The organism is Dyadobacter sp. 3J3, from assembly GCF_009801115.1.
In the GTDB taxonomy this organism is placed as follows: Bacteria; Bacteroidota; Bacteroidia; order Cytophagales; family Spirosomataceae; genus Dyadobacter.
In genome coordinates this window covers 346,030-403,700 of sequence record NZ_VTOL01000003.1, presented here as the reverse complement: position 1 = coordinate 403,700, position 57,671 = coordinate 346,030, and the positions used below count along the sequence as shown (strand labels likewise).

General features: G+C 39.6%; 39 protein-coding genes (2 of these 39 only partly in view). 29 read left to right on the top strand and 10 right to left on the bottom strand.

Annotation, left to right across the window (positions count from 1 at the left end):
* The 17 genes from FZF08_RS08640 to FZF08_RS08560 all read left to right on the top strand — a co-directional run.
* Nucleotides 1-869, top strand: the 3' portion of a protein-coding gene (locus tag FZF08_RS08640) for an arylsulfatase (RefSeq protein WP_159468233.1). 712 nt of this gene lie to the left of the window's left edge; only the last 869 of its 1,581 coding nucleotides appear in the window; the start codon falls outside the window, past its left edge; its stop codon occupies nucleotides 867-869.
* Between the two features lie 85 nt (nucleotides 870-954).
* Entirely contained in the window at nucleotides 955-2,022 is a 1,068-nt protein-coding gene (locus FZF08_RS08635) for a sensor histidine kinase (RefSeq protein ID WP_229216463.1), read from the top strand.
* Nucleotides 2,019-2,744: a LytTR family DNA-binding domain-containing protein gene (locus tag FZF08_RS08630; RefSeq protein ID WP_159468232.1), complete on the top strand. Its 726-nt coding sequence runs from the start codon at nucleotides 2,019-2,021 to the stop codon at nucleotides 2,742-2,744. Before FZF08_RS08635 ends, FZF08_RS08630 begins: the two co-directional genes overlap by 4 nt.
* A gap of 351 nt (nucleotides 2,745-3,095) precedes the next feature.
* The gene (locus tag FZF08_RS08625) at nucleotides 3,096-4,445 is read left to right on the top strand and encodes a hypothetical protein (RefSeq protein WP_159468231.1); all 1,350 of its coding nucleotides are present in this window, start codon (nucleotides 3,096-3,098) and stop codon (nucleotides 4,443-4,445) included.
* Between the two features lie 645 nt (nucleotides 4,446-5,090).
* A complete protein-coding gene (locus tag FZF08_RS08620) occupies nucleotides 5,091-5,783 on the top strand; it encodes a hypothetical protein (protein ID WP_159468230.1) in 693 nt (230 codons plus the stop codon).
* Between the two features lie 63 nt (nucleotides 5,784-5,846).
* Nucleotides 5,847-6,947 carry an Ig-like domain-containing protein gene (locus tag FZF08_RS08615; RefSeq protein WP_159468229.1) on the top strand — a complete coding sequence of 367 codons (1,101 nt, stop codon included), beginning with the start codon at nucleotides 5,847-5,849 and terminating at the stop codon, nucleotides 6,945-6,947.
* Nucleotides 6,948-7,210: 263 nt separating this feature from the next.
* On the top strand, nucleotides 7,211-7,852 hold the full coding sequence (locus FZF08_RS08610; protein ID WP_159468228.1) for a hypothetical protein: 642 nt from the start codon (nucleotides 7,211-7,213) through the stop codon (nucleotides 7,850-7,852).
* Between the two features lie 79 nt (nucleotides 7,853-7,931).
* Nucleotides 7,932-8,540, top strand: coding sequence for an RNA polymerase sigma factor (locus FZF08_RS08605; RefSeq protein WP_159468227.1), 609 nt, complete (start codon nucleotides 7,932-7,934; stop codon nucleotides 8,538-8,540).
* Between the two features lie 117 nt (nucleotides 8,541-8,657).
* A complete protein-coding gene (locus tag FZF08_RS08600) occupies nucleotides 8,658-9,782 on the top strand; it encodes a FecR family protein (RefSeq protein ID WP_159468226.1) in 1,125 nt (374 codons plus the stop codon).
* Nucleotides 9,783-9,996: 214 nt separating this feature from the next.
* Complete coding sequence (locus FZF08_RS08595; RefSeq protein WP_229216462.1) at nucleotides 9,997-13,323, top strand: TonB-dependent receptor; 3,327 nt, start codon at nucleotides 9,997-9,999, stop codon at nucleotides 13,321-13,323.
* Between the two features lie 24 nt (nucleotides 13,324-13,347).
* Nucleotides 13,348-14,784, top strand: a complete 1,437-nt coding sequence (locus FZF08_RS08590) for a RagB/SusD family nutrient uptake outer membrane protein (RefSeq protein ID WP_159468225.1) — start codon at nucleotides 13,348-13,350, stop codon at nucleotides 14,782-14,784.
* Nucleotides 14,785-14,820: 36 nt separating this feature from the next.
* Nucleotides 14,821-16,830 carry an FAD-dependent oxidoreductase gene (locus FZF08_RS08585; protein WP_159468224.1) on the top strand — a complete coding sequence of 670 codons (2,010 nt, stop codon included), beginning with the start codon at nucleotides 14,821-14,823 and terminating at the stop codon, nucleotides 16,828-16,830.
* A 24-nt stretch (nucleotides 16,831-16,854) separates the two neighbouring features.
* Complete coding sequence (locus tag FZF08_RS08580; RefSeq protein WP_159468223.1) at nucleotides 16,855-18,510, top strand: FAD-dependent oxidoreductase; 1,656 nt, start codon at nucleotides 16,855-16,857, stop codon at nucleotides 18,508-18,510.
* 132 nt (nucleotides 18,511-18,642) lie between these two features.
* Nucleotides 18,643-19,884 carry an MFS transporter gene (locus tag FZF08_RS08575; protein ID WP_159468222.1) on the top strand — a complete coding sequence of 414 codons (1,242 nt, stop codon included), beginning with the start codon at nucleotides 18,643-18,645 and terminating at the stop codon, nucleotides 19,882-19,884.
* Between the two features lie 54 nt (nucleotides 19,885-19,938).
* Entirely contained in the window at nucleotides 19,939-20,460 is a 522-nt protein-coding gene (locus tag FZF08_RS08570; RefSeq protein ID WP_229216461.1) for a gluconate 2-dehydrogenase subunit 3 family protein, read from the top strand.
* Between the two features lie 65 nt (nucleotides 20,461-20,525).
* A complete protein-coding gene (locus tag FZF08_RS08565; RefSeq protein ID WP_159468221.1) occupies nucleotides 20,526-22,238 on the top strand; it encodes a GMC oxidoreductase in 1,713 nt (570 codons plus the stop codon).
* 101 nt (nucleotides 22,239-22,339) lie between these two features.
* Nucleotides 22,340-23,281 (top strand): Rpn family recombination-promoting nuclease/putative transposase, encoded by a 942-nt coding sequence (locus FZF08_RS08560; RefSeq protein WP_159468220.1) that lies wholly within the window; start codon nucleotides 22,340-22,342, stop codon nucleotides 23,279-23,281.
* Nucleotides 23,282-23,352: 71 nt separating this feature from the next.
* On the opposite strand, the gene FZF08_RS08555 is transcribed toward FZF08_RS08560, so the two are convergent.
* On the bottom strand, nucleotides 23,353-23,541 hold the full coding sequence (locus tag FZF08_RS08555; protein ID WP_159468219.1) for a hypothetical protein: 189 nt from the start codon (nucleotides 23,539-23,541) through the stop codon (nucleotides 23,353-23,355).
* Nucleotides 23,542-23,731: 190 nt separating this feature from the next.
* On the opposite strand from FZF08_RS08555, the gene FZF08_RS08550 reads away from it, so the two are divergent.
* The 4 genes from FZF08_RS08550 to FZF08_RS08535 are packed head-to-tail and all read left to right on the top strand — an operon-like array spanning nucleotide 23,732 to nucleotide 30,486.
* Nucleotides 23,732-24,412 (top strand): RNA polymerase sigma-70 factor, encoded by a 681-nt coding sequence (locus FZF08_RS08550; protein WP_159468218.1) that lies wholly within the window; start codon nucleotides 23,732-23,734, stop codon nucleotides 24,410-24,412.
* 42 nt (nucleotides 24,413-24,454) lie between these two features.
* Nucleotides 24,455-25,459 (top strand): FecR family protein, encoded by a 1,005-nt coding sequence (locus FZF08_RS08545; RefSeq protein WP_159468217.1) that lies wholly within the window; start codon nucleotides 24,455-24,457, stop codon nucleotides 25,457-25,459.
* Between the two features lie 22 nt (nucleotides 25,460-25,481).
* Nucleotides 25,482-28,955, top strand: coding sequence for a SusC/RagA family TonB-linked outer membrane protein (locus FZF08_RS08540; protein WP_159468216.1), 3,474 nt, complete (start codon nucleotides 25,482-25,484; stop codon nucleotides 28,953-28,955).
* Nucleotides 28,956-28,983: 28 nt separating this feature from the next.
* Nucleotides 28,984-30,486, top strand: a complete 1,503-nt coding sequence (locus FZF08_RS08535; protein ID WP_159468215.1) for a RagB/SusD family nutrient uptake outer membrane protein — start codon at nucleotides 28,984-28,986, stop codon at nucleotides 30,484-30,486.
* Between the two features lie 94 nt (nucleotides 30,487-30,580).
* Here FZF08_RS08535 and FZF08_RS08530 read toward each other — a convergent pair whose 3' ends face one another.
* From FZF08_RS08530 to FZF08_RS08505, 6 genes are all read right to left on the bottom strand, one after another.
* Entirely contained in the window at nucleotides 30,581-31,624 is a 1,044-nt protein-coding gene (locus tag FZF08_RS08530) for a T9SS type A sorting domain-containing protein (RefSeq protein ID WP_159468214.1), read from the bottom strand.
* Nucleotides 31,625-31,678: 54 nt separating this feature from the next.
* Nucleotides 31,679-39,532: a right-handed parallel beta-helix repeat-containing protein gene (locus FZF08_RS08525; protein WP_159468213.1), complete on the bottom strand. Its 7,854-nt coding sequence runs from the start codon at nucleotides 39,530-39,532 to the stop codon at nucleotides 31,679-31,681.
* 57 nt (nucleotides 39,533-39,589) lie between these two features.
* Nucleotides 39,590-39,802, bottom strand: a complete 213-nt coding sequence (locus tag FZF08_RS08520; protein WP_159468212.1) for a hypothetical protein — start codon at nucleotides 39,800-39,802, stop codon at nucleotides 39,590-39,592.
* A 615-nt stretch (nucleotides 39,803-40,417) separates the two neighbouring features.
* The gene (xylA, locus tag FZF08_RS08515) at nucleotides 40,418-41,746 is read right to left on the bottom strand and encodes a xylose isomerase (RefSeq protein ID WP_159468211.1); all 1,329 of its coding nucleotides are present in this window, start codon (nucleotides 41,744-41,746) and stop codon (nucleotides 40,418-40,420) included.
* A 243-nt stretch (nucleotides 41,747-41,989) separates the two neighbouring features.
* Complete coding sequence (locus FZF08_RS08510) at nucleotides 41,990-44,107, bottom strand: SurA N-terminal domain-containing protein (protein ID WP_159468210.1); 2,118 nt, start codon at nucleotides 44,105-44,107, stop codon at nucleotides 41,990-41,992.
* A gap of 122 nt (nucleotides 44,108-44,229) precedes the next feature.
* A complete protein-coding gene (locus FZF08_RS08505) occupies nucleotides 44,230-44,709 on the bottom strand; it encodes a hypothetical protein (protein WP_159468209.1) in 480 nt (159 codons plus the stop codon).
* A gap of 166 nt (nucleotides 44,710-44,875) precedes the next feature.
* Between FZF08_RS08505 and FZF08_RS08500 the strand changes: the two genes are divergently transcribed.
* Complete coding sequence (locus FZF08_RS08500; RefSeq protein ID WP_159468208.1) at nucleotides 44,876-45,178, top strand: SCP2 sterol-binding domain-containing protein; 303 nt, start codon at nucleotides 44,876-44,878, stop codon at nucleotides 45,176-45,178.
* Nucleotides 45,179-45,227: 49 nt separating this feature from the next.
* Here the strand turns inward: FZF08_RS08500 and FZF08_RS08495 are convergent, their stop codons facing one another.
* Complete coding sequence (locus FZF08_RS08495; RefSeq protein WP_159468207.1) at nucleotides 45,228-45,947, bottom strand: pyridoxine 5'-phosphate synthase; 720 nt, start codon at nucleotides 45,945-45,947, stop codon at nucleotides 45,228-45,230.
* Nucleotides 45,948-46,202: 255 nt separating this feature from the next.
* Between FZF08_RS08495 and FZF08_RS08490 the strand changes: the two genes are divergently transcribed.
* The 6 genes from FZF08_RS08490 to nadB all read left to right on the top strand — a co-directional run bounded on the left by FZF08_RS08490 (nucleotide 46,203) and on the right by nadB (nucleotide 53,222).
* Entirely contained in the window at nucleotides 46,203-46,652 is a 450-nt protein-coding gene (locus FZF08_RS08490; protein ID WP_159468206.1) for a GatB/YqeY domain-containing protein, read from the top strand.
* Entirely contained in the window at nucleotides 46,649-47,263 is a 615-nt protein-coding gene (locus FZF08_RS08485; RefSeq protein WP_159468205.1) for a CvpA family protein, read from the top strand. Before FZF08_RS08490 ends, FZF08_RS08485 begins: the two co-directional genes overlap by 4 nt.
* Nucleotides 47,264-47,406: 143 nt before the next feature.
* The gene (rlmN, locus tag FZF08_RS08480; protein WP_159468204.1) at nucleotides 47,407-48,456 is read left to right on the top strand and encodes a 23S rRNA (adenine(2503)-C(2))-methyltransferase RlmN; all 1,050 of its coding nucleotides are present in this window, start codon (nucleotides 47,407-47,409) and stop codon (nucleotides 48,454-48,456) included.
* Between the two features lie 254 nt (nucleotides 48,457-48,710).
* A complete protein-coding gene (locus FZF08_RS08475) occupies nucleotides 48,711-50,132 on the top strand; it encodes an inorganic phosphate transporter (protein ID WP_159468203.1) in 1,422 nt (473 codons plus the stop codon).
* Between the two features lie 405 nt (nucleotides 50,133-50,537).
* A complete protein-coding gene (gene nadA, locus FZF08_RS08470; RefSeq protein ID WP_159468202.1) occupies nucleotides 50,538-51,533 on the top strand; it encodes a quinolinate synthase NadA in 996 nt (331 codons plus the stop codon).
* A 108-nt stretch (nucleotides 51,534-51,641) separates the two neighbouring features.
* Nucleotides 51,642-53,222, top strand: coding sequence for an L-aspartate oxidase (nadB, locus tag FZF08_RS08465; protein WP_159468201.1), 1,581 nt, complete (start codon nucleotides 51,642-51,644; stop codon nucleotides 53,220-53,222).
* Nucleotides 53,223-53,455: 233 nt separating this feature from the next.
* Here nadB and FZF08_RS08460 read toward each other — a convergent pair whose 3' ends face one another.
* Entirely contained in the window at nucleotides 53,456-54,769 is a 1,314-nt protein-coding gene (locus FZF08_RS08460; protein ID WP_159468200.1) for an HlyD family efflux transporter periplasmic adaptor subunit, read from the bottom strand.
* A 24-nt stretch (nucleotides 54,770-54,793) separates the two neighbouring features.
* On the bottom strand, nucleotides 54,794-57,091 hold the full coding sequence (locus tag FZF08_RS08455; protein ID WP_159468199.1) for a peptidase domain-containing ABC transporter: 2,298 nt from the start codon (nucleotides 57,089-57,091) through the stop codon (nucleotides 54,794-54,796).
* Between the two features lie 152 nt (nucleotides 57,092-57,243).
* Between FZF08_RS08455 and FZF08_RS08450 the strand changes: the two genes are divergently transcribed.
* Nucleotides 57,244-57,671, top strand: the 5' portion of a protein-coding gene (locus FZF08_RS08450; protein ID WP_159468198.1) for a hypothetical protein. The gene runs 322 nt beyond the window's last position; only the first 428 of its 750 coding nucleotides appear in the window; it begins with the start codon at nucleotides 57,244-57,246; its stop codon lies off the right edge, out of view.

Genomic DNA, 57,671 nt, shown 5'->3' with positions numbered 1-57,671 from the left:
CGATCGTGAACGGTATTGGCCGGATTGGTTTTATGAGCGGCGGAAAACAGGCACGTTGGGCAGATGAAGAAATCGCTCATGTATTTTTGAGTAAGGCAGAACAGTTTATTGAGGAAAATCAGAAAAATCCGTTTTTCCTGTATTTCTCACTGAATGACATCCACGTTCCACGTATGCCGAGTACTGAATTCAAAGGGAAAAGTAAAATGGGATTGCGTGGTGATGTTATTTTACAAATGGATTGGACTGTTGGTGAAATCCTGAAAAAGCTGGAAGCACTTAATCTGGATGAAAACACACTGATTATTTTTTCAAGTGATAATGGTCCGGTTCTGGATGATGGTTATGCCGATAAAGCGGTTGAATTAGCAGTAGGCCATAAACCTGCCGGCGTTTTGCGCGGAGGGAAATATAGTGCTTTTGAAGGTGGTACCCGCGTTCCATGGCTTGCCCGTTGGCCGGAAATGATCAAACCGGGAACTGTTTCAAACGCATTAATTTGTCAGATTGATTTATTATCATCCTTCGCTCATTTCTTTCAGCAAAAGATTGAGGATAGAGATGCGACCGATAGTTTTGCTTTAATGGATGCACTGACCGGCAAAGAAAAAACTGGTCGCGAAAGTCTTGTCAATCAGGGCGGTGCACTTTCATTTACAAAAGGAAACTGGAAATATATTGAACCAAACAATGGCGAATCTTTCAACAAACTTACCGGCACAGAACTCGGAAACGATCCGAAACCGCAATTATATGATTTGAGCAAGGATATTGGAGAGAAACACAACTTGGCCGGACAATATCCTAACAAAGTAAAAATGATGGCAGATGAACTCGCAAAAATAAAAGAAGCGGGTGGGAGTAGATAATTGACTGTTTATCATGAAAAATAATCTATGTATCGGATAGACTTTGATTTGGATTCTTATCCTGTTAATGTTGTCCTTTAAATAAATGAGCATGATTACAGGAACATCCAAGAAGATAGTAACGGTTTTTGTCCATTTGCTGGCCTGGGCGTTGTTTGGCTATACTTTAATTTTTTATCATCCCTTAACATGGAATGTTAAATTACCAAATGTGTTTTGGGCAAAACAAACCGCTCAACTATGTATTTTGGTTATTCTTTTTTATGTTAATACCTTTTATTTTGTACCGGAATACTTATTGAAAAATAAGTTGCTTCCTTTTTCCATCGTGGTTGTTGTATCTGTGCTTTTAGCCTTGTATGCGATTTATAATTTTGACACATTGCTCCATGTTTCAGAGCAAATGGAAAAGGTTATGGGACGGCGAAAACCACCGGGAAGAAGAGGATTTCTGGATGGATTTTTATTGATGACAGTTCTTTTGGTTTTGGGTATTAGTACGAGTCTGGCTGTGATTCAACGCTGGCAACGCGACGCACTGTTACGTGAGGATATGGAAAAACAGCAAATTCGTTCTGAACTTTCGTTTTTGAAAGCCCAGATCAATCCACATTTTTTCTTCAATACCCTTAATAATATTTATGCGCTGTCATTTACCGATGTCACTTTATCGCGGGATGCTTTATTGAAATTGTCGCGGATGATGCGCTATTTGCTTTACGAAACGCAGAGCGACAAAGCGGTTTTAAATAATGAAATTTCCTTTTTAAAAGATTATATCGAGCTCATGAAACTGCGGCTGCATGGAAGTACAGAAGTGATTTTTCACGAGCCAAAGTTGCTTAAAGATTATATGATTGCGCCGATGATGTTGTTGCCTTTTATCGAAAATGCTTTCAAACATGGGATCAGTGCCTTTCAACAAACTTCTATTTTGATAGAAATTGAGGTTGAAAAAGATGTATTACAGCTTCGTGTCCAAAACAATGTATTTAACGAAAAAAATGCACTGGCGATGGATAGTGGTGGAATTGGGCTGAGCAATACAAAAAGAAGGCTGGACTTATTATATTCCGGAAAGCATAAGCTCACCATTGAAGATAACAAGGCCGAAAATAATTTCTATATTGAGTTGCAAATTGATATGTCATGAAAATAAATTGTATAGCCGTAGATGACGAGCCGCTGGCCCTGGGCCTGATCAGCGCATTCATAAAGCAAACAGCGTTTTTGGATTTCAAAGGGCACTTTTCAAATGCCGTTCAGGCACTCAATGCTATTCATTCTGAAGATATCCAGCTTGTATTTCTCGATATTCAAATGCCGGAATTAAATGGAATGGAGCTTGCCCGGGTTTTGAGCCATACGGTTTCTGCACCTAAGGTTATTTTTACAACAGCCTACAATCAGTTTGCCATTGAAGGATATAAAGTAGATGCGCTGGATTATTTGTTGAAGCCTTTTGGTTATGATGAATTTCTTCGGGCTGCCAACAAAGCGAAAAATCATTTCGAAGGATTAATGCAAAATCAGCCGGTTCCGGAAAGTCAGGATGAAAAATACTTATTTGTAAAGGCAGATTACAAACTGGTAAGAATTGATTTCGATAATATTTTATACATCGAATCGCTGAAAGACTATATAAAAATACATCTGATAAATTCCACTCATCCGGTTGTTTCTTTGAGCAGTTTGAAAGCCATTGAAGAAAAACTTCCGGCCTCCCGCTTTATGCGCATTCACCGGTCTTTTGTAGTAGCCATTGATAAGGTTGATTCCATTACCAAAAGCACTGTCCAGTTGGGAGCTACAAATATTTCAGTTGGAGATCAGTATAAAGATGCCTTTAAGGAACTATTATTGCGTTGGGGTTGATGATATCACTATATGAAAAGGATAAAATTTAATTACTGCATGAAGTAGTTAAATCTTATCCTTTTTGCCACTATTTAATTACCTGCTGATAAGAAGATACGCGCCGCGCTGATTAATACAATATTTTTCAAATTGTTGAAATGCATCCAGATTTACCGTTAACGAAATTATTTTTTAATTTTTTGAAGAATAATTTGGAATGTAGTAAAGATTGCATATTATTGTATCAAGCTAGAAGTAGTTCTACAAAATGGTATTTTGTACAAGCTTATGAGAAGGTTGTTATACCCACTAATTTTTATTTTTCTATGCATATTGAATTTGGTTGGTTATTGCCAGCCCAATGATGCTGTGTATGCAAATTCACAGACTAATGGTGGTACGTTTCCTGAAATTCCAATTACGCATATTCCAACTGGAAGTTTCATAATTACTAATCCGGCCAATGCTGTGGCGAGTGGCAGCACGGGCCAGACCAAGCCGGTTAATGCCGGTACTCGTTTGTCTGTAAGCAGTACTGCAGGTGTAGCCACAGCTTGGTTGCAGATGGCATTCCCAAGTGATGTAGCCGCAAATAAAACTGTATATGTCAAAGTAGGTACCGGAGCAATAGCCCTGCTGGGTGGCGGGATTTCTTTACAGGTATATGCGACGGCGACGGGAACAGGAAGCACTGTTAATTTGGAAAATTCGACGCCAGTGACTTATTACACAGCTGATGGGAATGCATACATGGCAATCAAACCAACTGGTGCTTTCCGGAGTGTAAGAATATTACTGACCTCTCCGCTAGCGCTTGGAACGAATAATCTGGATGTTTTTTATGTGTTTTATGGCCCAAATCAGTCTAACGACACAAACCCTTTTCCGTTTAACATAGCGGATTGCGGTTTGCCAAATGTAACGGCAACGGCTTTCTCAGGACTTACTTTGGGCTCTGTGACCATTGCTAATCCTGGAAATGCAATAGACACAGACGTAATTACAGGATCTGCTTACAACACAGCGGGTGTGAGCGTATCAGGGCATATCATCCAAACATTTTATTTTAACGGTAATTCAAATTCAGGCGATGCTGTCAGAGTTATCTTTTCAAAAGGATCTGCATTGGTAAACATAGATGTTGGAAAGGCTGTAAAAATTCAGGGATATAATGGCAGTAATGCTGTTGGTATATCCAGGCCACTAAGTTCATTGCTTGATGTTGATCTTTTGGGATTATTAACGTCCGGGAGTACCGCAGTAACTTCATATTTTGCTCCAAAGGATATCAGTAATTCATCAGTAGTATTTGACCGTGTTACATTGGATTTTGATCTTGGGCTTTTGGGTGTATCGCTGAATGGCAATGGCTTAAATGTATTTGATGTCAGACGTGTTCCTGATGCCCCTACGGCCTCTGATGTAATGGCTTGTACGAATGTAGGTACAATTAATCTGGCAGCAACAACAGTCCAGTCAAATATCGCTAACATAGGAGACTTTACATATACCTGGTATAACGCAGTTCGCCAGGGCACACTTTTGGGGGCATTGGTTGGGCAGATACCCTTTTTAGCAACAGATCTGACTACTGTGGCTAAAAAAGAATATTATGTGGACATTACAAAATCCGGTTGCACAGTTCCTTCCGGACGTACCAGGGTTACGGTAAATACAATTAATCCACCGATTGTGCCACCAATAGCCTTAGTGCCTTAAAATGAATATTTTGTAAAATAATATACTAAATATTTCTCACTTAAATTTTAATACAACGTTATGAAAAAAGAATTACTCTTCTACGCCAAGGCTCCCGCCTACAAGCTGGTTTTTTTATCAGGGCAAAGCTATTCTCACAATTTTCATTGATCAAATTGGATAACTATTGATTTAACAAATCAATAAAGGGGCAGATTATGTCTGGTCCGGTCCGATATTCGATTGACATAAAATTTCAAATTTTTCACACAACGAAAAATGTAAGGATCTTCTATGTCCTGATTTTAGATGCGTATATAGAATTGAGTTCAAATATTGATGGTTGAACTCAATTCTGTGCAAAAACAATTAAAATCCTATATAACACAGTTTAACCGGCATTTTTTATCAAAATATTATCTATCGAAATGAATTTGATATACTAACCATGTAATATTTCTCACGTAAATCAAGAAATCTTTATTGAAAAAACGCAGATTCCTCTATGTCAAAACTTTTAAGAAATGGTTTGACAAATCCTTTTTATTCAACAAGAAAAAGGATGCTCGTACAATTGAAAAACAGAAATGGATAGTTTCATAAAATTCATGTCCGCCAAATCAATGAAAAATTAATACGTAAATCTTCCTTAATTAAATCAATGTTATGAAAAAGATCATTATTTCTCTTTGCCTGAGCTTTATGTTCATTGTTGCAGTTTTCTCTGAATCAAAAGCGAATACTTATTATGTTTTGGATGGACAAAATTTTGAGTTATCGCCTGAGGGTGCTTCTGCTTTTTCTTCTATTCTGTGGTATGTAGATACGCAGGCTCTTACTACGCTTACGGATGGAATTGGTAAACTGACTAAGAAGTTCGATTTGGCAGTTCCGGGTGTATCCGAAGAACATAAAATTTCATTAGGTGTTATCGCTAGTTTGGGAGGCTGTCTTTCAACCGTTGTTGAACATACGATTGTAGTACTTCCTAAACTAACATTGTCTATTACCACTCCAAAAGATAACTTTTGCGTTGGTGCCTTCAGTGCGGATTTAACTGTGAATGTAAGTTTGGACGCAACAGCATTGGGTTTGTTAAAAAGCAAATATAATGTAGCGCTTGCTCCATTTGCATGGACTGGCGGGGGAACGGCAAACGGAAATATTTTGACAATTAACCAGGCTGGTAATTATTCAGTTGCTTGTGATTACCTGGTTCTTGGAGGTACTGATGTAATTTCTGGTGCTTTAATTCCAACTGCAACAAAAATCATTGGACAAGGTGCAATCACAGGTATAAGCAAAGAGATTAAAAATGACCTTGCAATTCCTGTTGTTACTAATCTTCTTTTCAACTAAGGCCAGGGATTATTTATTCCGATATGATTTGATTTTCATAAAGGACATTTCACAAAACAATTCATGAAACTCGTAACCTTTGCTACGCTGGTTCTGCTGATTTTGCCCGCTCTTGCCTTTGCGCAGAGCGGTGCAAAACCGGTTTCTATTTGTAAGGGTACAACGCTGAGGTTAAAAGCAGTATCATCCAATGCCAATAGTTATGAATGGCATAAAAACGGAGAAATTATACCTGGCCAGACGCAAAATGAACTGGTAGTTTCAGATGAAGCAAGTTACACTGTTTTTGCCCTGAATACTGAAGGTTGCAGCTCTGGTATTTCAATTGCTATTATACTTTCGTACAATGTACCTTCCGCGGTGGATGACAGAATTTCGGGTAAAAATAATGAAATCCTTAATCTAGATGTGCTGCAAAATGATCAGTCACTTTGCGCAGCTTTGGATACTACTACCATGATAATAAAAACACTGCCAGGGCATGGGCAGGTTTATAAAAGCGGGGGAAGATTTTTGTACCTGGCAAATAAGGACTATGAAGGGCTGGATACGTTTACTTATACCGTTAGCGATCGAAGTGGGCAGCCGACTAATGTAGCAACTGTAACGCTTGACATTACCACGGTTCCTTTACCCGTTACTTTAATCAGCTTTGACGCGGCAAAAGAAGGTTTAACTTCGTTGCTTACATGGGCCACTTCAACAGAACTGAACAGTGATTATTTTGAAATTGAAAGAAGTAAAGATGCAAAGAGCTGGATGAATTTGGGAATTAAGCAGGCGATGGGTAATAGCAATGCAAAAAGTAATTACAATTTTGTCGACAGTATACCCGAATCAGGATTAAATTATTACCGCTTAAAGATGATTGATATGGATGGTTCGTTTGCTTATAGTCGAATCCAATCAGTCAATTTTCCTGAATTTTCCTGGGCAAAATTATATCCCAATCCTGTAACGGATGTTCTGCAAATTGCAATCAGTAACAGGCGGGTCCGGAAAATACGCTTAATTGATTCCTACGGCAGGGTAATGTTTGATGCCCAGATTTCTTTCGCATCGATGAGAGTGGACATGAAGTCCTATGTTCCCGGAACTTACTTCATTCATCTGGAACAGGAAGATGGCATAGTCCGTGTTTTTAAAATTGTTCATCTCAATTAAAAATGCTGGGAATGGTTTGAAACCCCTTTTTTGAGCTGGTCTCAGAGAAGGAGTTTTTGTTTTGAGGCAAACCGAGTGACGGATACCCATGTTAGCGTCTAACTGTCAGCATTTTCTTTAATTATAACTTGGTGATTATGATTAATAATTACTTTACACACACTTGCTTTTTTGTGATCTTGCTCGTTTGGACAATAAGTAATTGTCGGGGCCAGACTAATTATATACAGGAAAATTTTTCGGGTCCAAGCCAGTTCAGTAACTTGATTACAACAAATCCTGTACTTTCAAAATTTGAATTTGGTGATGGCTACATGGATATGACCAGATTACAAGCTACCAATGGAGGCCTATTAAGAGCATTAAGCGCAAACTCTTTTTCACCAAATCCACAAACATTATATATCCAGATTACTTTTAGTGTGGAAGAAATCAGTGTTGCCGATGTGAATGCTTTGTATTTTTATTCGGGAGAAAATTTTTCACCGACCAATAGTACATTTCCTGCCAACAGTACTTTGTTTAGCCGTTTTTCGATTGATTTTTTGTCATCTTCATTTGTTGTGCATGATATTCAGACAAATCGGAAAAGTAGTCCGTTACCACTTAAAACACCTGTAACCGTGACCTGGCTCCTGAATAATTCCCCGGATGGGCAGATTTACCGAAAGCCTGAGACTGCTGCTAATCCTGATTTTAAAGTAATGCCCGGGAAATATGATTTATGGGTGAATGATGAATTAATCGCCGATGAGGCTAGTGCTTTTCCGGGTGCATCTGCGTACACAGCCACCAAACTTTCAAATTTTGAGATCCGTTTTTGGACCGGTGTAGGGCGGGTCCGTTTTACAAATTTGCGCATTCGGGATATTACGAATATACTTTTTTTGAATAATAAAAAATAAAGATTAGAAATAATTATATAAAATCTATTGCGATTTGTAGTCTACTTATGTTATTTTGAAGTATAATTCTAAAAAACCTATGCATTCTACTACCCATTTGAAAGAAGTTCCGGATGATAAAGTCATCTGGCAGCGATTTCTAGCCGGAGAAGTGGAAGCGTTTGATCACCTGATGACACTCCATTTTCGTACTTTATTTCATTATGGGAGCAAGTTTTCAAAAGACAAAGAATTTATAAAAGATAACATTCAGGATCTTTTTTTGGTATTATGGGAGCGCAGGCAGAATCTCAGCAGTGATATTGCAGTAAAACCTTACCTGATGGCATCCTTACGCAGACTTATGCATAGAAGTGCTATGTCCAAGCCCATATTATCTGATAATTCCATTGAAGAGATCAACGGGAGTTTTGATATTGAATTTTCGGTGGAGGAAGAATATATTGAAAATGAATCCAGCCTTGTTGTTACACAAAAATTAAAAAAACTGCTTGACGAACTTCCTTTGCGACAAAAGGAAGTAGTATATCTTAAATACTTTCAGGAAATGGACCGCAGCCAGATTTCCGAAGTAATGAATATTTCTCCGCAAACAGTCTCCAACCTTCTCCAAATCGCCATCAAACAGTTGAAAAAACACTGGAAATCAGGAATTTTGATATTGGCATTCATTCATTTTCTCATATAAACTGAGATTATAAAACTTTCTAAAAATATTTTTATCAATTTTTTTAGAAATACTTTAAAAATTAATGGTATGCCTGATATGTTTTTGTCTATCGTATGATAGATGACATTGAAGGATATGAATGATTATAAAAATTACGGAATTGAAGATCTTGTTTGGGATACATTCTTTCGCCAGTGGGTGCTTTTACCTACGCGTGAAACTGATAGTACATGGAAAGAATGGTTGTCTGAAAATCCTGAAATGTCTGAAAAAATCAATCAGGCCAGACAAATTGTTCTGTCTCTGCAAGTAAAAGAACCGGAAATTTCAAATCAGGAAATTGCTGAAATTGTAAAAGAAACAATTGCCAGAACGATACCCGTTATCAGTGACGATTCGCGCAAAACCAATCTTAAAATTATTCCGTTTTATCAACAAGTTTGGTTCAAAATTGCTGCCTCACTTACCTTAATCATACTGTTTGGCTGGCTCGCAAAATCTCGGATAAATGTTAATAACCAGCTTAGTACTGTTGAAAAAGAAATTATAACTAAAGAGAAAACCAGATTCGCGCAGAAAATTAACACAACATCGGAGCCGATATTGGTTGCGTTAAAGGACGGAAGTAAAATTACACTGGCACCTTCAAGCGCGATCCGTTATCCTGAAAATTTTGAAAACAATAAAAGGGAAGTTTTTTTAACCGGAGAAGCTTTTTTTGATATTTCAAAAGATCCTGGCCGTCCTTTTTTTGTATATGCCAATGAATTGGTAACGAAAGTTTTGGGTACTAGTTTTAGAATTAAAGCTTATAAGACATCCAGGGAAATAACGGTTGAAGTGAAAACAGGAAGAGTATCCGTTTTTGCCAAGTCGGATCCTGATATCAAAGAGAAAACCACTAATCATGAGTTGGAAGGTATTGTGTTATCTCCAAATCAAAAGATCATTTACAGCCGTGATCAGATTCGCATGGTAAAAACATTGGTTGAACGACCTGAAATCATTATCGCCAAAGCTAAAATTCCACAGTTTATTTTTGAAGATGCGCCTGTTACAGATGTTTTTGATTCAATTGCCAAAACGTATGGAATTGATATTCTCTATGACGAAGAATTACTGAAAGGATGTCCGTTAACGGCGATTCTTGATAATCAGACACTACACGAAAAGCTAACCATTATATGCAAAGCTATTGAAGCAAACTATGAAATTCTGGATGGGCAGATCGTAATTCATGGTGGAGGATGCAAGAATTGATTTTTAATGATAATGAGTTGATAATTAATATTTTACGAACATTTAACTTTATTTTATTTGAGATTATAACATCATAATTTAAAAACAAAAAGAGCCGGTAATGTTCCCGCATTACCGACTCCGGATCAATCCCCAGGTTAGCACCAGTTGACCTCCGAAAAGGAGGCGGGGATCATTTTGCCAAATTTTCAAGCTTAACAAAACAATCAAATCTATGAAAAAACCAGTACAATACCATCAGGTATTACTTTGGATTATGCGACTAACAGCTACACAATTTATCCTGGCGTTTCTATTTATCAGCTCGGGCTATGCACATGAAAGCTATGGCCAAACGCTGCTGAGCCAGAAAATTTCTATTAGTGCAAATGGGAATGAAATTAAAAAAGTTCTGCATCAAGTCGAAAAGCAAGTAGACGTCCGGTTTGTATTTAGCTCAAAGCTGATCCAATCGGGTAGGAAAGTAAATGTCACAGCACAGAATAAACCTTTGTATGAAGTGCTTGACGACATATTGACTCCGCTAGGTTTACAATACGAATTATCAGGAAAAATCATCATTTTGAAAAGAATGGATAATTTACCTGAAACACAGCCACCAGTAAAAAGTAATGCGCCAAAAAAGAATATTTCCGGAAAAGTTTTGGATGAGGCAGGTTTAGGTTTACCGGGCGTGAGTGTCGTTTTAAAAGGCACGCAGACCGGCACTACGACCGATATTGACGGAGGATTTAAACTGGAAGTTGGAGATGATATCGCCGCCAGGGCAGTGCTGGTTTTTAGTTTTGTAGGTTTCAAAACCCAGGAAATTGTATTGGGCAGCCAGTCTGCCTTGACGATCAACTTAGCTTTGGAAGATAAATCGTTACAGGAAATTGTTGTGATTGGATACGGACAGGTAAAGAAAAGTGATCTCACAGGTTCCGTTGCTTCGATCAAGTCGGGAGAAATAAATGCTTATCCGGCAACTTCGATGGTGCAATCTTTGGCGGGAAGGGCAGCTGGTGTTTACGTTTCTCAAAATACCGGTGCTCCCGGAAGTGCAATCAGTGTACGTGTACGAGGTACTAACTCTATTCAGGGAAGTAATGAACCGCTTTACGTGGTCGATGGATTTCCATATTCCGGAAATCCGACTTTGCTTAATAATGCTGATATTGAATCAATAGAAGTTTTAAAAGATGCTTCCGCCACTGCTATTTATGGTTCAAGAGGTGCAAATGGTGTTGTTTTGATCACTACAAAGAGAGGTAAAACAGGCCGTATCAATGTTGAATACGATGGCTATTACGGTGTCCAGAAAATCAGAAAAAAACTGGATTTAATGGACGCCACGCAATACGCACAGTTTTATAACGAACAAGCAGCTAATGACGGTTTAGCTCCGCATTTTACGCAGGACCAGATAGCAGGTTTTGGAAAGGGAACGGACTGGCAGGATCTTGTATTTCAATCTGCACCCATTCAAAATCAATCTATATCGGTAAATGGAGGTAGCGAAAAAACGAGATTTTCGGTTTCGGGAAGTAATTTCAACCAGGACGGCATTGTCACAGGAAGTAATTACAAGCGAAATTCGCTTCGGTTTAATATCAATTCTGATCTTGGTAAAAAGTTTAAGCTTGACGTCAATTCAGTATTAAGTCGCATTGATACGGATAGAAAAAATTCTGAAAAGGGTAACAGGGGAGGTTCGTTATTTTCTGCTATATTATCTGGCTATCCTACGGTAGAACCCTATAAAACCGACGGGACGTTGTCGAATTTAGGGGAGACATATTCCTGGGGATCCAACGCCATTATTAACCCGTTGAATTTCATAAACGAGCAGAAAAATCATATCCAGTCAAATAAAGTACTGGCAAATGCTGCCGTGACTTTTGAGCCGATTCCCGGATTAATACTAAAAACAATGGGTGGTATCGAAAGTACTGACGACAGGGAAAATGGATATACGACTAACAGGTTTGTGAATTCAAAGGGTAGCGCGCTTATCAATACAACGCGTGTCAGCAGTCTCTTGACGGAAAATACAGCAAGCTATCGTAAAGAATTCGGCAAACATAGTATTTCGGCAGTTGCAGGTTTTACTTACCAGGATTATACAACCACACAATTAAATACCTCCGGGAGCGGATTTATCAGCAACAATCAGGAAAGTTATGATATCGGTGCAGCTGCAACGCAAGGGATTCCGTTTTCAAATTATGCCAAATGGAGTTTGATGTCTTATCTGGCTAGGGCAAATTACACATTTAACAATAGGATTTTAGCCACAATAAGCTTCCGGGCTGATGGCTCTTCCCGTTACAGCGAAGGCCAGAAATGGGGCTATTTTCCATCTGCCGCATTAGCATGGAGACTTGCTGAGGAGGATTTTATTAAAAAAATTCCTTTTATATCTGATCTGAAAATACGGGCTGGCTATGGTAAGACAGGTAATACGGCAATCAATCCTTACCAGACACTTAATCAACTTGCTTCTAGTCAGGTCGTTTTTGGCGATGCGTTAACCACTGCCTATTCACCTACAAACAGGCTTGCTGGTCCTCTGAAATGGGAAACGACGGAACAAACGGATGCAGGAATTGATTTCAGTATTCTCAATAACCGGTTCAGTTTTACAGCAGATTATTATATCAAAAATACAAGCGACCTGCTGAATAATGTTCAGTTACCTTCATCTTTGGGTTACGGATATACCATTCAGAATATTGGTAAAATTCAAAACAAGGGTTTCGAATTTTCTGCAAATGCGAAGGTTTTACAAGGAGATTTTAAATGGGATCTAGGAGGTAATATTTCGTTCAACAAAAATAAGGTTGTCAAACTTTATGGCGGAAATGATATTCTGGGCGACGCGATCAATATTTCTGTTGTCAATGATAACATCAATATCCTGCGTGAAGGAGAATCTCTTGGTTCTTTTTATGGCTACGTTTCCAAAGGATATGACGAAAAGGGAATGGTTGTTTATGAGGATTTTAACAACAATGGCGTCCGTGACGCTGGTGATAAAAAGATCATAGGTAATCCAAATCCGAAATTTACGTATGGATTAAGTTCTAATATGAGCTACAAGAATTTCGATTTATCCATTTTTGTTCAAGGCAGTCAGGGAAATGATATTTTCAATCTGAGTGCGGTAAATCAGACAAATGATTACGGACAAGCTTTGAATATGCCAAAGGAAGTTTTTGAAAATCATTGGACTCCTACCAATACCAATGCGAAATATCCGGTTATAAAAACCTCTTCCCAGCCACAGGTTTCTGATCGTTTTGTTGAAAACGGATCGTTTTTAAGATTTAAGAATATCCAGCTGAGCTATAATGTGCCGGTGTCCAAACTGAACATAAAATGGATGACCCATGCCCAGATATATGTAAGTACCCAGAATCTTTTTACGATCACCAAATATTCCTGGTACGATCCTGAAATCAATTCTTACGGTAGTTCCAATTCGATTTTGCAGGGTATAGATCATTATGTTTATCCGGTTGCCAAAACAACAACCGTGGGGATCAGAGTTGGATTTTAATTTTTACAAGCAAAAAATATTGATATGAATAAGCTATTGATTTTTATATTTTCAGCACTTTTTCTGGCTTCCTGTACCGATTCCCTGATTGAAAAACCAAAGTCGCTTGAGTCAGAAAATTTTTATAACACGGCTGCGGAAGTTGAAGCGGCAGTAAATGCTATTTATGGCCCAATGCGGTCTGATAATGGTCTTTCTATAAACTATCCAGCTCAGCTTGAAGGTTTGGCAGATTATGGTAATTCCCGCGGAAGTCAGACGCCCGTAAGTTTATATCAGGGTTTGGATAATACCAACATAAATCGGGTGGGTGTAATCTGGGATAATTTTTATCAATCCATCCGTAATGCCAATCTTGTTATTTCAAATACACCAAATGGAAGCAGTATTTCCGACGCCGACAAAGTGAAATATATAGCCGAAGCCAAATATTTGCGTTCGTTGATTTATTTTGCTCTGGTGCGTAACTGGTCTGGTGTGCCCATCAGGACAGAAGCAAATATGACGGTTGCTGATTTGAAAAGATCAAGCGTTGCAGAGGTTTATGATTTGATTCTGAGTGATGCGCTGGAAGCGGAAAAAGGACTTCCTGACGTTCCGGCTGCGATTGGGAGGCCATCGAAATGGGCTGCGAAAACGTTGCTTTCTGAAATTTATATGTACAAGGAAGACTGGAAATCATCAAGTGCCAAAGCAAAGGAAGTGATTGATTCGGGTAAATTTTCGTTGGTCGCTGTAACCCAGCCAGAAGATTTTCAAAAGATTTACGGACCGGATGTAGTAAATACGCCTGAGGAAATATTTTACTTCAAATACAACCGTCAGCAGGGATTTGGTCTTGTTGCTTATGCGCACCGCAAAACCAGCGTTTATAATTACTACGGTCCGGGTGGAGTATATGCGCAGTATACAGACTCGGTTTCCAATGCTGTAATTAAAAGATGGGATATAAAAGATTTGAGAAAAGCGCACATTTTGTATAACGTGGACATAGGGTTAGGCGTAAATTCTTGTCTGTATAGAAAATTCAGAGATCCAAGCGCGACGAGTGGTGCCGCTAATGATTATCCATGGTACCGTTATGCGGATTTGCTGTTGTTTCATGCTGAAAATGATGCCCGCGCAAATGCGGGTCCAACCGCTGCCGCTTTGGAAAGTCTGAACAAAGTACATCGCCGGGCGTATGGATATCCTGCGGAAACAGTTTCTCCGGTGGATTTCAAACTGGCCGATTTTACGCTTACAACATTTATTGATAAGGTGGTTCAGGAGCGTGGTTATGAAACGATGTATGAAGGAAAACGCTGGCTGGATCTAAAACGACTTGGTATTGCAAAACAAAGAATTCTGGAAGTAAAAAATATTGTGGTGGCTGAGAAACACATGTTATGGCCAATTCCGAATTCTGAACTTTTGTATAATAAGGCACTTACAGCTGCCGACCAAAATCCGGGGTACTGATTTAGTTACTAATTTTTCTATTTTATTTTTGATAAAATGAATATAAAACTGGCACATATTGCGTGCATTGTTGCTTTTGTTTTGTCGGGGTTTCAGTCTAGGACTGAGGCCCCGGAACAAGCTGATATTTGCATTTACGGAGCAACTTCGGCGGGCATAATTGCGGCTTACACAGCAAAAAAACTTGGTAAATCGGTCATACTGATTGAGCCTGGAAGCCATTTGGGAGGAATGACCTCCGGCGGGCTCGGCTATACCGATATTGGAAATAAATATGCGATTTCAGGTTTGTCCAGAGATTTTTACCGTCGCATTGGTACGCACTACGGGAAATTTGAACAATGGATCTTTGAACCGCATGTTGCCAAAAAGTACCTACAGCAATATCTTGATGAAGCTGGAATCCAGGTAGTTTATCAGCACAGAATTACAAAGGTCAACAAATCGGGAAAAGCGATCCAATCCATAGGTTTGGAAAAAAGTGATAACCCTGATTCCAAAACCAATCAGATTATTTCTGCCAAAATGTTTATTGATTGTACCTATGAAGGTGATCTGATGGCAAAAGCAGGCGTTTCTTACAAAGTTGGCAGAGAAGCAAATGCTGATTACAAAGAGACCATTAATGGAGTTCAGTTACAGGATGGACATCAATTACCAGATGGGGTGGATCCTTACAAAATTCCGGGAAAACCTGAAAGTGGATTGTTATGGGGGATTTCATCGGACAATCTTCAACCAAATGGCAGCGGAGATAAAAAAGTCCAGGCCTATAATTACCGGATTTGTCTTTCTTCGGATCCAAAAAATAGCGTCGCCATATCTAAGCCGGAGAATTACGATCCTTCCCAGTTTGATCTTTTAGTAAGATTAATGCAGAAACAACCGCAGAAAACGAAACTCGAAGATTATTTTATCTGGAGTAAAATGCCGAATAATAAAACCGATATCAATAACAAAGGTGGTTTTTCTACCGACATGATTGGCATGGATTATGATTATCCGGATGCGGATTACAAAACCAGAAAGAAAATTATTGACCGTCACGAATCGTACACGAAAAGTCTGCTTTACTTCTTCGGACATGATGAAAGAGTAGCATCTGGAATCCGAGAGGAAATGTTAAAATGGGGATATCCCAAAGATGAATATACGGATTCGGGAAACTGGTCGCCACAGTTATATATCCGTGAAGCAAGGCGTATGATCGGGAATTATGTCATGACCCAGGCGAATTGTGAAGGAAAAGAAGTGGTAAAAGAGGGTGTAGGAATGGCCGCCTACACCATGGATTCCCACAATTGCCAACGGATTGTTGTCAACGGAATGGTGAAAAATGAAGGAAATGTGGAGCAGGGTGGTTTTGGTCCTTATCCAATTTCTTATCATTGCCTTGTTCCGAAAGAAGCGGAATGCAGTAATTTGCTGGTGCCGGTTTGCTTGTCTGCGACGCACATTGCGTATGGATCTATCCGGATGGAGCCGGTATTTATGGTACTTGCACAATCTTCCGCCGCAGCCGCCGTGATGGCGATTGATGGAAAAACGTCAGTTCAGAAAATTGATATCGTAAAATTGCAGCAGCAATTAAAAAGCAATCCGCTTGCCAACAATTCGGCTGCTGAAATATTGGTGGATAATGAAGATGCAAGCCATGTTAAAACAGAAGGCGAATGGACTGTTGAGAAAAAAGGCGGATATGGTCCATCTTTTATCAAGGCGAGTGATAATGGGAAATCATCCCGTTCGGTAACTTTTACTCCGGCCATTTCCAAAAACGGAGAATATAATATTTACGCCTATTTTCCCAAAATCCCAAAAATGGCATCAGAAATGGATCTGACAGTTTCTGATGGTAAAACAAATAAAGGAATTGTAGTCAAAGAATCTGATATCGTTGTGGAAGGTCAAACTTCCGGAGAATGGTTTCACGTGGGCAAATTCAATCTTCCAAAAGGGAACACTGCAAATGTCAAAATTGCTGCAAAAGCTGCCACAGGCACTTTGGTAGCTGATGCCGTTTTGTTTGTTCCCGATTTTCAATAATTAAATACCTAACCCAATTAACTAATGAGACAAATTTTGAGGTTGACAATACTGGCCATTATAACATTTTCTTTTACATCCTGTTCAGCAGATCAGAAAACGAAAGATTCATACGATGCGGACGTAGTCATTTACGGAGGAACTTCCGGAGCCATAACCGCCGCAGTGCAGGTGGTAAAACAAGGGAAAACTGTTATCGTAGTTTCTCCCGACAAACATTTAGGCGGGCTTTCATCTGGCGGACTTGGTTTTACGGATACCGGAAATAAATCAGTAATTGGCGGTTTGTCAAGAGAATTTTACCACCGCGTTTATATGGAATATGACAAACCGGAAGGATGGAAGTGGCAGAAAAAAGAAGAATATGGCAACAAAGGCCAGGGCACTCCTGCAATGGACGGAACCGACAGAACGATGTGGATATTTGAACCGCATGTAGCTGAAAAGGTTTTTGAAGATTTTGTAAAAGAGAACAATATCAAAATTTACAGAGACGAATGGCTGGACAGAGCGAAAGGTTTGACTAAAAAAGACGGAAAGATTATTTCGATTAAAACGCTTTCCGGGAAGACATTTACTGGCAAAATGTTCATAGACGCGACCTATGAAGGCGATCTAATGGCCGCTGCCGGGGTGAAATATCATGTTGGACGTGAGGCGAATAGTGTTTACAATGAAGAATGGGACGGAATTCAGCCTGAAGTTTTTCAACACGGTCATTATTTTCAAAAAAACATTAGTCCTTATAAAATTGAAGGAGACCCCAAAAGTGGATTGCTTCCTTATATTTCTTCTGAAAAAATCGGAGAAAAAGGTGCGGGTGATAACAAGATACAGGCATACTGTTTCCGGATGTGTTTGTCAGGAAATCCTGAAAATCGTATTCCTTTTACAAAACCGGCTGGTTATGACGCTTCTAAATATGAATTGCTTGCAAGAGTTTACAAAGCTGGGTGGACAGAAACATTTAACAAATACGATCCGATTCCAAATAAAAAAACGGATACCAATAATCATGGCCCTTTCAGCACCGACTATATTGGTATGAACTATGATTATCCGGAGGCAACTTATGAGAGAAGAAAGGAGATTATCAAAGAACACGAACTTTATCAAAAAGGCCTGATGTACTATCTTTCAAATGATGCAAAAGTTCCGGCAGATGTGCGTAAGGAAATGAATACCTGGGGTTTGCCAAAAGATGAATTTAAGGATAATGGTGGCTGGCCTCACCAAATTTATGTACGCGAAGCGCGCCGGATGATCGGGCAGGAAGTGATGACTGAAAATGAGACATTAGGCAAAAAAGCAGTTTCTGGATCTGTGGGTATGGGTTCTTATTCTTTGGATTCACATAATGCGCAACGGTATGTAAAAGCGGATGGTTTTGTGCAGAATGAGGGTGATATTGGTGTTCATCCCAAAAATCCTTACAGCATTTCCTACGCTTCCATTATTCCCAAAAAAGAAGATTGCCTGAATTTGCTGGTGCCTGTTTGTTTGTCAAGTTCGCATATTGCTTATGGTTCGATCCGAATGGAACCGGTTTTTATGATCCTCGGACAAAGCGCAGCCACTGCCGCTGTTCAGGCGATTGACAGAAATGTTTCGGTTCAGGAAGTTGACTATGCCAAACTAAAAGAGCAGCTCTTGAAAGACAAACAGCGCCTGGAATTATAAGCTTATAGTGCTTATTTATCAGAACCTGATTCTAAGTTAACTTTTGTATCAATTATAGTCTATATAGCCGGATAATAGTCCGGCTATTTTATATAATATTGCATAAAATCCTGAAAAATTTTTAATTACAGAATGAATAGTCTGGTATCACCTCGCTCAAACCTCTCACATCTTTTCAGTGCACCTGTTATCGTTGCTGCATTGGGTTACTTTGTTGATATATACGATTTATTACTTTTCGGGATCGTCCGTCTGCCAAGTCTTGCCTCTCTGGGGCTTTCCGAAGCGGAAATTTCATTGACCGGAGCCAGTATTTTAAACTGGCAAATGACGGGTTTACTCATTGGCGGAATTCTTTGGGGCGTTTTGGGAGATAAAAAAGGTAGACTTTCTGTACTTTTTGGTTCAATCATCACGTATTCCCTTGCCAATATTGCCTGCGGTTTCGTTCAGGATCCTACCACTTATAAATTACTTCGTTTTGTTGCAGGTGTAGGGCTGGCCGGTGAACTTGGTGCGGGTATTACGTTGGTTTCCGAAATTTTGCCAAAACATTTACGGGCAATTGGCACTTCGCTTGTAGCCGGAATCGGTTTGCTGGGAGCAATTGTAGGCTATTTTACGGTTGAATTTTTCGCGTGGAGAAATGCTTATTTTATTGGCGGAGGCTTAGGGATTTCTTTGCTTTTGCTTCGTATCGGTGTTTTTGAGTCTGGGATTTTTGAAGGTGTTAAAAGCCAGAAGCATATCGCAAAAGGTAACTTTTTTGCGCTGTTTACAAATAAAGACAGATTTTTTCGATATTTGAAATGTATCGGAATTGGTCTTCCAACCTGGTTCGTCATAGGTATTCTGGCCACTTTTAGTAATGAATTTGGTAAAGCACTGGGTATTACAGAACCAATAAAACCAGGATTATCCATCATGTGGTGTTATGTAGGACTTTCCGTGGGGGATTTTTTAAGTGGTTTTTTAAGCCACTGGCTGGAATCGCGGAAGAAGGCTGTATTTATTATGATGTCTTTTACGTTAATATGCAGCGGTATTTATTTGTATACCGGAATAAAAACAGCTTCGAACTTGTATACCGTTGCAGCATTACTTGGTTTCGGGATCGGATACTGGGCCATGTTTGTTACGATCGGGGCAGAGCAATTCGGTACTAATTTAAGAGCTACGGCCGCAACTACTGTGCCCAATATGGTTCGTGGAATGGTGGTAGTGATGACCACATTGTTTGCCGGATTTAAGGGCTCTTTTTCAGTAATTGATTCCGGTGCACTTGTTGGGGTAATTTGTTTTGTCCTTGGATTTTATTCCATATTGACAATTCCTGAGACGCATGGCCGGGATCTGGATTTTCTGGAAGAGTAGAAAAAGAAGTGATTTAAACTTATAGTTTTATTTAAATCGTTGAATAATAAAAAAATGGAAAGACGGGTAGCGCTTAAAGGTATGGCAGCAGCCATGGGAGCGATGGTAAGTTTACCAGTTTGGGCTTCGGGATGGAATGATTCATCACTTGGGAAAGTAAAGTTTTCTGGTGCCGGGCAGGCTGAAATTTTGAAGGGAGCTGTGGATGCAATTATTCCTGCAACCGATACGCCCGGTGCGGGTGAGCTGGGCGTTGCAACATTTGTTCGGCGTATGGTGACTGATTGTTACGATAAAAAAACACAAGATACTTTCGACAAGGGAATTGCAGGTCTGGACGCTCAAAGCAGTAAAAGTTTTGGAAAATCTTTTACAGAAGCTTCCAAGGCCCAGCAATTACAACTTTTGCAGGAAACGGAAAAAAGCAGTGATTCAGAAACAAAAAGTTTCTTTGGGTTATTGAAAAACCTGACAATTCAGGGATATATGTCCTCTGAATATGTTATGACAAATCTGACCCATTTTGAATTTATTCCTGCAAGATATCATGGTTGCGTTCCCGTTGTGAAAGGGTGATTTTATCTTGAAAAATAAGTAATAACTCAGGACTCAGATTAGAAAAAGAATCAGAAAATACGAAAATGGCGAATTTTAATATAGATAGTGAAAAGGCCCGTACTTATGACGCTATCGTCATTGGTTCAGGGATTAGTGGAGGATGGTCTGCCAAAGAACTTACCGAACGAGGATTGAAAACCTTGGTTTTGGAACGTGGCCGGGATGTAAAACATATAGTAGATTACCCGACTACAAACATGCAGCCTTGGGAATTTGAACATAGGGAGCGTTTGCCAAAAGAGGTTACGGATGCAAATCCTATCGCGAGCAGATGTTATAATTTCAAGGAATCATCCCAACACTTTTTTGCCAAGGATAACGAACATCCTTACATCCAGGAAAAACCTTTTGACTGGATCCGGGGATATCAGGTTGGTGGAAAATCATTGCTTTGGGCAAGACAAACCCAGCGTTGGAGCCAGTTTGATTTTGACGGTCCGGCCAGAGATAAATTTGCCGTAGAATGGCCGATCGGTTATAACGATATTGCTCCCTGGTATAGTCATGTGGAAAAATTCGCAGGAATTACCGGAAACAAAGATGGAATTGATACACTTCCGGATGGGGAATTTTTGAGACCGCATGATTTAAATTGTGTAGAAAAATATTTTAAAGAATCAGTTGCCAAACAGTACAAAGATCGCCACATCATCATTGGCCGTGCGGCACACATAACCGATCCGCAGCAAATTCACCTGGATCAGGGACGTGCACAATGCCAGAATCGGACGATTTGTGAGAGAGGATGTCCGTTTGGAGGATATTTCAGTAGTAACGCGTCGACAATTCCTTGGGCGATGAAAACCGGAAATATGACCCTACGCCCTCATTCTGTTGTGCATTCTGTGATTTATGATGACAAAAAACAAAAAGTAACCGGTGTCCGCGTGATTGATGCAAATACAAAAGAAATGATGGAATTTTATGCCAACATTATTTTTGTCAATGCCGCAGCACTGAACACCAACCTTATTCTGATGAATTCGATTTCGTCCCGTTTTCCAAATGGTTTGGGAAATGATAGTGGCGTACTTGGTAAATATGTTGCTTTCCATAATTATCGTGCTTCGATTTCAGGAGAGTATGAAGGATTTTTGGATTCGACAACAGATGGTCGTCGCCCTAACAGTGGTTATATTCCACGTTTCAGAAATGTTTACAAACAGGAAACAGATTTCCTGAGAGGATATGCAGCAGGCTTTGGAGCTGACAGGATGACTTATTCAGATCGAAGTGATATTGGCGAATCTTTAAAGAATAGTTTGCTGAATAAAAAATATGGTAACTGGAGTGTTGGTTCGCATATGATGGGTGAAACTATTCCAAAGGAAAGTAATTATGTCGCTTTGGATAAGACTCAAAAAGATCCTTTTGGAATGCCTATGATGAGAATTAACGTCGATTATGATGATAATGACGAGAAAATGATCAAGGATTATGTTGAACAAGTTACTGAAATGTTTACCAACGCCGGATTTAAAAATATCCGTTCACACGACGGACATAGAAATCCTGGAAATGATATTCATGAAATGGGTGGTGTGCGTATGGGAAAAGATCCAAAAACATCGATCCTGAACAAATGGAATCAAATGCACGCGGCTAAGAACGTTTTTGTGACGGACGGAGCATCTATGACTTCTACTTCAACCCAGAACCCATCTTTAACATATATGGCATTCTCAGCACGTTCTGTGGATTATGCGGTGAAGCAGATGAAAGCAAAGAATTTGTAAGAACTAATATTCGTATATTACCTGAGGGAATCAAGTCTACAAAACTTGATTCCCTTTTTTGCACTTTTGTTTTGAAATAAGACACATACACTAAATAAATAATGGATATTCTACCAACAGGGCGATTCATCGACCCTTTCACGGACTTTGGATTTAAGAGATTATTTGGATCTGAGCCCAACAAAGATTTGTTGATTGATTTTCTGAACCAGATTATGGGAGAAGAAAGGCAAATAATTGACCTGACTTACAATCAAACTGAAAATTTTGGTGACTCCGACGAAAACAGGAAAGTTATTTTTGATCTGCTTTGTACAGGTTCAAACGGAGAACAATTTATCATTGAAATGCAGCGTGTTCGCCAGGAATATTTTAAAGACCGTTCGTTGTATTATACATCATCTTTAATAACACAACAAGCGCCCAAAGGCGGACCTAAGTGGAATTACAATCTCAAACCGGTTTATCTGATTGGTATTATGGATTTCAGTTTTGATGAAACGCATGGTGATCAGTATTTGCATCGGGTACAATTAATGAAATCGGATACATTTGAAGTTTTCTACGATAAGCTGGGTTTTGTATTTATTGAGATTCCCAAATTTTTGAAAAGTGAAGAGGAACTGAGTTCAGAACTAGATAACTGGCTGTTTTTGTTGAAGAATATGAGCAGGTTAGATAAAATTCCTGTAATTTTACGTAAACCAGTTTTTAGCAAATTGTTTAACATTGCAGAAGTCAGCAATCTAACGGGAAAAGAAAAAATGGCCTACGACGAAAGTTTGAAGATTAAATGGGATAATTACAATGGTATGGATTATGCTATTAAAGAAGGAAGAGCATCGGGAATAAAAGAGGGAATAAAAGAGGGAATAAAAGAGGGAATAAAAGAAGGAATTAAAAAGGGAATTAAAGAAGGAATCAAAGAAGGAAAAGAAGAAAATCAAAAACAAATCGCCTTGGCTATGAAAAATAAAGGAATGGAAATTTCCCTGATTGGGGAATTGACGGGTTTGTCGGAAAATGAAATTGAAAAGTTATAGAGCCCTTTGGGGTTTGTAATTATATAAAAAAGCTGAGTCTCTAAAACTCAGCTTTTTTTTGATGAAAATCTTTAAAGCTCGCTTAGCCACTTTTCGTTTTTTAACATAATTACTAAAACAACAATGTTGGTCAGTATGCCTGCCAATGCCAGAATTACACCAAAATTCTTTGTTGATGCCGAATTTAAAATAAGATTTATTCCTGCTAAGGCCAACAATGTCGCCGTTATTAATACGATGATTTTATTCTTCAATTTCATATAAAAAAACTTGATAAAGATCACGTATTAGACTTTTGTAAATAAAAAAGTCACAGATCAATACTGGATTTTTCTGTATCTGAAAATTGTCATTCTATATTTAATATAAATTTTTCCAATTATTTTCTTATCAAACTAAGGGAATTTTAGTGCAAAAAAGTCTTATAATTATTACAAAAATAAAGACTCAATGCGCGATCCTTTGCTAAATGAAGAACCCAAAACAGAAAATCCATTTCTGTCACCGTCTCATGACGACAAACCTCGTTCACAGGAGATAGATTCTGCCTTATTTTTGAAAACTACTTTCGAACAAAACCCGTCGAAAGGTCTCGAACTTCTGTTCAGAAGGTTTTACAAGCCGTTATGCAGCCATGCCGTTCGTTTTGTTTATTCTAAACAAATTGCGGAAGATCTGGTAAGTGAAGTTTTTTTTCAATTTTACCGTACAAAATCGTATGAGAATATTTCCTCTTCTTATACCAGCTATCTTTTCCGGGCTGTTCGAAATGAGTGTTTTACCCATTTACGACGAGAATTTGGGAAAACAGATGTCATTGAAGTAAACACCGAAAATACGATATCCATACAGCAGCAACAGCCGGATGCCGAAATCCACTATAATCATCTTTTTCTGAAAGTAAACGAAGTGATCGGCGAACTTCCCATGCAATGCCGGAGAGTGTTTCTGATGAGCCGTTTTGAAAGTAAGAAATATCACGAAATAGCTCAGGAACTGAATATTTCTCCAAAAACAGTTGAAGTACATATCTCAAAGGCTTTAAAACATCTCCGTGTGGCCTTGAATGGTGAATGGATTTTACCTTGTCTTTTTTTACTTATCGATGCTTTTAGTATTCAGCCTGTCTGAAAATTGTAGGCCCCATCTCTTTGAAATTGAAAAATACACAACATGGAAGAATCTTTGAAATATATTCTTTTTGAGTATTTGTCCGGCAGGGCAAATCCGCTTGAAAGACAACTTGCGGAAGATTGGTTGAAAAATACTGAAAATACAGAAATGTTCCACCAATGTCTTTTGGAATTGGAAATACGTTCTCCTCAATTTACACCGGATCATGAAAACGCAATGAACCGCCTTTTCGAAAGGATAAATCAGGATAATCTGAACACAGAAAAAGAATCAAAGGAAAATACTTCGTTTGTTAAGTCTTTAAATGCAATACAAATCCGAAAGTATTGGCTGATAGCTGCCTCGGTTTTGATACTGGTTTACTGGGGCTGGTTTTCGAGTAATATGATTTTGTATAAAACATTTGAAACAGCCTACGGACAAACGACTAAAATCTATCTGGAAGACGGAAGCAGGGTAGCACTTAATGCAAATTCTCGTTTAAAAGTCCCACGATTTGGATTTTATGGCGCTGTCCGAAATGTTATTCTGGATGGCGAGGCTGAGTTTTCTGTCAGTCATACCATTGATCATAAGCGTTTCGTGGTGAAAACGTCAGATACTTTTCAGGTGGAAGTTTTAGGTACTCAATTTTCTGTATTTGCTCGTCCACGTGGCACCAAAGTGGCGCTGAGCCATGGAAAGATCAGGATTGATTATGATCGTGGAAACGAAAAAAAGCAGTTGTTAATGAAACCCGGAGATCTGGTAACGCTTGAAAAAACAGGTGAACTCAAATTGACAAACGACATAGATGCCAAAAGTTACAGTGCCTGGAAAGAACAGCGATTTATATTTAATGCTACTTCAGTCATAGAAATCAGTGCAATGATCCAAGAGAATTTTGGTAAAAAAATTATTATAGCAAACGACAAAATAGCACGGCGCACCATTACTGGAAACTTCAAAACAGAGGACGCAGACGAATTGTTAAAAACCATCTCGGAAGTGCTTGACCTTAAAATTGAAACTGCCGGTAATGCCATTGTAATAACGGATAACTAACTATTTCTAACTCCCTTTCAATATGCAATTAACACTATCAAGCAAGCACTGGGTGGGGATTGGGCTTGCTTTTGCGACGCAATTTTCGCAGACAGCCCAAAGCCAGACCATTGCATTTGCCTCCATGCCGCCACGTCAGATAATGACCGTAAGGCAGGAAATGAAATTAAAAAATGCACTTCTGGATCTTCAGAGGCATTACGGTGTCGAAATTGTTTTCGAAGATCGTTTGGTGGGGCAACTTAATATTGTCTCAGGTTTGGTGGATCTTACCAAACCACTGGAAAAAAATCTTGACCTGATCCTTTCACAGAACGGGCTGAAATACAAAAAGACGCGCAAGAATACCTATGTAATTATTGAAGGTAAAGAACCTGTAAAAACCAGTTTATTTGCACCTGGCGAAAAGAAAGAATCGGCGATGCTTTTGGAAGGAAATACGGTTAGTCTTATCAATGCGCTGAATAGTCGGCCGATGGTCACAACGGCGGTAGACAAAACGATAACCGGTAAAGTTACTGACGAAAAAAACGCTGGTTTACCAGGCGTAAGTGTCATTGTAAAAGGTACTCAGCGTGGTACTTCAACGAATGGGGAAGGAGAATTTCAACTTGATGTGCCGGATGACAATGCTGTGCTGGTTTTTAGTTTTGTAGGTTATAAATCCAAGGAACTGACCGTTGGTACGCAATCGAAAATTTCGTTGAATTTGGCTCCTGACGAAAATGCACTGGATGAGGTTGTGGTAGTCGGCTATGGTGCAGTAAAGAAATCTGATTTGACAGGTGCAGTAGGTACTGTAAAAGCAGAGGCTTTGCAGGAACGTCCGGCATCTTCTCTTAACCAGGGACTTTCCGGTCGGGTAACCGGGGTTAATGTTTCCTCAAATTCCGGGAGGCCGGGTGGTCGCGCTAATATTCGTATTCGTGGTGCAAGCTCGTTGAGTGTATCTAATAACCCATTGTATGTAATTGATGGTGTGATTCTTAACGCTGTGGATTTGCAAAATGGCAGCACGCCGATTGATTACATTAACCCGAATGATATTGCATCGATCGAAGTTTTAAAAGATGCGTCCTCCACAGCTATTTATGGAGCTCGTGGTGCTAACGGAGTTATTTTGGTTACAACAAAACGTGGTACTTCCGGAGGCGGGAAAATAACCTACGATGCCGATTTTAGTGTTGGTATTGCACCAAAAAAATTGGCAGTACTTAATTCAAAAGAATTTCTGGCAGTAGAAGATCTTGCTTATGCAAATGCCGCTAAATATGATCCGGTCGGATGGGCAACGGGGACAAAATATACAGATCCAAAAACCAAAAGAACCAACCCGAAATTGTTTGACTCCCAGGGAAATCCGCTTTATGATACGGATTGGCAAAAGGAATCATTTCAAAAAGCCTTCGCCCAAAACCATCAGCTGGGCATTACCAACGGGAATGAAAAAGGTAGTTATGGGGCCTTTCTGAACTATCGCAATCAGGATGGAATTGCGCGTGGTTCGTGGCAGAAAAGATTTTCGGGCCGTTTTGTATTTGATACACAAATAAAAAGCTGGCTGAAAGTTGGAGGTACCCTTGGCTACACTGATCAGAACGAAAAACAGGTGGACCAGCTTGATGGGGGCGGTATTACGATGATGCGTCAGGTTTTGGAAGAGTTGCCGATTATTCCGGTTAAATATGCCGACGGAACCTGGGCGAGCAACCGGGATTATCCGGGCATGGAAGGTGGTGATAATCCATTACGTGTATCGTCAGACCGGTTGTATTACTTACGGACGCAAACAATGCTTGCAAATATGTATGCAACCATCCATTTGGCACCTGGTCTTGAATTAAAGTCAACAATTGGAACGAACGTCATCAACCAAAGAAATGATTATTTTGCTGCCAAAGGAATGCAGTATATTTCTGATAATGGGGAAGCCTGGATAAGAAATAACCGGTATAATTCCTGGCAGTTTGAAAATTACCTGACTTACAATAAAGAATTTGCCAAAATTCACTCCTTTAATGCCATGGCTGGATTATCCTGGCAACATGTAGATCGTTTCGAAGATCGTGCCATTACGCAGGGGTTTAGCGATACTTACTTTCAATTTAATAATCTTGGTGGTGGATCAAGTCCTCAGGCACCACTTTCCAACGCACAGGCTTATGGATTAAATTCTTACTTCGCTCGTGTGAATTATGGTTTGTTAAATAAATATCTGTTAACGTTTACCGGTCGTTTGGATGGCTCTTCCAAATTTGGTACGGCAAATCGTTATGCATTTTTCCCATCGGCAGCTGTTGCATGGCGTGTGACAGAGGAAAATTTTATGAAGAATATTCCTTCCATTTCAAATCTGAAAATTCGTTCCAGTTTTGGTGCAACCGGGAATTCAGAAATTCCGGCTTATCGGGCACTTGCTGGTATGACCAATTATGATGTGATTTTCGACGGAACACGTAACATTGGTATCGGGATTAATCGTATGTCGAATTCAAATTTACAATGGGAAAAAACACGTCAGTTTGATGCAGGACTGGAATTGGGATTATTCTCAAACCGATTGAATTTCGAACTTGATGTGTACCACAGAAAAGTAAATGATATGTTACTGGATGCTCCATTGCCATTGAGCAGCGGTTATGCAAGCATCTTTTCTAACATTGGCAGTATGGAAAATAAAGGGATTGAATTTGCTGTAAATTCTACAATTATTAAAGTGGGTGATTTCGCATGGAATACTACTTTCAATATATCGATCAATAAAAACAAAGTTTTAGCATTGTCTGGCGGAAGCGATATTTACTCAGGTAATGGGGTGATTCGCGTTGGTGCTCCGGTTGGATCTTTTTTTGGCAGAGTAAATGAAGGAACCTGGGGAAGCAACGAAGCTGATCTGGCAAAAAAATACAATATGCTGCCGGGGGATATCAAATACAAAGATCTTAACAACGACGGCACGATTAATGACAATGACAGAACGATCATAGGAAAGGGAATTCCTGATGGGTTTGGCACATTCCTGAACACGTTTCAATACAAAGGATTTTCTTTAACCGTTGATTTACAATATATGTATGGTAATGACGTGCTGGACAGAAGTATTCACTCCGCAGAAGACAGACAAGGTATTGCCAATAGTTACAAAACGGTACTGAATGCGTGGACGGAAACGAATCAAAATACGTCTATCGCGCAAATCAGACCGATTAGCGCTTATTATACTACCAATAATGATAGTCACAAAGTAACAGATGGATCGTTTATTCGCGGACGTAATTTATTACTGGCTTACACATTCCCGTCGGCTGTTACTTCCAAATTGAAACTGGATCGTCTGAGAATTTATGGCTCTGTGCAGAACTTTTTCGTAGTCACAAAATACAAAGGTTATGATCCGGAAGTTTCTAATTCGAGTGCCCCTTTCGATCAGGGGCTGACGCTATATGATTATCCTAAACCACGGATATTTATGCTTGGCCTTAACATTGGATTATAGTTTAATGTAGACTTTTAAAGAAAAGATAATGAAGATAGTATCAAAATATAGATTGCTGGCATTGATAGCCGGCACGTTATCGCTGGCAGGTTGTTCCGGTTTTTTGGATGAATCCGATCCCAGCAATTTTACGGTAGAAAATTATTTTACCAAGCCAGAACATGCAAGAAGTTCTGTCAATGCCATTTATCTCTCCATGCGCGATCCTATTATGAACAGCGGTTTCGGTGGAGCGGATTGGACTATGACTGAATTTGCGACCGGATTGGCTTCTACGGATTTGGGCCAGGCTGTAAACAGTTATTTTGTTAAAGATCTGAGAAATACGTCAGACAACGGTTACGGGAGAGATTATTGGGCAGCCTACTACAAAGGTATTGCAAATGCCAACCTCTCGATCAATAAAATACCTACGATTTCAATGGATGAGACCGAGGCTAAAAAACTATTGGGAGAAGCGCATTTTCTCAGGGCATGGTACTATTTCAACCTCGTACAAATCTTTGGAAATATTCCGCTGATCACAGAGCCTGTTTCACTTGAATCAACACAGTTGAGACCAACGCAAGCAAGCCCGGAAGATATTTATAAACTTATTGTAGAAGATCTGACCACGGCTGAGGCAGCCGGATTATCATGGACAGATGCATCGGGCAAGGTAAGTTTGGGAGCCGTAAAATCGCTGATGGCAAAAGTTTATCTGACAATGGCCGGTTATCCTTTGCAAAAAGGCAGCGCATATTATGCTTTGGCTGCGAAAAAAGCGGAGGAAGTTATTGACTCACAAAAATTTAAATTGTTCACAACGTATGATGATCTTCACAACCCGACGAAGAAAAATGTGGATGAGAATATTTTTATGATCCAGTTCCGGACACAAATTCTTCCGGGGACATGGCAAGGCTATATCATTCCTTACAACAAGAATATCTCGGCTTATTCAGATGAAACAGGAGGGATTTATGCCAATGTGGATTTCATAAAATCTTACGATCCGGCTGATTTGCGTATCAAGGAAAAACAGTTCTTTTTTACAAAATTTACCAATCAATCGGATAGGAATCTGGAGGTGAATCTGGGTGGTTATTTTATTTACAAACATTTTGATGTAGCGGCACAAACTACTACCGCGAATAGCGATTTGAACTGGCCTGTTATCCGTTATGCCGATGTTTTGTTAATGTATGCCGAAGCTTCAAACGAAGCAGGGACACCAACGACCAAAGCTTATGATGCGCTTAACGCAACAAGATTAAGAGCGCAATTACCAGCACTTTCCGGGCTTTCAAAAGACCAGTTCAGAACCGAGGTTTTGAAAGAGCGCTGGTATGAATTGTGTTACGAAAATGTCACCTGGTTTGATATGGTTCGTCTGCGTAAAGGATTTAATACTGCTACCAAACAATTTGATGAATACGTAGGTTATAAATTTTCTTACGGACCTGTGGTTACTGCAAGAGAGCTTTTATTCCCGATCCCAACGGTTGAGATCAGAAATAATACAAATCTTAAACAGAATACGGGGTATTAAGTCTTTACTATTTAAATTTAATTGAATATCTGAACAATATAAAAACAAGAAAGGCGGCCACATCAGCCGCCTTTCTTGTTTTTAATCAGGGTTTTTATTTGAAGATTGAGATTTTGGATGTGTTGATTTCACCGTTCAAACTAACAACTTCAACCACATACAATCCTGTACTTACTTTTTTGATATCAATTGTTTTGGTTAGTCCATTGCCAGCGGCGGTGTAAACTGCTCTTCCATTCAGATCATAAATCTTTATACTTTTGATTTTCCTTAAATCTGAAACATTTAGTTTCAGATAATCCGAAGCAGGATTGGGGTAAATCATAGACTTGTCAAGCGTGCCGTCAAAGGTTATACTTTGTATTCTGCTGTATGCAAAAGTACCGTCTCTATCGATCATTTTTAACCGGTAAAAATTTTCTCCTTTGGAAGGATCAGTATCGACATAAGAATATTTTTCCAAAATAGAACTTTCACCTTTTGAATTTACAGAAGAAAGCAGATTCCAGTTTTTTGCATTCAAACTGTGTTCTATATCAAAGCGGTCGCTATTTGCCTCGGATGTTGTGGACCAGGATAAGAGCGAGGTTTGATCTTCTCTTGATACAGAAAATGCATTCAAAGTAACGGGTAAAGCAGCGCTAACGTTCAAAGGCGACCCGGTGGAATTTCCTGATGAATTTTCAGGTGTAAAAGGATCCAGCCATTGTAAAGTAGTTCCGGTTGGCTGATCAATTGAAGAGCCAACTATTTTGATAGGCAGCACAAGAGTTCGTATAGCAGTTGGCCCTGTTCCTGACCAGTCACTTGTAATTGAAATTACTACAAACGAAGCATTAGTCGCTCCCGTTGTTACTGTGAATTCGGCAGGCAGACTAGCGCCGCCAGCATACACGGCACCTGGTGGAAAAGCCACATTAATTGTGAATTGTCCATTTGTGAATGTGTGAGTGGATTTTGCAACCTTAATGCTATAAGTTCCAGTCACACTTCCAGTAGGACTATACGAAGGATACGGGTCAAGATTGTAATTCCCTGATTGGAGAACTATATTAACGTCTTGCGCCATAATTATACTACTACTCAGCATAATGCCGATTATTGCGATAAGAGGTAATGTGAATAATTTAATTTTCATTGTCTTTTTATTTAGATGTTTGAGAACTAACCTCGATTATAATCGGTGTAATTACTACAAGCCGGATACTGTAACTTCAACAGCTGTTGTATTATTCAGACCGTTATTTTCACTTCCTGAATTTTCACCAAGTTCAAACTGAAAAGCATATTTGCCTTTTGAAACCGAACTTATCGCAGTAATTACCAGATTAACTGATTTGAAATTGGAGGCTCCATACGCAATTGTTGTGTTTGTAGAACTTACCGTATAAAAATTTCCGCCGGCATCGTAAACAATATTCCAGTCTGGACTTGACTGTAATGCCAGATTAAAATTATTGTTCGGAGGATAAATGTAAACTGTTATCAATCCTGATGCAGAAGTACTTGCACCGCCGACATTATATAATCTCAATGTAGCATTTTTTGTTAAAGCCGAAGGTTTGATAAAACCAATGTCGGACATAACAATCAAAGGAGTCAAGTCAGGTCCTGGTTCAACTGAACTTAAAGTCCAGGAAGAAAACTGGGCGACGCCAAATGTTTCAGTCGTGTAAATGTCAGCAACGGCAGTTGACGACCGTAAAGCAGATTTTTTCTCCCATTGTGAAATTCCAATATTATATCGGTAAGCGTAAATGCCCGTAGGAACTTGTGCATTCAGGTTTGCAGGATTATTCAAGTACCTGAACTGAACGTCGCCGCGGCTTGCAGATGTGTTGGATGGGGTTATCTCCCAAACTGTTCTGATGGAAGCGTTTCCGGGGAATGCCGGTGTTATTGCACCCGAAGCTGTTGTAGTTCTGACAATTATCAAAGTTCCCAAATCAGGACCAGATGCCATTTTTACACCAAGCATATCAATGGCGCCGCCGCCAATACTTCTGCTGGCCATCAGGGCTTTTCCTAAAATGTAGCTTGCTGCTTTTTCAGGATGATCTCCGGTCATGATATCCGAAGCAGTATTTCCAAATTCGATACTGCCATCACCTGAGTTAAGAATTCCACTGCTAAACCAAATACCACCATTGACAAGAACCGGGTTTTTAACAACCTTGTTTGGAGCTGTAAAGTCAGCGGCAATTTCCATTATTGCACCTTGCGGAACATTAACTACACGCAAGTCATGACCGGCTAAATTGACAATCAATCCTGAGGTAATTATAAGGTTTGGTGTAGTTGCGGTACCGGTATTGCTGAATGTTACAGCGTCCTGCGTAGACAAGGTTACCTGCGTTCCACCTGCTTTAATTCTCGCTTTCGATCCATCTTTCAGATAAAAAGGATATTGCAAAGTATTACCGGCTGTAATTGTGTTGTTACTAACCATATTGATAGAACTCAAAGCATGTGAACCGGAAGTGTAATCTTCCGCCACAAAAGCTTTTTGAGCGTTTCCATCACTCAGCGTAACGTTTTTAACATCAATCTCTGAATCAATGGCGTCATTATAACGGGAATTATTTGATTGAAGAACGGCTGTAACGTTGTTGTCAAAAGAAACTCCATCGATGGTAACGTGATTGCTCGAACTGTTATTCCATGAAGAAATACCGGTCACCGCATTTTTAATTGTACCGCCTTTTACCAATACTTTCACAGCGTTGCCAATAGAAAATACTTCCATACCGGTAAAATCCTCATCCGGAAGTGCATCGCCGGTACTGATCGTTCTGGTTGTCTGATCTTTTTCAATATTATTATTTTCAAACAAAAGATCAGAAGTATTTTGGTAGTGCAGGTTCAGGAATGAGCCAATGTTGTAGGCTTTTATCGTATTGCCTTTAATTTCCCAGGTACCCGTTTGTATGGCATTTGAGAAGTTATTGGTCTGAATTCCCCGCTCTACTCTGCTGAAAGTATTGTCGATTACCGAGGCATAAAAGTTATTTGCAAGTAAAATCCCCCGTCCGTAAAAACCGTCTGCATGATATCTTGGAATATTATCGAACCAGTTGTTGTTGATTAAGTTACCTTTTGTAGAACCACTTTCTGTACTAAGGTCAATACCATGCTGGCTCAGGTTTTTGATAATATTGTTCCTGATGGTAAGTCCTGTGAAATTACCGGAAGCTAATACTCCGAAAGCTGCATTCGTTTGCGATCCGTTAATTACAACAACAGAAGGGAAAGCCGTATTGGAACCATCGATCGAAAGCCCTTCCAATGTCACGTCATTTGCTGTAACTTTAACAAGAGCACCATCTGTTACATTATCTATTCCAGGAACAATTGCGGTTTCAGTGACGCGTGAACCGTTGCCAGCCGTAGTATAATTGGGTCCTCTTAACGTAATTGATTTGCTAACAACCACATTTTCAGGAAACGAACCAGCGTCGGGAACGATGACATGCGTATTGACCGTAGCCATAAAGTCGATTGCCTGTTGAATTGTGCAGAATCTGGTTGTCAGATTTGTGTTGGTAACTCGTACAACCGGCAACGTGAATGTTGAAACAGTTCCTGATGTGACCAGTCTTGGTGCTCCGGAAGAGGTTATTGTATTTGTGCCAAATTCAACGCAGACATCAGCAGAGTTGTCTCTTTCAAAATAGAAATCAGAACTGTTTGGTGCGCTGTTGTTAGTAGCAAAATCCGTATTTCCTTTCTGAACCTGAATTGAATATTTGGTATTTGTGATCGTATTACCACTTACCAAATGCCCCGTTCCTCCCAAAACAATACCGAAAGCATCTCCGCTTGCATTTTGAAAATCTGTAATTGTATTTGTTAAAACCTGAACTCCCTGGGGCTGGTCATTGATAACGGCATGTCCGTCTTTTCTTCTCATAACTGCTATTGCAGCCAGATCTCTTGCAGAGCCGAGGTGGGAAGCCAGCGAAATGTTATTACCGGAAACTTTAATGCTGCCATTACCGGAAGCAGAACCTGTTCCAATAGGATTTTTTATTTCAATACCAAACCGAGCCGTTTTTGATACGACAACGGTATTGCCAGTTATAATAACCGGCGGACTGCTTAGCGAATTGTTACCCAGCGAAACACCGATTTGAGAATCGAAATTATTTCTGGCGCTGTTATTATTGATCGTTATTCCGTTGATAGGTATCAGGCCGGAAATATCAATTCCTACAAGTCCATTATTATCGGCATTGTTGTTTTCAATAATTAAATTATTGATTGATCCTCCCTGAGATTCAAACATAATACCGCGTTTGTACCCCGAGGCGGACTGAACTCCAAGTTTATAGCCGTTAGCATTAAGGTTACTATTTTTGATCGTTAAATCTGTTACAGTGCGTTTGCCAAAGAATCCATTTGAAAAGTTTTCATTCAGATTCATCGCATCTATGGTCACGTTGGTGATATCAGTACCTGTTTCAATACCATTGTCAAAGTTTTTTACCGTCATCAGATTAAGAATGATTCCGTCTGCCTGAAGTGAAAAACCAACACCGCCGGTTGAAGCATAATTGGCTGTGCCCTTGTCGACAATTACGTTGGTACTGTCTACACCATAAATTTTTACAGATTTATTAACAATCACATTTTCAGGGTAAATTCCAGTTCCTACCCGGATGATGTCAGATGTATTTGCTGCATTTACCGCCTCCTGAATTGTTAAATAATCATGTGCCTGCGTTTCGTTATAAACTGGCAGTACACAATTATTGGATCCGTCAAGCTGAAAACCTGCTGAACCACTTGCATCATTACCATTGGCTAATTTTGGCAAATAGGTTACACTGCCGCCATTGGTCGCACTGATCACGTTGACAGTTAACGGATTGTCATACCAGTTACAAGTTGCAAGTGTAGCCCCTGTACCTGTGTTACCTATTGCAAACCCGGCATTCGGAATATTTGTAAAACTGTTATTTATAATTTCAGCAGGTGAACCACTGTTTGGACTCGCCGGATCTTTTCTTACCGTTACTCCAAATTTTACCCTGTCTATTTTGTTATTTTTTATAATGACAGGAAAGGCCGTGCTCGCATATAAATTGGCGTTATACTGAGAAAAAGGATCGCCGATCCATTCGATTCCACGGTTGAAACCTGATATCTCATTGTTTTGATAAACAACTTTCTTTGAACTTTCTGAAAACGAAGTGATTCGGAATGCAAGCTGATTATTGTTTTCAGCCAGGTTTCCTGCATCATCGTTGACAAATTTATTTCCGCTGATATCAATGCTTGAAGTCTGATTATTTGAATTTTCCCAGATCCCGATGATTCTTGCCGGAGCTGCATTAGGAGTTCCGGTCACATGAATGGTGTTATCCTGGATTTTCAATCCATCATAAATATCGCCGCCGCTTGTAGCAGATTGCAAAGCAACAGAATTTGAATAGGAGGTTGCACCGTCACTTACGCCAGTTCCATCCATCACAATTTTGTTCCCTTTTATTTCCTGATTTTTACCAAAATTTAAATGGATGCCAATGTTTTGTAAATTATTGGCTTCGCTGGTTTGATTTAAATCTTTTGGAATTAAAATTTCATTGTTTAGCACTTTGAAATCAGTCATGGCAGTAGTGGAGCCGTTATTATTATCGGCAGCTATCGAGGCATCAAAATTGTTGATGGTCAGGTTGGAGAGCGTCCATGCTTTGAAAGTGCTTGCGGGCGTATTTCCATTGAAGAAGATAAAAGATTCCAGAGAAACATTACCAAGATCTCCTGGGCCTTGTATCGTTGCTGAGCCAAGTGAAGCAGCGGTGATTACTACATTTTCAGTAGGGGAAGGAGCCAGAATTGTGTAATCGTCACCACTTCCTATCGCAAATGCAGAAGTTGAGCCCTGAGTTATACCGTCATTACCTTTTGCCCATTCGTCTTTCGCAATGCCATTGGTATAATCAAATGTTCCCGAAAGTGTAAGTGTTTGGTTACTGGTGACACAGCCAATCGCATTACTCAAAATTCTGTAATGGTTTTCAGCGACTGATACATTACTGCCAGGAGATACATTTAAGGTTGTCGGCAACTGAAAACCGAGTTGGGCATTATCAGCGTCGGTTCCGTAAATAAGCCAGTTTTTATAAGAAACCTTATTATTCCCATCCAGGATTTGGGTTCCGCCTCCACCTGGATTTGTAGTTATAAGCGAAGGTCCTGTCACATTACCGAACCAGTTACATAAAGCGCTTAAATTGGATGCGGAGGATCCGTAACTATTGCTGATCCGGATCGCCTTATCACTCATGGATTCGAATGAATTGTAACGGATCGACAATAAATTAGAGGCCGGAAAAGATGTTCCCGATCCTGACGTACGGATACCGGTCTCACTGTTCATGAACTTGTTATTATTGATTGAAATAGGACCGGATGGAGCAAGATTTTCGTAAATCGCAATTCCGGCGCCCATACCGCTTCCGTTGGGAAGTATCTCCCGGTTGGCTTCTTTGAATTCGTTGTTTTCGATTTTAACATTTCCCGCATTATCTGCAAGCAATATTCCAATGTCAATTTTTGTGAATTCGTTATGGTTAACGTTCACGTTATTTGCGTTGGTTGTAATGTTCAGCCAGACTGGCAAACTGGTTGTGCCTGGATTACTGACCATACTGGCTCTTGCAGCTTCGGAGGTTAATCTGTTATTTGTTGCCGTAAAAGTGGAACCTGCAAAAAATATGTGTGATGAACTTCCACCCGTATTAACACCGGCAATGGCTTGCAGGCTATTACATTCCAAAACCAAAGTATTGGAACTGAAATAAATATTATTCTGACTTGCGACAAAATCCAGTTCCAGAACAGAATTTTTAATGGTAAGATTTTGATTTGGCTGCGCGATGTTCGCCACGCCATTACCATCAATCTTCACGCCATTAATGATGATCGAAACTGATCCGCTTAATCCCAACAAGGCTGATCCACTTGCAGGGGCAATCAGAATTGTTTCTGCCGTCCGGGTTGCAGTACCGCAAACATCTTTATTAGTACCTTCAAAAGTCAGGGATTTGTTAATTGTCAGTACCTCATTGAATGTTCCTGCATCAATTTTTATAACATCGTTTGCAAGTGTTCCCGGGTCATTGATTGCTTCCTGAATCGTTCCAAAATCTTTTGGATGTGTCACGTTATGAATCAGATAGATACAGGTATTAGGTGCTGGTACAAAACCCACATCTGATCCATTACTATCAGTTCCGGCATTTGTAAATGGAATGTAACTTACCGGGCCGGAAATTTTTGCGGTAACATCTGTTGGTACACTGCTTCCATACCAGTTACAACTTGCGTTGACAATGGCAACATCCAGATTATCAATTGATTTTACGCTTGCAAGACTGTTTTCATGTGCCTGCGTTCCAACATTGGCTCCGGCTCCGTCATTCTGAATTTTTATAGCTGTTGCGTTTCCATCCAAAAGGTTGTTTATCAGAGTGATGTTAGTATTTCCTCCTGCAACTTTTATAGCTGTTGTCCCGGACTGAATAATTGTATTATAGCTGATCGTGCCATTCGTTACACCCGCCAAATACACCATCGAATTGTCGTTGTTGTTGTCGTGTATATAATTTTTCGTGAAAACGAGATTCTGGTGAGCGTTAGTTATTAGCGATGCAAAAATGGCGGCCGAGTTAATCGTATGACCTTTAAATTCATTGCCTTCTATGGTCAATGTATTCGTAGCCTCAACATAAATACCTGCTCCTCCTGCTGCACCCGTGCGATTATTGGCATAGAACAAATTGTTTTTGACGAACGAAGCTCCGTTGGAAGATGGATATGCTCCTATCAGGTTATCGGTAATAATGTTGTTTTGCAAAGTCAGGCCACTCGTTGTCGGACTACTGTAAACACCAGAATTATAGATTCCTGCCGCACCACGAATTGTGAATCCATCAATCGTTACATTATTTGCAAGTACTATAAAGCCGCTTCTTGAACCATTGTTACCATCAATTATGGATTCAGTAGCACGTGTACCGTTTCCAGCAACGCCAACATTTGCGCCATTTATTATCAGCGGCTTATTAATTGTAACTTCTTCATTGAAAATGGCGGCAGAAACATTGATCACATTACCCGGATCGGCGGCATTCACAGCCGCTTGTATGCTGCAATAATTTATACCTTTTGATGTATTTACTACAAGTCCATCACCTGCCTGAGCTGCAAAGTCATCCCAATAAATATCATAATCAATACCGGAATTTGATGCGTCGTTCGCGGTTCCCCGGGCATAATTATATCCTTGTAAAATACCGGCATTAATTCCTGTTGTTGCGTAAGAGGCATATGCCGTTGTTTGGGCCGTTTTATCTCCAACTTTATATTCGAATTCGCCGGATGGGAGCAATTTTATTTCCAGAGTTACCCAGCTATTGTAAGTAAAACCGGTTGGCAAACCTAAATTCAGCCAAGAAGCATTATTTTCATTGTAGCCTCTGAACTGTGGCCCACCTTCTGATGTAAATTCAATAATGGGAAATCCAACCGGTGTATTGGATGCGTCCACAGCCGTTCCCCACAATCCAGCCCATCTTTTTCCGCCGCCAGTCGCCCAGTCAGCTGGTATATACAACTTAACCTTCATTGTTTTAGCTATGAAGGGGAAATCGTATTTTCTGCCTTGAGTATTGTAAAAAGCCGTTTGGAAATTGGCTGGCCTATTTACTGCGGCATCAGCAACACGGATTGAATGTTTTAAAATTCCGCCTCCCAAATCTGGCGATGGAGAGCTAAATCCGTTTGGGGCGTATCGATCTACATACCAGGAGTTGGCTGCCTGAGTTTCCGAAGTGACAATCACTGTTGAGAAATCCTGAGAAATGGAGCACTGGGAGAGCGTTTTGTTAAAAACGGAAGAAAATATTAAAATGAAGAAAATGAGGTAAATTTTTTGAATTAACTGAAAAGGTGGATTTGAATTTTCTCTAAACCTGAATTGGTTGCCAGAGAGCGGTGAGGCTGTTTTTAGAAGAAAAACATTAATAAAATTTGATTTCATAAACTTTTGATTTAGAAATGATTAAAGGATTACTCATCTGTTAGGTTCGAAGTGTCTTCAACCGAGGGTCCGGATGGATCCCAGTCTAAAAGCAAATTCAGGTTTCGCCTTTTCAGAAGTTGAAATTGATTGGATAATGATTTTGGCAATAGTATGCGCACTATTGAAAATCCGGATTCTGTGATTCAGAACGTGTGAAACAGGTACATCAAGCATGTGTAATTCTGAATCCTTGGGCTGTAAACGTTTGGAGAAAGTAGCTGACATCATAAATTAAGTTGGGTTGAAACTGATAATTTATTCAGTGATGTGCGCGATTGGCACATAATCTTCCCATAAAGCAAAATGTCGCTAATTGTCTATTAGACTGACTATTGCTTCATTAAAGCCGGAAGACGATAAAACCCGTTGAGTAGTGATATAAGAGAGAACCTATTAGTAAAAACCAACAGAAATTGATTCCTGTAACGTGAGTAGATGACCAGTTTGATGCAAATTCAAAGTGATCTGATGGATATGAAGAAGACGTTGAGACATGGATCGCTCTGACTTAAAATAATCTTGCGGTCCTGAATTTTACTTATTGAAATTATTGTGGGGAAGTTTGAAAGGAAGAAAAGATTATTCCATAGGCGTTGATAAAAAAAGTTCTATTGATAAGGTGAGAAAAATTTTGATTATGTAACCTGCTGCAATTAAGTACTTGTTTTTATTTCTGTAAGTTTATTAGTATAAAAAATTAGAATAAACTTATTTAACGGTAGAATAGAAAAAATTCTATGTTCATTTAGTGAGTTTTTACTATTTTAAGCTGGTCAAAGAAAAAGCGAAAGGCCGTCGATTAAATCAACGGCCTTTCGCTTTTTCAGTAATTGTACTTATGATCTAGATAAAACGGTTGATCAGATTTTCAAGATATTCCTGTCTTCCTGACAAAGTCGCTGGTTCGCCTTTGCCGGCTGCCAGGTCGAAAAGATCAGCAAGTCCAAGTTTGCCTGTTTCAAATTCAGCTCCTTTTCCAGAGTCAAAACTTGCATAACGGTCCGTGCGGATTTTGTCATATTCTCCGTTTTGTCTGATTTTATCAGCAATTACCAACGCACGTGCAACAACATCGATACCACCGATATGTGCGTGGAAAACGTCAGCCACGTCAGTAGAATTACGACGGCGTTTTGCATCAAAATTGATACCACCACCTTTCAGTCCTCCGGCTTGTAAAATCACAAGCAAAGCTTTTGTCCACTCAGCGATGTCATTCGGGAATTGATCGGTATCCCATCCGTTTTGGTAATCTCCACGGTTTGCATCGATCGAGCCTAAAATTCCTGCATCTGCAGCAACCTGCAATTCATGTTCGAATGTGTGACCAGCCAAAGTAGCATGGTTCACTTCCAGGTTCAATGCAAAATCTCCCAAAAGATCATGCTGACGTAGGAAGCCTAATACCGTTGCTGCATCATAATCATACTGGTGTTTTGTAGGCTCACAAGGTTTTGGTTCGATGAAGAATTTACCTTTGAAACCATTAGAACGAGCATAAGCCACCGACATTTTCAACATTTGAGCGAAGTGTTCCTGCTCACGTTTCATGTCCGTATTCAAAAGTGTCATATATCCTTCGCGGCCTCCCCAGAATACATAATTTTCACCGCCCAGTGCGATTGTAGCATCAAGAGCTGTTTTGATTTGTGCACCTGCGTGAGCAACCACATCAAAATCAGGGTTGGTAGACGCACCATTCATATAACGGTGATGACTGAACAAATTGGCAGTTCCCCAAAGCAATTTAACGCCTGAATCTTTTTGCTTTTGCGCAAGATATTGTGTTAAAGTCTGAAGACGTTTTTCATTGTCACGAACGTCGTTGGTATAATCTACAACGTCTACATCATGGAAACAGTAATACGGCAATCCAAGTTTGGTAATTAATTCAAATGCCGCATCTGCTTTGTCCTTTGCACGGTCTACCGCGTCTGCTTTTTTATCCCATGGGTAAAATAATGTCTGCCCTCCGAAAGGATCGCCGCCGTTTCCACAGAAAGTATGCCAGTAAGCCACTGCAAAACGAAGATGGTCTTTCATGCTTTTGCCACCTACAATGCGATTTTCGTCATACCAGCGATAGGCTAACGGATTATCTGAATCCGGTCCTTCATAGGCAATTTTTCCAATTCCTTTAAAATACTCCTGATCTCCGAGTAATATGCTCATTGTGGTTTTTGTTAATGGTTTTTTAGATACTAAGGTTTAGGTAATGGTGTAAAAAACGATAAAAAAGTAAAGCTTTCAGAACTTGTTTAATACTATCCGCTACCCGTTTTTTTATTAAGTGTAGTATTGACAATTTTTACTGCAATACTATCACTTATTTTTGAAAAAATGGAATGTTAAATGAAAAAAGGGCAGCGAAATATTTTCGCTGCCCTTTTTTCATATTTAAAACTGCTTTTTATATCAAAAGAATTTTGCGCGACGGTCTACAATTTTGGCGTTTTCACGAATTGCTTCGTTTACCAGATACGAAGAACGGCTTTCCAGTGACTGCGTAAGCTGTGTTTTGTTTTGTGTGAAATCTGCAATTTTAGGAGCATCTGTTTTGTTGATTAACTCCATGATGAACACACCGTTTTCACCAGTGAATACACCTGTTTTCTGACCTGGTTTCAAACTAAATACTTTTCCTAATGCGATCGGATCAAAACCTGCGCTGGTTAAGAAACCTGTTGCCAATGAAATATCATTTGCTGTTTCAATAAGAGCACCAGCTCCGTATTTCTTAGCAACCGATTCAAGATCGCCCGTTGCACCTTTAAGTTTCGCAGTGATTTGTTCTGCTTTCAATTCATTCCGAACTTTCGTTGTCAGCTCATCACGGAAATCATCAACTTTAACATTGTCCTGATCAGATTTTCCAGTCAAAACCGCTACGATATATTGTTCTTCTGTTTCAAAAACCTGTGAAACAGCATCAATTTTGGTATCATCTTTAAATGCCCAGCGAACAACTTCACGGCCATTTTGAATTGCATTGATATTAGTAGCACTTTCAGGAATACGATTTGCCGTGGCCACTACAAGTGCTTTATTCTTTTTAATTGCTTCGTTGAATTGTGCTTTTGTTTTTACGGAGTTAGCAAATTCATCTGCTTTGCGGTATGCTTCGTCACGTGTTGCCTGGCTTGGGGCAATTGTTTTTCCGATTGCAGCAATACGGTATAGCGTATTATTTTTCGTTGCAGTGACTTTAATGATATGGAAACCGAACTGGCTTTCAATCAATTTTGGAATAAGGCCTGTTGAGCTTGCAGAGAAAACTGCTTCTTCGAATGGCTTCACCATTGCACCATTGTTCTGGAAATAGCCAAGATCGCCACCCCGTTGTGCTGAACCCGGATCTGCACTTGATGTTGCAGCCAAAGCTTCAAAGTTGGCACCTGCACGAATCTGAGCTAAAATGCCTTCTGCACGAACACGTGCGGCTGCTTTCGCCGAATCTGACTGATTCTCTGCTCTGATCAAAATATGGCTTGCTTTCGCAGATGAAACTGTATCGGTGCGTGTTCCATCATATTTGTAGATGAAATATGTATTTCCTTCACGGTATGGTCCGTAAACGCCACCTACAACAAAAGATTTTGAAGCTTCTTTCAACTGATCAGACATTGTGGCTAACGACATGTTCATTGGCAAAGCAACATCAGAATTCATTTTTGCATAAGACGAATCGTTTGGTGCAGTAGCAAGACCGCGTGCCAATTCCTTAATTTCATTATAAAGCGCAGTACTATCGTCTTTCGCAGGCTGAACCGGGAAACTTACATATTCAATTGAACGTGTATCGGTTCCTTTATATTCAGAGCGGTGAGCGCTCAGGTAGCTTTCAAGCTGAGAGTCCGTTACTTTGATCGTGGTATCTACAATAGAGAAGTAAGGAACATATAAATAACGTGTTGTTGCTTTTGTATTTTGAGCCACATATTCTTTTTCAGCTTGCGCCTTTGGAATGTATGTAGACAATTTCAAAAGGTTTTCGTATTTGCTGCGAATGCGCTCTTCACGAAGACTTGTTTCAAAATTAGTCCAGGATTTTTGCTGCTCAACAGGTAATGTCTTTAAGTTTTTCAGGTAATTAACTACTGCATTTTTGTCAAAACGACCTGAGGTAGGATCAGAAAAAGCCTGAAGAATGGAAGGGCTGATGTGATTTCCCTGAACCATGTCAACTAATTCGTCATCCGAAACAGACAATCCTAATTTGTCAAATTGTTTTTTGTAGGCAATGTCAACCACAAATTGATTCCATGCCTGATCGCGCAAGGAAGCGAGTTCATTTTCATTCAAAGCACGGCCCGATTGAGCCTCATAATTCTGACGAAATCCATCTACCCGACTCTGAAAGTCCTTGATATTGATTTCCTTACCAGCGATCTCGCCGACAGTTTGGTTGTTGTTTCCTCCTAGCATGGAATTGGGGCCCATAAGGTCACCACCAACCATAAATAAGATCAAACTGATTGCAATTACTGTGACAGCAATTCCGGATTTCTCTCTGATTTTGTTAATTAAAGCCATTTCTATTTTCAAATTAGACCCGCAAAATAAAATCTTTTCTGCGTGGAATCCAAGGGGGATTTATAATTGATAACTGATAATTACAAACATAACACTAAAATTTGTGACTATTCTGAACTTTTTTAGTGAAGGTGTTTCAGATTAAATGCATAAATGATACACATGATCGAACTTAGAAGTACTCCGGCAATCGCTGTGAAAACGCCAAGCCAGCCTCCAACAACGAGAAGTGAGCCAAAAAATGCTACTGCTATGCCGGTCAGATATAAATAGAATCCGCGTTTCTTTAGATTCCACATCAGGTATGCACCATATAACGAAAGCGATTCAAAAATAATCATCACGATGGCTCCTTTCTGCATCACTTCCCTGGTAGTACTATTAATTACAGACTGAATAATCGGGTCCATAATTTTAGCATCCGCTTCGGAAGACTGTTTTTCAATTTTCTCGCGGGCGGCTTCCAGCATTTCATGCATTTGATAAGCAGCGACTCCGGGATTCCATAAACGTTCGGACTGAACCCATAAACCTGACATCGAATTAAGAAAAGTAAATATGCAAAGCACAGTAAGCACTGTGGGGCGGACGATTGGATTCATTGATAGTAATAAAAAGTTCGTAATGACGATTGTCAAAAACAGGGCGTAAAATTTGCCTATTTAGATGAAAACACCAAAAGCATTTGAATATTCTTCTTAGCGTACATACTTTTACGATTTTATTAGTATAAAAATAATTTTACATTCAAACAGAAAGCCAAATATTATGAGTCTTCAAATTCTGACTGACCGCGTTACCACCATGCTGGGTACAGATAGTGGACTGGGTTCAACAGTTAAATTCAAAACGGACGAGGGAAGTGTTTTTATAAACGCAAAGGTTGTGCCGAATACAGTTACCAATGATGATCTGGACGCTGACTGCACTTTGGAGATTTCTACAAAAAATGCATTGAAACTTATGGATGGAGATTTGAACGCCATGATGGCGCTTATGTCCGGCAAGTTGAAAATTGATGGTGATATGGCCGTGGCAATGAAAATTGCCGAGACTTTTGGCAGGAAATAATGAGAAAGCCATGAAGTCAGGTTAAAAAATCTGACTTCATGGCAAAAAATCATAGTTCCAATTCCCTTAAATACATCTGGATCGTATTTTCCAGTCCAAGATAAAGGGCATCAGCAATCAGTGCATGCCCAATGGAAACTTCGTCCATCCACGGAATACATTGTTTTAAAAAACGGAGATTATCCAAACTGAGATCGTGTCCGGCATTTAGGCCCAGACCAACTTCCTGTGCTTTTTCGGCTGCTTTTACGAAGGGAATAACCGCTTTTTGTCTGTTCTCAAAATAATAAGCAGCATAAGGTTCTGTATATAATTCAACGCGATCCGCTCCACAGATTTGTGCGCCTTCAACCATTACTGGATCCGGATCAACAAAAACAGAAACACGGATGTTGGCGGCTTTAAATTCCTGAATTAATTCTGTCAGTAAATATCGATTGGCGATCGTATCCCAGCCAGCATTTGATGTAATAGCCCCTAAAGCATCCGGAACAAGCGTAACCTGATCCGGTTTTGTTGCCAATACCAGATCAATGAATTTTCTTTCCGACGGATTGCCTTCAATGTTAAATTCCGTTGTAACTACTTCTTTCAGATCATAAACATCCTGGTAGCGGATATGGCGTTCATCCGGGCGGGGATGGACTGTAATTCCTTGTGCACCAAACCGCTCGCAATCCAGGGCAACTTTAAGAACATTCGGGTTATCGCCTCCGCGCGAATTCCGGAGTGTAGCTATTTTGTTAATATTTACGCTGAGACGAGTCATGGTGTGATTTTTAATGATAGAATATTTGAATTTTTAATGATAGAATGGTAGACCGGGTCGCCGGTGCGATGATAGAATTTTGAATGACAGCGAAATAGGATATTAAATAATGCATTTCTTATTTATTCTATCATCGCACCGGCGACCCGGTCACTCATTCAAAATTCTATTATTCGTGTAACTTTGTGCCTTTAATGACAAATTTAATATTTGATCATTCTAAATATACTCATTCATTCATTTTAATTATAAATAATGTCGCTAAAAACTCAGGTTGAATCAGGTATAAAAGATGCCATGAGGGCCAAAGATCAGGATGCATTGCGCGCATTGCGTGCTATCAAGTCAATGATTTTGCTGGAAGAAACCAAAGGTGGCGGAACCGGCGAACTGACTTCTGATGATGAATTGAAATTGCTTACAAAAGCAGCAAAACAACGCAGAGAATCCGCTGATATTTATAAAACGCAGAACCGGCCTGATCTTTTGGAAAAAGAAGAAGCGGAACTTGCGATTATTGAGCAGTTTTTGCCAAAACAATTATCAGAAGGAGAAGTTACTGAAAAAATTAAGGAAATCATCACCCGCGTTGGCGCAACAGGTCCTTCGGATATGGGCAAAGTTATGGGTGTGGCAACGAAAGAATTGGCCGGACAAGCGGATGGCCGTGTTGTTTCTACCTTAGTTAAGAGTTTGCTCGCATGAAGTTATTGGATATTCTTATCCTGATTCCATTACTTTGGGGTGCAATACATGGTTACCGGAAGGGGCTGCTGATCGAGATTATCGGGATTGCAGGACTTGTGGTAGCCATGATTCTCGGATTTAAATTTCTGGGACTGGGAATGGAAGTTCTCACGCCTTATTTTGGTGACGGCACTGCAAAGAGAATATTACCGTATATAGGTTTCTCAGCCGTATTTTTTCCAACCATTTTTTTATTAAATCAATTTGGCTACCGGATCCGCCGTTCTCTGAGATATTCTATTTTAGGGACTTTCGATAGTTTTGCCGGAGCCATGGTCGGTATTTTTACCTGGGTCTTTGGGATCAGTGTATTTTTCTGGCTCATTAATATGATTGGTGTAAAATTGCCGGAACACCGTACGGCTGATACATTTATTTATCCGCTGATCATTCCTGTTGCGCCAAATGTAATCACCAAAGCTATGACCCTGATGCCGGAAGGTAGTGAACTGATAAAAGACTGGAAATCGGAATATCTGGATAAGGCTAAAAAAGATGAGGGGAATGAAGATGAAACAGAGGATGGTGTAGAAGATCGGAAGAAGAAAACGGATATTGAAAACGAATGATTTTCAGGAAAACCTTGTTGAGCTTACTCACATATGAATATTATATCAATTGTTTAAAAATTCTTTTAGTAATTGATATTCAGTACCTTTGCAAAAATTTAGGTTGCTATCAACAAAACAGGTGACAAATAGTTATAGAAATAATGGTTGAAGTACAAGAAAAGCAGGATATCAGGAAGTTAAGTGTAGACCAGTTGAAAAACTGGATGGCCGAACATGGAGAAAAAGCTTTCCGTGCAAAACAAATATATGAGTGGATATGGAAAAAATCAGCATCGTCTTTTGCTGAAATGACCAACCTTTCATTAGCTACCCGACAATTGATTGATGAACATTTCGTAATCAATTCCATGACTGTTGCCAAGCAGCAGCAAAGCAATGACGGTACTGTAAAATCAGCTTTCAAACTATTTGACGGACATTTGGTGGAAGGTGTTTTAATTCCTGCCGCCGATCGTATGACGGCCTGTGTGAGCAGCCAGGTTGGATGTTCGCTTACATGCAAATTCTGCGCTACGGGTTATATGGAGCGTAAGAGAAATCTGGATGCGGCAGAAATCTATGATCAGGTTGTAGCGATTGCACGCCAGGCCGAAGCTAGTTTTAAAGCACCGCTTACTAATATCGTTTACATGGGAATGGGCGAACCTCTGCTTAATTATACAGCGGTTTTGAAATCCATTGAACACATTACTTCTCCCGAGGGATTAAATATGTCGCCGAAGCGTATCACCGTTTCTACGGCGGGTATTGCCAAAATGATCAAAAAACTGGGTGACGATGAAGTTCGTTTTCGTCTAGCTCTTTCACTTCACGCGGCCAACGACGAAAAACGTAACCGCATTATGCCGATCAACGAATCCAATTCTCTGGACAATCTGGCTGAAGCATTAAATTATTTCTACAAGAAAACGGGTAACCGTATCACATTTGAATATATTGTTTTCAATAATTTCAATGATACATTAGAGGATGCTAGAGAGCTGTGGGAATTTACCAAACGCGTTCCGGCAAGGGTTAATATCATTGAATATAATCCAATCGCAGAAGCAGATTTTAAAAATACTGAGGCAGATCGTCTGGATAAATTCGCTGCGTTCCTGGAAGACAGAGGTGTTTCCGTACATGTTCGCCGTAGCCGTGGAAAAGATATTGATGCAGCCTGTGGACAACTCGCCAATAAGGAAAATTAAAACTTTCTTTAATAAATAAACTGATTTTTATAGTCAGAAGGATACTTATGCCTTTTGGACGCGTAACTTCCAGTAATAAAAGTGCTTTGTTAATGATTATATGAATTTACTTAACAATTTCTTAACATTGCACTTGTAAAGAATCAGTAGTTTTGCCTCGAAATCATGTTCTTACCGAGTGATGGATAAGCCGAATTATTTATTCTGCCACTATCATTAAAGTGAGTTTTATACAGTAAACTTATACACTTCTTATGTTTGGTCTTGAAACCGACATTTTCCTCCTTCTCGCTTTCAGTCTCTTAGCGGCATGTGCCTTTGAATTTGTAAACGGTTTCCATGATACGGCCAATGCCGTAGCAACCGTGATTTACACAAACTCTCTGAAACCAAATATCGCTGTAATGTGGTCTGGTTTCTGTAACTTTTTAGGTGTTTTTTTTGGTGGAATAGCCGTTGCGATGGGAATTGTAAATCTTCTTCCCGTCGAATTATTAATTGATCAAAATGTTTATCACAGTGTCGCCATGGTGTTTTCGCTGCTTTTCAGCGCAATCATCTGGAATTTAGGTACATGGTGGTTTGGTCTGCCAAGTTCCAGTTCCCATACATTGATCGGTTCTATCCTTGGTGTTGGTCTGGCGTTTACTTTTATGCCTGAAAATACACACGGAGCAGGTGTAAACTGGGCAAAAGCACAGGAGCTTTTCACATCCTTATTAACTTCCCCGATTTTTGGTTTTGCGTTGGCGATCATAATCATGTTTATTCTCCGTCGTGCATTATCCAAACCACTTCGTGATGTAGTATTTAGTGAGCCTCAGAAAAATACAGCGCCTCCCATCTGGATACGTGCTATTTTGATTACAACTTGTACATTGGTTAGCTTTTTCCACGGATCGAACGATGGTCAGAAAGGTGTTGGACTCGTTATGTTGATCCTCATAGGAATCGTTCCGGCTCACTTTGCTCTTGATAATAGTATCAATCCAAGTGAAATGAAAACCGAACTTGTCAGAATAGATCAGACAATTAGCAGAATAGACACAGTTGGGTTATCCGCATCAGATCGGGAACATTGGCATACAATTAAAAAAGAGATTGCACTACTTACTATTCAGCTGAATAAGCCTTTGGTTGATAATAAATTGCCGAAAGAAGTGCGTATGAATGCACGGAAATCATTGCTTTTGATTAGCCGTAACACAAAAACAATTCTTGAAAACGGCGATGCAAATCTTAATTCCTCAGATACAGCCTTTTTGAAAGGACAGGCGGGTGGAGAAAAAGGAATTAGAAGATTTACTGACTACGCACCTGACTGGGTTATTTTGATGATTTCACTTTCCCTGGGCTTAGGTACCATGGTTGGTTGGAAGAGAATTGTAATTACCATTGGTGAAAAGATCGGTAAGCAGCATTTAACCTATGCCCAAGGTGCTTCGGCAGAATTGGTTGCGGCCAGTACAATCGGTGTTTCTTCTTATCTTGGATTACCAGTTAGTACTACACACGTACTATCTTCAGGTATTGCGGGGGCTATGGTGGCAAGTAAAGGCGTTAAAAATTTGCAGGCTGGTACTATCCGTAACATTGTAATTGCCTGGATTCTGACCTTACCCGTAACCATGATTTTATCGGGAAGTTTATATGCTTTCTTCCGCTGGATACTTTAATAGCTTTTGGCTGTTAGCGATTAGCGTTTAGTTTTGTTGGTTAGGATTTGAGTTAACTGGCTTATAAATATATTGAAACCGTCTTGTGTTTATTCACTGGACGGTTTCTTCGTTTTATTGCAATTCAGAATTGATCAGTGAGCAAACATTTCTGCTTTCGATTTTCCGATATTTTTGTCCCCATAAATGCAAATCCAGCATTATCAATGATAATGCTGTTTCTTTTTTTGTGTTGCCATAAACCAGATGTGAGAAAAACGTGTTTCTGTTTTGAACATACAAAAACGGGTTTCAAAGATTTAGAAGCAAAAAACGGGTCCTGTGGATTCTTTGGTTTTAAAAAGTATATTCTCGTAATTCGGTCTGGATTTTTAACAATCAACAAAAAGCCAATTATTCACCATAATGACAACCATTGAAGAACAAGTAGCGCGTTACGGATATGTTACCGAAACGATAGCAGAAGATATTGATTTGATTGCTGAAATTACCCGATTAAAAAAGGAGAAAAATGCAGTCATTTTAGCACACTATTATGTAAGTGCAGAAATTCAGGATCTGGCGGATTATATAGGAGATAGTTTAGGATTATCACAGCAGGCTGCTGCTACGGAAGCGGATATGATCATTTTCTGTGGCGTTCATTTTATGGGCGAAACGGCGAAAGTTTTAAGCCCGAATAAAAAGGTAGTTATTCCTGATTTGAATGCTGGATGTTCTCTTGCAGATTCTGCGCCTGCCGATAAATTTGCTGAATTTAAAGCGAAATATCCTGACCATATCGTGATCAGTTATATTAACTGTTCTGCTGAAATTAAAGCTTTGACGGATATTGTTTGTACGTCTTCCAATGCTTTACAAATCGTAAACAGTTTACCAAAAGACCAGAAAATTATCTTTGCACCGGATGCAAATCTGGGAAGATATGTGGCACAGAAGACAGGCCGGGAAATGGTTTTGTGGGACGGCGCCTGTATCGTTCATATTGATATTTCCCGTGAAAAACTGGCAGAACTTCGTAAAGAAAATCCGGATGCTTTGTTAATTGCGCATCCTGAATGTAAGGAAGATATTCTCTTGCAGTCGGATTTTGTAAGTTCCACCACCGGACTTTTAAAATTTGTTCAGGAATCACCTCATGACAAATTTATTGTTGCGACCGAGGCTGGTATTCTGCACAAAATGAAACAGGCTGTTCCAAATAAAAAATTGATTCCTGCGCCAGGGTCTGATAATAATACTTGTGCTTGTTCAGAGTGCCCTTACATGAAAATGAATACGCTGGAGAAAGTTTATAATGCACTTTATTACGAACAGCCAGAGATTTTTGTTCCCGAAGATATTCGTCTGAAAGCATTTGAATCAGTCAACAGAATGCTGGAATTGAGTAAAGGGATTTAATTTCGGACTTATAGTTGATAGTGAAGAGATTTTCAGGTTTGGCATAGTCTTTATCAGAAATCTCATTTCTTGTCAATCAAATTATTGAAAAACGTTTATCATTATTCTATGCCCCAGTTCGATTTCCTGATCATTGGTTCCGGTATTGCCGGACTTAGTTATGCTGCAAAACTGGCACGACACTTTGAAAATACCCAGGAGCATGTTTCCATTGCCGTTATTACCAAGGTACAAGCGGATGAAACGAATACAAAATATGCCCAGGGCGGCATAGCCGTGGTTTGGGACAAATCGGATTCGTTTGAAAAGCATATCCATGATACCATGGATGCAGGGGATGGAATTAATAAGCCGGATATTGTTGAAATTGTTGTAAAAGAAGCACCGGAACGTATTCAGGAATTGATTGATTACGGTACCCGTTTTGATAAAGAGCCGGAAGGGAATTATGATCTTGCCAAGGAAGGCGGACATTCTGACCATCGGATTTTGCATTTCAAAGACATTACCGGTGCGGAAATTGAACGCGCACTTTTAGAAGAAGTCAAACGGCATAAAAATATTGAAATTTTCACCCATTATTACGCGGTTGAATTAATCACGCAGCATCATTTGGGGGAAACGGTTTACCGTTACCGTGAAGATATCAAATGTTTTGGTGCCTATGTTTTGAACCGTCGTTCAGGACAGGTTGAAAAGTTTTTGGCCAAAACTACGATGTTGGCTACCGGGGGAATTGGTAATATTTATCAAAGTACAACCAACCCGACCATTGCGACCGGCGATGGTATTGCAATGGCATATCGCTCCAAAGGGATTTGTGATAATATGGAGTTCATCCAGTTTCATCCAACCAGTTTTTATCTTCCTGGCAAAAAACCTTCATTCCTTATTTCGGAAGCCGTTCGTGGTTTTGGAGGAATTCTGAAACGTGCGGATGGAAGTACTTTCATGGAATTGTATGATGATCGTCTTTCACTCGCACCACGCGATATAGTAGCGCGCGCGATAGACTCGGAAATGAAGAAAAACGGGGTTGATCACGTATACCTGGACGTACGGCATTGTGATTATGAAAAATTCCTTGAACATTTCCCCAACATCACACAGTATTGTTTAGATGCTGGTATTGATCTTCGAACAGAAATGATCCCGGTTGTTCCGGCCCAGCACTATATGTGTGGCGGTATTCGTGTTACGGAATGGGGTAAAACAAACATTAACTTCCTGTATGCAGTAGGAGAGTGCGCTTGTACGGGTTTGCACGGAGCGAACCGTCTGGCTTCAAATTCATTGCTGGAAGCAGTGGTTTTTGGTCACCGCGCTTATGAAAGTACGCTGGAAGGTTTTGATAAAGCCGTTGTTCCAGACAACATTCCTGAGTGGGATGATTCAGGCACCACACATCCGGAGGAAAATGTTTTGGTTACGGAAATGACAAGAGAATTGAATAGTATCATGTCAAACTACGTGGGTATTGTTCGTACCGATCGCCGTATGAAACGTGCCTATGATCGTCTGGAATTATTGCATCAGGAACATGAAGAATTGTACCGTCAGTCGAAAGTTTCCGTTGCAATTTGTGAATTGAGAAATATGATTTCCGTTTCCTATTTAATTATAAAAATGGCGATGGCAAGGAGAGAAAATATCGGTTTGCATTTTAATGCGGATCATGTGAAGGGGTGATTTGGGAGATTCTTTGACTGAATAAACAAACTTGAATTTTTCTCGTGCAAATTTGAAATTGTTCTCGAATTACATTAACCCAAGGTTTCAACTTGGGTTAATGTATGCTGAAACATGTCCGGCTTTAGCCATAGCTATTCAGAGCAACTCCTCATTATTGGTATACTTTGTATAATGATCGACATGTTTTTTACCAGAACATTGGCGACAAATATTAGATAAGAAAGAATGCGTTACTTTTTTATAACATATTTAAGATTGTCAAAGAATCGTTGAAGCAGTCTTCGGTCGTTGGTAATTATTTCTGCTGATCCTTTCATCTCAAATTTAGGTTGCAGTTTGGTTCCGTAATTTGTTTTTAGTTCCTCGGGAAAACTAATTGTAACAAGATAAGTTTCTACATCTCCTTCGGATGTTTTTATAGCATTTGAAGTGAGGGATATAGAATTAACTTTTCCTGTTATGGAACCATATTCCAAATAAGGGTAATCTTCAAGTTTAACAATAACTTCCTGTCCTATCTTTACTTTTCCGGATCCAACTGCCGGTAAAAGAACCTGACCGAAAAGTGCTTCTTGTTTAGGAACAATAGTAAAAACTGGTTCTCCGTTTTGAATAAATTGATTATTATTCCAAAATTTCAGGAATTGGACCTTCCCGTTGAATGGAGCAATAAAAACATATTTCTGTTTCCATGCCTTTATTTTATCAACAAGATCATTATAAGTCGTTAGCATCTCTAAATTTAATTGCCTTTCCTTTTCATTTTTTAGAATAGCAGTTTCCTGGATTTTGCTTTCCGTTTGACCTACCTGCTCACGGGCACTGGCAATATCACGCAGTGTTGATTGATATTGATCTCTTGCACTGACAGATTTTATTTTTGTAAGATCAAAATCTGCTTTGCTTATAGCCTTGTTACGAAGTAAAATAGAATCACGGTCAAAAAAGCGTTTATACAGCCTTTGATTTTCTGAGCCAATTTTTGATCTTTCATAGGATACCATCAACACACGTTGCTGCTGGAGCATTAATTTTTGAAACGCTTCGGTTTGTTGGTCGAAACTTCGGTTACTTTGATAATCTGAAAGTTGCTTTACTGCATTAAAGAAGCTGAAATAAGTACCACTAAGCTCACCCAGGGACATTTCCCCAGGCAATGATCCATATAGATCCGGAGCGTTCTCTATGGGAAATTTGATTTTAGAAACAACTTTTGAAATCAGACTTACATGATCGACATCAGCCGAATTTTCTACATAGGCAATAACCTGATTTTCACGGACAGCATCTTGCGATTTAATATTTTTTAACTGTAATTTACCGGAACCCATGGCAACCAATTTTAACGGAGCTTGATTGGCATTGATTGTTACCTGGCCAGAAACGATATCCGGATAACGAACCTTCCAACCAAAAAATAATATAAGTGTTATAATGAATAGTATCAATAAGGTAATTCGCGATCCGAATTTTGTTGGCATACGCTCTATGATATCCTGAATTTCTTCTGTTCGGGGATATCTCTTTTCTGTAATTTCTTCCATACGTTTTTGGTTAAAATATCACCCTCATAATTGAACATTTGTAATAATTTCACTTTCTTCTTTGTTTAAAATTGGCGTAGTGCTACTTTGAAGTTCGGTTTGCGTTTGTACCAATTTGTAATAATGTCCCTTCCTTTCAAGTAAAAAGTCGTGGTTGCCCATTTCTACAATCATGCCCCCTTGCATCACCACAATTTGATCCGCTTTCCGGATCGTGCTCAGGCGATGGGCTACTACAATTACGGTTTTGTTTTTAAATACTTCATCCAGTGCTTTCACGATTTTTTGTTCATTAATCGTATCAAGTGCGTTGGTCGCTTCATCAAAGAATAAGTAGTCGGGGTCTTTGTAGAGTGCTCTTGCAATAAGTATCCTTTGCTTCTGTCCACCGCTAAGTCCGCGTCCCTGTTCACCCATTTTCGTTTGATATCCCAAGGCTAAGGATTCTATCTCGACAGCGATGTTTGCCGTTTCAACTGCTTTGCGCAAACGTTGATAGTCCATTTTTTCATCATCCAGGACAATATTATTTAGAATGGTGTCATTGAAAATTTTTCCATCCTGCATTACGGCACCGCATTTTTCGCGCCACTGGTGTAAGCTGATATTGTTAATGTTTAGCCCGCCAATTGTAATTTCACCATAAGAAGGTTTGTATAATCGCAGCAGTAATTTAAGCAGGGTTGATTTCCCGCTTCCACTGTCACCTACAATCGCGGTAACTTTTCCTTCTGGTAAAGTTAGATGTAAACCCCGAAGAATGAGTGGCGAAACCGGCGTATACTGAAAGGCGACGTTCTTGATTACCAAATCTTTTTTCTCCGGTAATTGAATATTATTTTGTCCGGTATCCTCATCCTCATCAGGCAACTGATGTATTTCATTAAGTCTCAAAAAACTGATTTGAGCGAATTGAAAGGATATAATAAATTGGATGAATTGTACCACAGGGCCATTGAGCATACCAATAATGAATTGGGTCGAGATCATGACACCAAAAGTTATCTCACCGTTGATCACGGCTTTTGCACAATAAAATGTTATAAATAAATTTTTCAGGTTGTCAATAAACTGCCCTCCAAGATTTTGAGCGTTGTTAATGGTCAGTACACGCATATTTACCTGATACAACCTTGCTTGTATATTTTCCCATTTCCAGCGTTTCTGTTTCTCATAGTTATTGATCTTTATATCCGTTATGCTTTCTACGGTTTCAACCCAGTAGCTTTGATTTTTTGCGGTCAATTCAAAATATTCCCAGTCCAGTTTTTTACGTATTTGTAAGAAACCAAGTATCCAGAATACATACAGTATGCTGCCGGTTAAAAAAATATAAAAGATGATTGTATTGTAAATCAAAAGGATGACCCCGAAAATGAGAAACGTCAGTCCTGAAAAAATCAGGTTTAGTGAGTTGTTCATGATGAAACTTCTGATCCGTTCATGGTCATTGGCCCGCTGTAAAATATCACCCATCATCTTGTTCTCAAAGAAAGTAACAGGCAGTTTCATGAGCTTGATGAGGTAATCGGATATCAGGGCAATATTCACGCGTGAAGTGAGGTGCTGCAATATCCAGTCCCTGACTGCATTACTCAGGGTAATACAAACAATGAGTGCAACATTCGCAAACAATACGATATTAATAAAATCCAGATCATGCGTTTGAATGCCAACGTCAATAACGGCCTTGGAAATAAAGGGAAGTGCTGCCTGCATCAATGTTACCAGCAGCATGACGATAAAAAGGTTGAGGAAACTTTTTTTGTACGGAGTAAAATAGCCCAGGAAATTTTGAAGCGTTTTTGTGCGCTCAGATTTCTCATTCGCATGACGCTGCTTAAAATCTGCCTGGGGCTGTAAGATCAGAATGGTTCCCTTATTGTCAATATTGTTTACCTGTACCCAATATTTTGTAAATTCTTCGGAAGAATAAGTTAACAGCCCTTTTGCAGGATCGGAAACGTAAATAGTTGCTTTAGTAATTTCCCCGGAAGAAATATTCTTGTTTTTCCAATTGTCCGCTGCTTTTGCATTATATACTACTACGAAGTGGTTATTATTCCAGTGGATAATAGCAGGCAGTGGTATCTTGTACAAAATATCTTCCAATGTACATTTTGCAGAAAGGCTGCGAAGGCCTATTTTTTCTGCTGCATGGCCGATCCCAAGTAATGAAACTCCTTCTCGGGTATTACCGCAGAGGTCTCTTAAATATTGTAGGGAGTAATATTTACCATGGTATTTAGCTATCATTTTAAGACAGGCCGGACCGCAATCCATCATATCCATTTGCCTGTCACAGGGGAACTTATTAAACATCGTAATGTGTGTTTATGAATAATTTGAATAAAATATGCAAAATTCGATTAAAATATGAATAATTTGATTAAATATATAATTATTTTGTTTCGTAAAACTAAGATGATATATTTGAAAAAAAATTATTTAGTCACACTAAATCAATATGAATTATGCGCACAAAAGCAGTATTAGCTTTGGATCTGCTGGAGCAGGAATTGGAACTATTAGATGAACAACAACGCGGAGCTATTTTGGGAGGGGTTAGGGAATATTGGAATGCTTCTAACGGAGTTTCCTACTATCGGGATAATCCTAATGACCCTTGGACAGCCTGCGATAATTTGAATGAGGTAACGATAAGATCCGGTAATAGCTATAATGCTGGTAATACCAGTAATGGATATTATAACGTTCAGTATGGGACTAATTACAGCGGTGGCTACGTTGGTGGAAATGGTGGTGGAAGCTCAGGAAATAGTGGAGGGAGTACGAGTAATCCAACTTCTTCAAATGGTGGCTACATAGGTGGCTCGCGTTGGACCGTACAGGGAAATGAATGCGTGTATACATACGATGGCGGAACCTTAGCGGCTGTTAC

Bases quoted from the DNA above. Each gene is read 5' to 3' on its own strand.
- FZF08_RS08635 (WP_229216463.1), top strand. From the start codon at position 955: ATGAGCATGATTACAGGAACATCCAAGAAGATAGTAACGGTTTTTGTC.
- FZF08_RS08630 (WP_159468232.1), top strand. From the start codon at position 2,019: ATGAAAATAAATTGTATAGCCGTAGATGACGAGCCGCTGGCCCTGGGC.
- FZF08_RS08620 (WP_159468230.1), top strand. From the start codon at position 5,091: ATGAAAAAGATCATTATTTCTCTTTGCCTGAGCTTTATGTTCATTGTT.
- FZF08_RS08615 (WP_159468229.1), top strand. From the start codon at position 5,847: ATGAAACTCGTAACCTTTGCTACGCTGGTTCTGCTGATTTTGCCCGCT.
- FZF08_RS08605 (WP_159468227.1), top strand. From the start codon at position 7,932: ATGCATTCTACTACCCATTTGAAAGAAGTTCCGGATGATAAAGTCATC.
- FZF08_RS08600 (WP_159468226.1), top strand. From the start codon at position 8,658: ATGAATGATTATAAAAATTACGGAATTGAAGATCTTGTTTGGGATACA.
- FZF08_RS08595 (WP_229216462.1), top strand. From the start codon at position 9,997: ATGAAAAAACCAGTACAATACCATCAGGTATTACTTTGGATTATGCGA.
- FZF08_RS08590 (WP_159468225.1), top strand. From the start codon at position 13,348: ATGAATAAGCTATTGATTTTTATATTTTCAGCACTTTTTCTGGCTTCC.
- FZF08_RS08585 (WP_159468224.1), top strand. From the start codon at position 14,821: ATGAATATAAAACTGGCACATATTGCGTGCATTGTTGCTTTTGTTTTG.
- FZF08_RS08580 (WP_159468223.1), top strand. From the start codon at position 16,855: ATGAGACAAATTTTGAGGTTGACAATACTGGCCATTATAACATTTTCT.
- FZF08_RS08575 (WP_159468222.1), top strand. From the start codon at position 18,643: ATGAATAGTCTGGTATCACCTCGCTCAAACCTCTCACATCTTTTCAGT.
- FZF08_RS08570 (WP_229216461.1), top strand. From the start codon at position 19,939: ATGGAAAGACGGGTAGCGCTTAAAGGTATGGCAGCAGCCATGGGAGCG.
- FZF08_RS08565 (WP_159468221.1), top strand. From the start codon at position 20,526: ATGGCGAATTTTAATATAGATAGTGAAAAGGCCCGTACTTATGACGCT.
- FZF08_RS08560 (WP_159468220.1), top strand. From the start codon at position 22,340: ATGGATATTCTACCAACAGGGCGATTCATCGACCCTTTCACGGACTTT.
- FZF08_RS08555 (WP_159468219.1), bottom strand. From the start codon at position 23,541: ATGAAATTGAAGAATAAAATCATCGTATTAATAACGGCGACATTGTTG.
- FZF08_RS08550 (WP_159468218.1), top strand. From the start codon at position 23,732: ATGCGCGATCCTTTGCTAAATGAAGAACCCAAAACAGAAAATCCATTT.
- FZF08_RS08545 (WP_159468217.1), top strand. From the start codon at position 24,455: ATGGAAGAATCTTTGAAATATATTCTTTTTGAGTATTTGTCCGGCAGG.
- FZF08_RS08540 (WP_159468216.1), top strand. From the start codon at position 25,482: ATGCAATTAACACTATCAAGCAAGCACTGGGTGGGGATTGGGCTTGCT.
- FZF08_RS08535 (WP_159468215.1), top strand. From the start codon at position 28,984: ATGAAGATAGTATCAAAATATAGATTGCTGGCATTGATAGCCGGCACG.
- FZF08_RS08530 (WP_159468214.1), bottom strand. From the start codon at position 31,624: ATGAAAATTAAATTATTCACATTACCTCTTATCGCAATAATCGGCATT.
- FZF08_RS08525 (WP_159468213.1), bottom strand. From the start codon at position 39,532: ATGAAATCAAATTTTATTAATGTTTTTCTTCTAAAAACAGCCTCACCG.
- FZF08_RS08520 (WP_159468212.1), bottom strand. From the start codon at position 39,802: ATGATGTCAGCTACTTTCTCCAAACGTTTACAGCCCAAGGATTCAGAA.
- xylA (WP_159468211.1), bottom strand. From the start codon at position 41,746: ATGAGCATATTACTCGGAGATCAGGAGTATTTTAAAGGAATTGGAAAA.
- FZF08_RS08510 (WP_159468210.1), bottom strand. From the start codon at position 44,107: ATGGCTTTAATTAACAAAATCAGAGAGAAATCCGGAATTGCTGTCACA.
- FZF08_RS08505 (WP_159468209.1), bottom strand. From the start codon at position 44,709: ATGAATCCAATCGTCCGCCCCACAGTGCTTACTGTGCTTTGCATATTT.
- FZF08_RS08500 (WP_159468208.1), top strand. From the start codon at position 44,876: ATGAGTCTTCAAATTCTGACTGACCGCGTTACCACCATGCTGGGTACA.
- FZF08_RS08495 (WP_159468207.1), bottom strand. From the start codon at position 45,947: ATGACTCGTCTCAGCGTAAATATTAACAAAATAGCTACACTCCGGAAT.
- FZF08_RS08490 (WP_159468206.1), top strand. From the start codon at position 46,203: ATGTCGCTAAAAACTCAGGTTGAATCAGGTATAAAAGATGCCATGAGG.
- FZF08_RS08485 (WP_159468205.1), top strand. From the start codon at position 46,649: ATGAAGTTATTGGATATTCTTATCCTGATTCCATTACTTTGGGGTGCA.
- rlmN (WP_159468204.1), top strand. From the start codon at position 47,407: ATGGTTGAAGTACAAGAAAAGCAGGATATCAGGAAGTTAAGTGTAGAC.
- FZF08_RS08475 (WP_159468203.1), top strand. From the start codon at position 48,711: ATGTTTGGTCTTGAAACCGACATTTTCCTCCTTCTCGCTTTCAGTCTC.
- nadA (WP_159468202.1), top strand. From the start codon at position 50,538: ATGACAACCATTGAAGAACAAGTAGCGCGTTACGGATATGTTACCGAA.
- nadB (WP_159468201.1), top strand. From the start codon at position 51,642: ATGCCCCAGTTCGATTTCCTGATCATTGGTTCCGGTATTGCCGGACTT.
- FZF08_RS08460 (WP_159468200.1), bottom strand. From the start codon at position 54,769: ATGGAAGAAATTACAGAAAAGAGATATCCCCGAACAGAAGAAATTCAG.
- FZF08_RS08455 (WP_159468199.1), bottom strand. From the start codon at position 57,091: ATGTTTAATAAGTTCCCCTGTGACAGGCAAATGGATATGATGGATTGC.